We start from the raw sequence: 57196 nt of genomic DNA on the forward strand, positions 1-57196 counted from the left end.
CGACCTCTCCGCCGAACGGCAGATTTTGCGGCTGGTGCGCGGCGAGGCGCAGGGCGAGGTGATCGACGTCGGCGAGAAGGTGAGCCAGGGCGCCATCTTCGCCGCGCGCCGCGACGCCCTCGGCACCTACATGTCGGAGGCGGTGGAGGAATATCTACTGCAATTCGTATTCGCCACCCGCGCGCCGCAGCGTTACGGTAAGGATCTTGCCGGGGTCATCGCGTTCGGCGCCAGCCCGCGCGGCACCATCGCCCTCGACCGCTGCGCGCGCGCCTTCGCCTGGCTGCGGGGACGCGACTATGTGGTGCCGGAAGATGTGCAGGCGATCGCCAAGTCCGCGCTGCGGCACCGCATCCTCCTGACCTTCGAGGCTCAGGCCGATGGGATGAGCGCGGATGACTTCCTCGACACGCTCATCGCCCGCGTGCCGGTGAGCTGAGCCGCGCGAGGACACCATGCGCGATGCTCCCGCTAATGCCGCCTACGGGCTGATTGCAAGCCTCGACGAGCTGATCGCGGCGCGGCCGGAGGCCGGCAAGGCCGCATTCGCGCCGCGCGGCAAGGTGCGCAGCCAGCAGTCCGGCGGATATCGCTCGACGTTTCGCGGGCGCGGCATGGAATTCGACGAGGTCCGTCTTTACCAGGCAGGCGACGACATCCGCACCATCGATTGGCGGGTGACCGCGCGCACCGGTCGGACCCACACCAAATTGTTTCAGGAGGAGCGCGAACGTCCGGTCCTGATCCTGCTGGATTGCCGCAGTTTCATGCGGTTCGGCACCCGCGCCGCGTTCAAGTCGGTGCAGGCGGCGCGAGCGGCGGCGGTGCTGGCCTGGATCTCCACCGATGCCGGCGACCGCGTGGGCGGGCTGGTGATGACGCCCCGCGCGATCCATTCCCACAGTCCGCAGCGCAGCCGCGCGCGCGTGCTTGGCTTCATCAAGGCCATGGCCGACGGCACGCGGGAGGGGTTTGACGCCGCCCCCACCGGACCGGCGGCGGGGCAGGAACCCGCCCTCGCCGAAGCCCTCGCCCGCCTTCGCCGCACCGCGCGCACCGGCACGCTGGTGTTCATCATCAGCGACTTCCAGGATTTCGACGCCCGCGCGGCACGCGAGCTGAGCCGCCTTGGCCTGCAGGCGCAGGTGACCAACGTGTTCGTCTATGACCGACTGGAAGAGGCGCTTCCAGCTGCCGGTGCCTATCCCGTCAGCGACGGAGCCGCGGTGCGCCTGATCGATGCCGGCGATGCCACCGCGCGCACGGCCCATGCGCAAAGGTTCGCGGCCCGCCGCGCGGCGGTGGAAGAGGTGGCGCGCCAGCGCGGCATGGGGTTCGTGACGCTCCAGACCGGCGAGGACCCGGCGGAACGGCTGCATCCCGAGCGGCTGCGCGGCGCTCGCACGAAGCGGGCGGTCGCATGAAGCTGGCGCAGGCCTTCTCCCTTCCCGAACCACCGCCGAGCTTGCCCGGCGCGCCGGCCGAGGATCCGCTGGCAGGATTGCGCGACATTCACCTGCCGATGCCGGTCTCGTTCTGGCCGCTGGCTCCCGGCTGGTGGATGCTCGCCGGCCTCCTGCTGCTGCTCGCCTTGCTCGCCGCTTTGCTGGAATGGCGCCGCCGCCAGACGCTGGCCTATCGCGTCGACCAGGAACTGAAAGCGATCGCCCGCGACACCGCGCGCCATCCCGACGCCCGCGCGGTCGCCGCCGCGGCGGCCATGCTGTTTCGCCGGATCCTGGTGACCCGCGCGAACGATCCCGCCGCCGCCGCGCTCACGGGCCCGAACTGGGAGCTCGCGCTGGGCCAGGGCAAGGCGGGCCTAGCCCCCGATATCGCGGCCTTCGTGGCGTCGGCGCCGTATTTGCCTGCCCATGCCCCCGGCGGCGACGGCGTGCCGCGCGCGACCCTAGTGGCGGCGCTCCGACGCTGGGTCCGGAGCAACGCATGATCCAGTTCGAATGGCTCTGGGCGGCCGCGCTCCTCCCCCTCCCCCTGCTGGTGCGCTATGCCCTGCCGCCCGCCCGGCGCAGCCGCGCCGGCGCGCTGCGGGTCCCGTTTTTCGCCGAAATCGCGCCCGGTGCTGGCTCTGGCGCACGCTTGGGACGCGGCCTCAAGCTCGCCCTGCTGACCCTGATCTGGCTGGCCCTGGTGCTCGCAGCTATGCGGCCGACTTATGTCGGCACGCCGGTACCGATCCCGGTGGAAGGCCGGGACCTGATGATGGCGGTGGACCTCTCCGGTTCCATGGCGCGGCAGGACCTCACAAAAGACGGCCTGCCCACGGACCGCCTGTCGGTGGTGAAGGCGGTCGCGGACGACTTCATCGCCCGCCGCACCGGCGATCGCGTGGGGCTGATCCTGTTCTCCAGCCGCGCCTATATCCAGACCCCGTTGACCTTCGATCGCAACGTCACGCGCGACCTGCTCGCGCAGGCCACCATCGGCATGACCGGGCAGGAAACCGCCATCGGCGATGCCATCGGCCTTGCCGTGAAGACCTTGCAGGACCGGCCGGAAGACAAGCGCGTGCTGGTGCTGCTGACCGACGGCGCCAACAATTCCGGGGTGCTGGACCCGATCCACGCCGCCGAGCTGGCACGCCAGGAGCACGTGAAAATCTATGCCATAGGCGTCGGCGCCGACAGCCTCGCCATTGGCCAGCAGATCGTAAACCCCTCCGCCGATCTCGATGAAGCAGCGCTGGCGCAGATCGCGACGCTCACCGGCGGGCGCTATTATCGCGCCCGCGACAGCGCCGGGCTGGCGGCGATCTATCGCGACATCAACCAGATCGAGCCAGTGGCGGGCGAGCCGCTCTATCTTGCCCCCACGGTGTCCCTGTTTCATTGGCCGCTGGGCTTCGCCTTGGCCTTGAGCCTGATCTTGGCCTTCAGCCTCGTGGCCGGGGCGCTTTTGCCGGCGCGGCGGCGCGCGGCGGCGGATACGTCGCGCGCGGAAGTGAGCCCATGACCGCGCCCGCCTTTCTCACCGTCCTGCTGCCAGCCGGCTTCCACTTCCTGAGGCCGGACTGGCTTTGGGCGCTGGTACCGGCCGTATTGATCGCCGTTCTGGTCTGGCGTCGCGCGGGCGTCGGTGCGGACGCGTGGCGCAACCTCGTCGATGCCCATCTGCTGCGCCATCTGGCGCTGCGGGAGACCGGGCGCGGACGCCGCTGGCCGGTGGCGATGCTGCTCATCGGCTGGGTCTTGGCGGCGTTCGCCATGGCCGGCCCGACTTGGGAAAAGCTGCCCACCCCGGCGCTCGACCGGCTCGATCCGACCGTGATCGTGCTCAGCCTCGCCCAATCCATGAACGCCACAGATGCGAGCCCCTCGCGGATCGGCGCCGCCCGCCATAAGGTGGACGACATTCTCGCGCGCCAGCGCGGCGGACAAGTGGGGCTGGTGATCTATGCCGATGCCCCGTTCGTCGCGGCGCCGCTGACGGAAGATGCCCGGATCATCGCCCAGATGCTGCCGGAACTCGCCACCGACCTCATGCCGGTGCTCGACGACCGCCCCGACCTCGCCTTGCGCCGCGCCGCCGAGCTGCTGCGCGATGCCGGCGCGACGACCGGGCGCATCGTGCTGATCGCGGACGGGCCGGGCAACGATCCCGCCGCGACGATCAGCGCCGCAAAGGCGGCGGCGCAAACGGGCTATCGGGTTTCGACCATCGGTGTCGGCACGGCGGCTGGCAGCCCGTTGTTGTCCTTTGACGGGGGCGTGCTGCGGGCGCGCAACGGCGATGTGCTCACCACCCGCCTGGACGAAGCGGGGCTGCGCGAGGTGGCCGCAGCCGGACGCGGCAGTTTCTCCACCATGACGGTGGGAGACGGCGACCTCAATGCGGTGCTGGCCAAGAGCTCCTCCTCCGCCGGGCGGGTCGACACGCCGCTGCAGGACAGCGGCCTGACGGCCGACCAATGGCTTGACCTCGGCCCCTGGCTGCTGATTGGCATATTGGCCCTCGCGCCGCTGGCGTTTCGGCGTGGCTGGATCGTGGTGGTGCTGCTGGCGGCGCTCAGCGGTGGCGTGGCCCCGCGTGACGCGACCGCCCAAAGCTTTGCAGATCCGGTTCCGCCGGCCCAAGGCGTAAACACGCCCAGTGGGCCAGCCGCCAACATGCCAACCTCCAATCTGTCAGCCTCCGATGCACCCGCGTCGGGCTCGCGCACCTGGACCGACCTGTGGCAGACCCCCGATCAGCAGGGAGCGAAGGCGTTCGAGCGCGCGGATTACGGCACCGCCGCCCGCAGCTTCGACGATCCGAAATGGCAGGCGGGCGCGCTCTACAAATCCGGCGCGTTCGAGCAGGCGGCCGCCGCCTACGCCCAATTGCCCGACAGCGATTTCAATCGCGGCAATGCGCTCGCCCGCGCCGGGAAGCTGGAAGAGGCGATCAAGGCCTATGACGCCGCGCTGGCCGTCCATCCCGGCCAGGACGACCCGGTTCGCTCCGATGCGCTGTACAACCGCGACATCGTGCAGAAGCTGCTGGATCAGCAGAAAAAAGACCAGCAGAAGCAGGATCAGAAATCCGGCAACGACCAGAAGCCGAACGACCCGTCCCAGAAGCCCGGCGACCAGGGGAAGGACGACAAGGACAAGGATAAGGATAAGGACCAGCCGCAGAAGCCCGGCGACGACAAGAAGAACGACCAGCCGCCGCCCGGCCAGGACCCCAAGAAGCCGCCGCAGCCGCAGAAGCCGGAACCGCCGAAGCCCGAGCCCCCTAAGTCCGAGCCACCCAAGCAGGAGCCGCCCAAACCGGAACCCCAGAAGCAGGAACCGCCGAAGCCGAATCCGCCGCCGGACCAAAAACCACCCGAACCGCCGGCTCCCGCGCCGCCCCAGCCGCAGCCGGGTGCGCCCAAGCCCCTGACCGAGGAAGATCAGAATCGCGAGCAGACCCTGCGCCTCGTGCCCGATGATCCGACCGGCCTTCTGCGCGCCCGCATCCGCAGCCATTATGGCGGCGCGGGCGTCGTCGATCCGCAGCAGAACTGAAACATGCGATCCGTGCGCCTTTCCCTCCGCCCCTTGCGTGCGCTGGCCCTCGTGCTGGCGGTGCTGGCGTGCGCACTCGCCCCCGCGTTTGCCGCCGGCCCGACGTCCAGCGTCGACCGGACTCAGCTGTCGGTAGGGGAGAGTTTCGAACTGGTGATCACCCTCGTGGGGGGTGACGGTGCCCAGCCGCCGGACCTCTCCCCGCTTGCCCGCGACTTCGACATTCTCGACCGCAACCGGCGCAGCCGGCTGGAACTGGTCAACGGGCGCCGGACCCAGATCAACGAATGGGTGCTGGTGCTCGCGCCAAAGCGGTCGGGGACCATCAGCGTGCCCGCCCTTGGTCTCGCCGGCCAGAGCACGGCACCGATCCGCCTTCAGGTCGATCCCGCCACCACCGTCAACACGGAGGCGCGACCCTTGTTTGTCCAGGTGGAGCCCCTCGGGCCAGCCCCCTATGTCCAGGGCGAGATGCTGGTGGCGGTGCGAATCTACACCAATGGCCCGTTGCTCGGCGGCGCCCTCACGCCGCCCGAGGCGGTCGGCGCCACCTTCACCAAGGTCGGCGACCAGCGCATGTTCAGCAAGGTCATCGGTCGCCAGCGCTACCGGGTGATCGAGCAGGGCTACATCATGCGCCCTCAGCGCAGCGGCAGCATCGAAATCGGCCCGGTGACGCTGGAGGCCCAGTTTCCGAGCTTCATGGGGGGCGCCCTCCCCTCGGAGACGGCGCGTCTGCTCGGCCGCCCGGGTGCGACGATACCATCCGGCGTGGATCCCAATATCGGGCGCACGGTAACGGTCCGCTCCGACCCGGTACAGATCGAGGTGAAGGCCCGGCCCGCCGACGTGACGGGCTGGTTCCTGCCGGCACAAAGCGTAACCCTGTCGAGCACCTGGAATCCCCCTCTGGCTCAGGCCAAGGTCGGGGAAACCTTGACCCGCACTTTGACCCTGGAAGCGGTCGGGGCGACCCCCAACCAATTGCCGCCCCTGCCCGTCCCGGACGCCGACGGGGTGCGCCAATACGAGGAATCGAGCCGCTCAGATCAGGCGACGCTCAACGGCAAGGCTGGCGCGGTGCTCACGAAGACCGTTTCGGTGGTGCCCACGCGCGCCGGCACGGTGACCTTGCCGGGAATCGAAATCGGCTGGTGGAATCCCGACACCCGCAAATCCGAGACGGCGCATCTTCCGCCAGAAACCTTCACTGTCGCCCCAGCGTCCGGGCAGGCGCTCGTGCCGGCCCCGCAGCCGGTGGCAGTTCAACCCGCCCCCGTGGTGGCATCGACACCGGCGCCCGAGCCCCCCGCCACGACACTCTCCTTGCCGCAATGGATCGGCGACCTGCTCTCCCTGCGCGCCGCCGGCGCCTTTGCCGCCGCCCTGCTGGTGATCGCCGTAACGGCGCGCCTCGTGCGCGGCAGCCGAGGCCGCAAAGCCGGCGCCGCCGCGCCGAGGCGCCGCAATCGGGGTGGTGCGGGCGCCGAGGAGGCCTTGCAGGCGTTGCGTGCCGCCTGCAAGGCGGAAGACGCGGCAGCGGCCCATGCCGCGCTGCTCGCCTGGATGCGCACGCGGGATGGCACCACAGGATCAAGCGAAACCTTCCACACCGCCGCGATGGCCAAGGCCTCCGAAGACCTGCAGCGCCATCTCTACAGCGGCGCGCGCGGGCGATGGAACGGCGCGGCCTTGCTGTCTGCCCTGGCGGGTGAATGCGCGTCCGGCAAGCGCACCGGGGGGACACGCGCCCGCAGCCGGCTCGCCCCGCTCTATCCCTAGAGGCTTATACGCTCGCATTGGCTCGCGCGTAGCCGTTCCTGCTCCTGCGCCAGCTCCACTCCCGGAACCAAGCACGGCGGCACGCGCTTGATCCCGAGGCGCCGCATCGGCGTCTCACTGGGAGATCGAGACATGCAGGACACGCGCAATCTGAGTGAGTTCGAGCGCTGGGCCTCGGGACTTGCGAGCACCTTCATCGCCTCGTGGGGCATCAAGCGCGGCGGCGTCATCGGTGTGCTGGCGGTGGCGGGTGCGGGCGCGCTCATGTGGCGCGCGACCACGGGGCATTGCGCATTGAAGCAGGCGATCGAGGAGAGCCCACGCCCACAGCGCACCCGGGTGGACGCTGAGGCGGACGCCCCGGCGCGCTGATCGGCAGCCGATGGCGCTTGCGCATAAGGGCGCGAGCTAGCGGCCGTAACGCCGCCGGGCTTCCACTGCGAGGCCGGTTCCCACCGAGCCGAAGGTGTCGCCGGCCACCATCCGCGCCTGCGGCGCCATCGCGACGATGGCGGTGCGCACATGGGCGAGCCGCGTCGAACCTCCGGTGAGGAACAAGGCGTCGATGTCGTCCGCCTTCACCCCTGCCTGCGTGAGGCAATTTGTGATGCGGCGGGCAATCCGGGTCGAGAGGCTGTCGGTGTGGGTGACGAGGTCGTCGTGGACGATCCCCACTTCCAGCGCCGGTTCCAGCCACGCGAGATCGATGGCGGTTTGGCCGTCTTCCGAAACCGCGATCTTCGCCGCCTCGGCCGCCATGGCCAGCGTATGGCCGCGCTCCTCGCTCACCACATGGGCGAGGCGGCGGATCAGCTCGGGCCGCGCGGATTCGCGTTCCATCTCGCGGATCGAGCGATGCACGCGCGGATCATACAGGCGATTGATGGAGGACCAGGTGGCCAGATCCTGAAACAGGCTCGCCGGGGCTGAGAGGCCCTTGCGCTTCATGGGGCTGCCGTGGCCCAGCAGCGGCATCACCATGCCGAGGCTGAGCGCGCGGTCGAAATCCGTGCCGCCGATGCGCACGCCGTCATTGGCGAGGATGTCGTCGGCGCGGTCCGGCTTCGCGCGCCGGTCGGGGCCGATGCGCACGATGGAGAAATCCGAGGTACCGCCGCCGATGTCGGCGATCAGGGCGAGTTCCTCGCCGTTCACCTGCCGCTCGTAATCGAGCGCGGCGGCGATCGGCTCGAATTGGAAGGAGATGTCGGAAAAGCCGATCTCCCGCGCCACCGCGCCGAGCACATCCTGCGCCCGCGCGTCGCCCGCCGCGTCGCCATCGACGAAATGCACCGGCCGGCCGAGCACCACCTGGTCCAGGTATGTGCCGGCCTTGGCTTCCCCGCGCCGCTTCACCTCCGCGATATAGGCGCCGATCACCTGCCGGAAGGTGACGCGGGCGCGGCCCACCGCGGTGGTCTCCTCGACCAGGGCGCTGCCGAGCACCGACTTCAGCGCCCGCATGAGCCGGCCCTGCTCGCCGCTGACATAAGCCGCCATGGCGGCACGGCCGATCACCGGCGGGCCGCTGCGAGGATAGAAGATGGCGCTCGGCACCGTCACCGCGTCGCCCTCGACCGGAGCCAGTTCCGGCCCAGAGGGACCGTTGAGGCCGAGCGTGGTGTTGGATGTGCCGAAATCGAGGCCGCAGGCCGCCATGGTGGGTTCCCGAAACGGAGCGCAGAGCGTGCGCTGCAACATCGTGCAGAAGGGCGCGCTCGGTACCGCTTCGGCGCGGCAATATCAAGCCCCCGCCGCGCAAAACGGGACACAGTGGCGAAGGCTCAGCCTATCGTGTCCGCATTCCGGCGCTTGGCTTGCGCGCGCCCCGCGAGCCTTTCGGCCAGCGCAGCGGCCAGGACACCAGATGGTCCACCAGCTCGAACAGGCCGAACATCTGTTCGCCCCCGGCCACTTTGCCCCGCACCGAAATCCCGGCGTCGTGCACGGTCTCGGCGGAGCCCGAGACGAGCGGGTGCCACCAGGGCAAGGTCTTGCCCTCGTCCAGCAGGCGATAGGCGCAGGTGGGCGGCAGCCAGGAGAGTTCCGCCACCGCCTCCGGCGTCAGGCGCACGCAGTCGCTCACATGCTCCTGCCGGTTGGGATAGTCGGAGCAACGGCAGGAGTGGGTTTCGAACAAGCGGCAGATCACGTCGGTATAGGCGATCTCGCCGCTGTCCTCGTCCTCCAGCTTCACCAGGCAGCAGCGCCCGCAGCCGTCGCACAGGCTTTCCCACTCCACGGCGGTCATCCGGGCGAGCGGGGTGGTCTGCCAGAATGGGGCATCGCTCTGTTCCGCCGGCGCGGCGGGCGGGACAAGCGCGAGATCGGGCGGAAGCGGTGGAGGCATCGCCTTCCTTATCACGAAGCGCCGGCAGCCTTGAACCGCGCGGATGAAAATTTACCCCGTCCTCACGTCTGCTTGCGCTCTCTCACGCAGCGCTCGCCCCTGCCCGCGGGTCGGGGTATAGACAATGTTGCCCACAGTTCGTCGTGTTTTTGACACGCGGGTGCGGGAGCAGAATGGCAGGGCCGTCTTCGGCCAAGACGATGTTTGGTGAGGAGCGCGCGGGGCGCGGCGCGCCTCCCGCCACCGACGATGAGAAGCAACGAGCGGTGAACGAAGGTTCCAAACCCTCCTTCAGGACCCGGCTGCGCAACGCGCTGCTGGATATCGACGCGCGCATCGACAGCACCCTGTTTCGGCTGGGCGCGTTCGTGCGGCGGGCGGCGACGTCCTATTCCGCCTTCATGGAGCATTTCTCCCTGGCGGGGGTGCCACGCTTCCTCGTGGGCATGGCCTCGGAAGGCTTCACGCTTGGCGTTGCCGGCGCGGTCGTGATCCTGGCCCTGGCGCTGCCGGCGTTTCACGAGACCTCCGACGACTGGCTGAAGCGCACCGAGCTGGCCGTCACCTTCCTCGACCGCTACGGCAACGTGCTGGGCGAGCGCGGGGTGCGCCAGAACGATACCGTGCCGCTGGCGGATTTTCCCGACTATCTCCTCAAGGCCGTCCTCGCCACCGAGGACCGGCGCTTCTACGAGCATTTCGGCATCGACATCGCCGGCACGTTTCGCGCGATTGTGACCAATGCCAAGGCCGGCGGCGTGCGCCAGGGCGGCTCCTCGCTGACCCAGCAGCTCGCCAAGAACCTGTTCCTCTCCAACGAGCGGACCATCGAGCGCAAGATCAAGGAGGCGTTCCTCGCCCTGTGGCTGGAGAGCCGGCTCACCAAGAGCCAGATCTTCAAGCTCTACCTCGACCGCGCCTATCTCGGCGGCGGCGCCTATGGGGTGGACGCGGCAGCGCAATATTATTTCGGCAAGTCGGTGCGAGAGGTCAATCTCGCCGAGGCCGCCATGCTCGCCGGCCTGTTCAAGGCGCCAAGCAAATATGCCCCGCACGTGAACCTGCCGGCGGCGCGCGCACGTGCCTCGACCGTGCTCGACAATCTGGTCGATGCCGGCTTCATGACCGAGGGACAGGTGTTCGGCGCCCGCCGTAATCCGGCGACCCCGGTGGACCGCAGCGACATGGCGGTGCCGGACTATTATCTCGATTATGCCTTCGCCGAGGTGCGCAAACTGGTGGACGCTCTGCCCAAGAGCGTCACCGAGCGCAATTTCGTCGTGCGCACCGGGCTCGACCCTAACATCCAGAAGGTGGCGGAAGCCGCGCTGGACCAGGCGTTGCGGCAATATGGCAAGGATTACAAGGTTGGCCAGGGCGCCATGGTGATCATGGAGCCCAACGGCACCTTGCGCACCATGGTGGGCGGGCGTGACTACGGCGAGAGCCAGTTCAACCGCGCGACCGACGCCCTGCGCCAGCCAGGTTCTTCCTTCAAGCCGTTCGTCTATACCGTCGCGCTGATGAACGGCTACAAGCCCTCAACCATCGTGCTGGATGCGCCGATCTGCCTCGGCAATTGGTGCCCCCAGAATTACGGCCGCTCCTACATGGGCTCGATCACGCTACAGACCGCGCTCCAGCATTCGCTGAACACGGTCGCGGTGCGTCTCGCCGAACGGTTCGGTCGCCAAAAGATCATCGACCTCGCCCACAAAATGGGCATTACTTCCAACCTCATCCTCTCCGCGCCGCTGCCGCTCGGCGCCGTGGAGGTGACGGTGGTGGACATGGTGAGCGCCTACAGCGTGTTCGCGAACGGCGGCAAGAGCGTCTATCCCCATGCGGCGGTGGAGATGCGGGTTGCCAACGGCGAAGTGGTGTGGCGCTTCGACCGCGACGCGCCAAAGCCGGTGGAGATCATTCCGCCGAACATCATCGACATGATCAACCCCATGCTCAACAACGTGGTGGAAAACGGCACCGGCCGGCGGGCGCGCCTGGAGAACATCAAGGTGGCGGGAAAGACTGGCACCACCAATGCCTATCGCGACGCGTGGTTCATGGGTTTCACCGGCAATTATGTCGGCGGCGTCTGGTTCGGCAACGACGACTATACTTCGATGAACAAGATGACCGGCGGCACCTTGCCCGCGATGACGTGGCAGAAGGTGATGGCCTATGCCCACCAGGGCGTGGAGCGCAAGTTCATCCCTGGTGTCGGCGACCAGCCGGCTCCAAAGCTGGAGGACAAGCCCTCACCCATCGAGGTGCCGGAGCTGGATTCGATCCAGCGTCCGGTCACCCTCTCGCCGCGCGCGGCAGACCGGCTGATCCGCCTGGAGCAATTGTTGCGCACCGCTCCGCCCTTGCCGCCGCTGCCCGGCCCGACGGCCATGGGTGGGCCTGTGTCCGGCACGACCCAGGGTGCGAACCCGCCCCCGACGCGTACCAATTGATCGGAGCACAGGACCTGCCGTGCGCCTCGTGACTCTCGCCACCACCCTTGTCGCTGCAGCGGCGATCGGCCTCGGTGCAACCTATTTCGCCGTGACCCATTCCCGCGGCATGGACATCATGCGCTCCGGCGCATGGCAGGGCTGGCCGCGCTCCGGTACCACCCAGGCCGATCCGTATGCTGCGGCGGCCTTTGCCCGCACCGGCGAACTGCCGCTGGAGCTCGCCGACGGCCTGCTGTTCCTGGCTGATCAGGACACCTCCGGCGCGCCGCTCGACGGGCGATGTGACATTCGCATTTCCGGCGCCCTGCCCCAGTCGCGACTCTGGACACTCACCGTGACCGACGACAAGGGCCAGTTGATACCCAACGAAGCGGGCCGCCACGGCTTCACCAGCGCCGAACTGGTCTATGAGCCGGACGGCGCCATCAATGTGCAGCTCTCGCCGCGCGCGCGGGCCGGCAATTGGTTGCCCACCGGCGCACGCGGGCGGTTGCAGGTGGCGCTGCGACTCTATGATGCCCCGTTCAGCTTCGCCTCGGGCGCACAGGACGATTCCACGCAATTGCCCCGGATCGTGACGGAGCGCTGCCCATGAGCCGGTCCTCCTTGTTCGGTCGGCAGCGACCCGCCTATCGCTCCACCAGCCGTTCGCCGGGGCCGGCGGAACGGCTCGCCGCCATCTTCCAGGCCGTGCCGGCCGCGCCGCGCCTCCTGCTGCTTCCGGTCGTCTTCACGCTGGTGCTGGCGGGGATCGTTCATCTCCTGTCCGTGCTGGCCATGCCGCGCCTCGCGCAGGCTTCCGCCTATCAGCGGCTGGCGCCCTTGGCGCCCGTCAACACATTGGTTCTGTTGCCGCAATCGGGGGAGACGGTGCTTCCCATGACGGATCCGGCCTTCATCAGCGCGGTCTGCCGTTATGATTTGCGCCAGCATCCGCTGAAAGTGAAGGTGCCGCAGACGGGCGACTACACCTCGGTGTCGTTCTACACCAACAAGGGCTTGCCGTTTTATGCGCTGAACGATCAGGCGGCGGGCCGGGTGATCGAATTGGATCTGCTTTCCCCGGCGCAACGTGCGGCGCTGCCGGAGGATGAAGAGATCACGGCCGCCGACCGCCTGATCGTGGAATCGCCGAGCACAACCGGAATCGTGCTCATTCGCGCGTTTGCACGCTATGGTGACGTGCGCGACACCGTGCGCAAACAGCTGGCAGCGTCGAGCTGCACCTCCACGCTCTGACCCGTCGAACAAAGGCGGGTGGAAGGCGGAGCATTCAAAAAGGCGCCCGCGCGCGCTGCTGGCTGTGAACCGCGCTCAGGCCTGCCGCTGCGAGGGATGCGGCTTGCGCGGGAGCTTCGACGGCCCCGCGGCTGCATCCGATGCACCATCCAAATGGCGTTCGATGCGCACCACCGGCAGAATATAGATCTGCGCGCTGCCAATGTGATCGCCGTGCGTCGGCCCGGCGTCGCGCCGCGCGCTCCGCCCGTGCCCCCTTCGTTCCCGCCCCGCGGGAAACGATAAAACCGTTCCCATGTCTGTGCTCCTCGTGAGCCGCCATGACCTCCATAACGCAAACACGGTGCGAAAGTTTCCGAAAGCTGTGCATTTCGCGCGGCTTCTTTTCAAATATCACGATGACGGTTTTGGCGGGTACCGGGATGCGTGTCGTAAGCCGGCTTTTCAGCCGTGCGCACGAGACGCGGCGGGCAGCGACGAACGGCTGCGCGGCTATTCCTTAGCCAGCTCTATGAACGAGCGGCCGGCGCGGTCCTCGATCTCCAGGAACCATAAATCTGAATCGAAGCGGATTTCCTTCGCCATCCGCTCTTCGCTCGCGCTCTCGGGTGAGCCGGGCGGCACCAGCACGGAAAACAAGCGTGCGCCTGAGGTCTCCGCGTCGAAGGCGCTCTGCGGGGCCGGACCATAGAGGGCAGCGGTGCCGTCAAGCGTCGCCACCTTCACGAACACCGCTCCGGCCTCCTCCGAGCCGCGCCGCCGCACCGCCGCGAACGCGCCCGCACCATTGGCGGTGCGCACGATGGCCGAGGCGAAGATGCCGCTCTTCAGGCGCATGTCAGTCGATCACCGTGCCGGAGACCGCGATCAGTTCCTTCACCATGCGGTCCGAGATCTCGCCGTCGGCTGGCAGATTGCGGTCGCGCTCGAAGCGCTGAATGGCAAGCCGGGTTTCCACGCCGGGCCGTCCGTCGGGCTTGAGCGGACCGTAGCCGAGCTTGGCCAGCGTCTTCTGCACCGCGAGAATGCGCGAGGCGGGCGCAAGGCCCGCCGGCGGGCGTACCGAGCCGGTGACCGTATCGGCAGACGATAGAGTAACGCCGGGAAGGCGCGCCGGCGGACGGGCGCCGACCTTGGCGGTTCCCGCGCCGCCAGGCACGAGAGCCGGAGGCATGAGGATGGCGGCGGCCGCCGCGGCGGCGGCGCTCTGCGGCGGCGCGGGCGGGGCCGCGGCATGCACCGGGGCGATGTTCAGGGGCCCGGCGGAACCGGGGGCGGCGGGCGCGTTCGTGGCGCCGGAGATATTGAGCGTTCCAAGGCTGCCGCCGGGCGGCGCGGTGACGATGGGGGCAGGCGTATTCGCCATCAGGGATGGCGACAGCGCTGCCGCCGGAACATGCGTGCCGCCGCCGGTTTCGGCGTGGGGCTTGGGCACCGGGACAGGGGCGATGGGCACGGCCGTGCCCCCCGCCACCGGGCCCGGTCGGGTGCCGCTTTGTAGAACAAACACGTTGGCGAGCACAGCACCGGTCAAGGTGACGGCCATCAGCACGGCGAGCCCGTCGGCGAACCGCAGGCCCAGCCTTCCGCGCGGCTCCGGCGCTTGGAACGCCTCGCCGGTCTCCTCGTGCGACGCATGCAACGCGCCCATATCTATTCTCATGCGCGCAGACGCTCCCCTTCCGGTTGCGCTCCGGCGCCGGGGCGCGAGAACGGCGCAACCACGACGGCGGGGCGGGTGAGCGGCAAGGTCAGGGTCACCAGGGTGCCGCGCCCCGGCGCGCTGGTGACGCTGAATTCGCCGTCGTGCAGGCGGACCAGAGCGCGCACCACGGCAAGGCCGAGCCCGCTGCCGGTGCGGCGACGCTCCATGTCGCCGGTCTGGAAGAACGGTTCGCCGAGCCGCGCCACATCGGCCGCGGACATGCCCGGCCCCTGATCCGACACGCAGATCAGCAGATTGCCGCTCTCGGCCCGGGCCGAGACGTCCACCCGCGTTCCGGGCGCGCTTACCTTCAGCGCGTTGGACAGGAGATTGAGCAGCACCTGCTTGAGGGCACGCTGATCGGCGAGGATCTGCGGCACCCGGTTCGACAGGCTGAGAGTGATGCGCACATCGCGCCGTACCGCCTCGATGGCCATCATGTCGTGGCAGGCCTGGGCGAGGCGCCGCACATCCACCGGCTCCACCAGCAGTTCATAGGCGCCCGCCTCGACCCGCGAGAGGTCGAGAATGTCGTTCACGACGCCCAGCAGGTGCTGTCCGCTATCGTGGATGATGCGGGCGTATTCGGCGCGTTTTTCCCCATCCATGCGGCCGGCGGCATCGCCCAGGAGCATTTCGGAAAAGCCGAGAATGGTGTTGAGCGGCGTACGCAGTTCGTGGCTCATGGCGGCCAGGAACTGGCTTTTCGCCGCATTGGCCCGCTCGGCCTCCTGGCGCGCGGTGACCTCGGCCTCCGCCCGCGCCCGCTGTGCGCCGATATCGCGCCAGCAGGCCCGCACGCGCCCGCCTTCCAGGGGAAACGCGCGCATCTCCATCCACACGAATTCCGGCGCGAGGCCCTCGGCCTCACAGCGCAGGCGCACCTCGCAGCTGAGATCATGGGACTCGGGCGTGAGCCCAGCCGCACCGGAAATCGCAGCGAGAAAAGCCGGGCGGTCCGCCACCAGGATGCGGTCGAACAGGCCGTGGCCGACCAGCGTGCCTTCCGGTAGTGCCGCGAAGGGGGCTTGGACGTGGGCGATGGCGATGACATCGCCGGAGCGCTGGTGGTGGGTGACCAGCGCGGTGTCGGAAGACGGCCCCACCCGACGCAGGCGCTGCGCGGTGCGCGAAAGCCCGCCGGAAACCCCCGCGAGAGCCGCCGAAACCAGGCCGCACGCCAGCAGCCAAGTGCCATCGGACGCCGCGCCGGAGACGAGGCCGGCGGCCTCGAACAGCAGCACGGCGCCGCCGGAGCCGGCGCACAGCAAGGAGAGCGCCCCCAGCGCCCGTGTGCTGCGCCGCGCCAGCGTGCCGATATCGGCGAGGCTGATCCAGGGATCGGGTAGATCCCCAAGGGCCACGTCCGGCCCGCGCTTGTGTCTCATCACAGTCGTGACACGCAATGCCAGCCCCTGCGCCTTTCAGCGCCCCCTCGTTTATCCCGCGCAAGCTTGCACGCCGCGCTTAAACGAACTGCTAAGGGCCGCAGGGTCACCCGCCCAGCGTTAACGATGTCTTGAAAAGTTGGGCGGCCAAACCCGGTGCAGGCCCTGCGCCCCCCCCCGCCTTCTGATACTCTATGGTTATCGAATGGTTGAATTGGCCGGCTCGGGGGCCGCCCTGGGGAGCTTGAGCGAGGCGCTCCATGTTCTTTTTGATCCGCATGACATTCTGGCTCGGCCTGATCCTGCTGCTGCTGCCCCTCGGCACCTCTGGGGAAGGGCGCGAGGTTGGGGCGTGGCAGGCTTTCGTCGCCGTGCAATCCGCCGTGTCGGATGCGCGCGGCTTCTGCCAGCGCCAGCCTGATGCCTGTGCGGTCGGCGGCGACATGCTGATGCAGATCACCGAGAAGGCTCAGGTCGGCATCAAATGGGTCGCCGACTCGCTCGGCCACGCCCGCAGCGAGGGCACGGCCCCGAGCGGCGCGGCGTCCAGCCACACGCTGACGCCGCAGGATCTCGTTCCCGGCTGGGGCGGCGAGCCCGCCGCCGCGCCCGGCGTTCCCACGCCCTTGAAGCGTCCGGCCTGAGCAGCAAACGGTTCGCGCCGGCGCAGGCAGGGACGACGCCGCGCGCCCGAGCCGCGCGGCGCAATTTTTGCTTGTCTCGACTTTTGCCGGGGCTGCGCGCAGCCTATATGGCGGATAGCCGACCAGGACCTGAAGCCTTCATGGCGAACGCTCTTGGTCATGATCGACAGGTAAGGTGCGATGGCAGCGGATCAGGATGTCGAGGCCCTGGTGGCCGATTTCGAGCTTCTCGACGATTGGGAAGACCGCTACCGCTTTGTCATCGAGCTGGGCCGCGCCTTGCCGCCCTTCCCCGAGCAGGATCGCACGGACATCAACAAGGTACAGGGCTGCACCAGCCAGGTCTGGCTGGTGAGCGGGCGGCGCGACGGGCCGAATGGACCGCTGCTGGAATTCAAGGGGGATTCCGACGCCCACATCGTCCGCGGGCTGGTGGCGGTGCTGCTGACCATCCTGTCGGGCAAGGGCGCGCGCGAGATCCTGGAAGCCGACCCGCTGGCGGTGTTCCGCCGCATCGGCCTCGAAGGCCACCTCACCCCTCAGCGGTCCAACGGCCTGCGTTCGATGGTGGAGCGCATCCGCGCCGACGCCCGCGCCGCTCTCGCCGAAGCTTGAGCGGCACGGGGCTACTGTTCGGCGTTCAGCGCCCGGGAGAGATCGAGCCGGGCGTCGGGAACGAGGGCGTGGGATAGCCCAGCGGATCGGGGCCGAACCGGTTCGGCCCCCGCGTTCCAGACAGCACATTGAAGATCAGGATCACCAGCATGCCGATGCCGGTGAACACGAGCAGCAGCCACCAGCCGGTGCGATCGATGTCGTGAAGCCGACGCACCCCGACGGCGATGCTCGGCACGATGTGGATAAGATGCACGATGCCCGTCAGGATGCCGTAGCTTTCCACGGCCACCATGCCGTCGGCGGTGAAGACCTGACCGCCGAAGAGGAGCATGTCCAGCACCTCCGCCACCACGCTCAGCAGGAACACCACCAGGGTGTAAAGCCAGAATTCCTTGCGGCTGGCGCGCCCGGTGAAGGTCGCATACTGCCGCATCACGCTCAGATAGGAATTGAACATCCCGCAGCCCCGTTCGCCCCCGGCGCGCTGGGCGCCGTCCCGGCCATTTGAGAGCTTGCGAGCGCCGGGTCAAGGGCGAGGCGTCCCGTTCCGGCATCTCCGGCGCGCGGCCTCACCCTGCCGCATCGGGCGGCGCGTGCCAGGCCCGACTGGGCGCATGGGATCGGCCGTGTGCGGCACCGGCGATGCCGTAATGCGCGGCCAGGCGGTGGAGCGCGAGGGATAGCACCACCTTGCCGGTGCGCAACGGCCAGCCGCGCTCGCTTTCCACGCTCTCCAGGCCCTTGAGGAAGCAGCACACATCCAGCAAGACGCCGGAGAGCTCCGGCCCCACAGCCGCCACCGCGCGCGCGACGCGGCCCTTGGCGGCGAGAACGGCGTCGCTGAAGTCGCAGGGCCCCGCCCCACCGGATCCGCCGCCGAGCCCGGTCCAATCGGTGGTCACGCGCGGGGTGAGCTGGGCACGGGTGAAATCCGCCCGCAACCGCTCCCCCGCGAGCACCTGCGCCGGATCGATCAGGGGGCGCCCGTCCTTGCCCTTGCGGCTTGCGAGCCATCCGAGCGGGCTTTCGGCAAGATCCAGCAGCACCACTTGCTCCTGCCCGTCGATGAGCACGCAATGGGGCGCCGCACGGACAGCGGGGGCGCCCCGGGTTGTCCGGCGCGGCGCGATCGGGCCGGCGGGACCGTCCCGTCCTGACCTCCCACGCGCTGACCCTGCGGCAGCAGGCGCGGGGCATGCATCGGCGGGGGCGGACTTGGCAGTTTCGGGCTCAATGGGCATCGCAATCTCCGAACTAAGTTTTTATTCCTAGTATCGAAGCCGCAAAAGATCAAGGTCCGTAGGGATTCAATCCTACCTGTGATTTTCCTATGTTTCTCGGGATTTTTAGGTTTTTCGGACTATCGAAGGGACGAAGATTCGGCGCCTCTAGGAACTTATCCCGCAAAACTGATAGGCTTGGACGCTGGGCCCGGCCCCCTCCGGCGCGGCTGGAAATGGTCCTCCGCCGCCGTGTCGCTCGCCCATCTCCCATGCCCTTGCGGGAGCAGTCGTTCGAGCTCGCGATGCAGCGTCTGCGGCCATTATGGACCTCCGGGAAGGATTGACCCGATTGACCGCAAATAATCGCAGCAATGCGCAAAGTGCAGTGAGCGCCGGGCGGCGCTCAGCCTTCGCCTGCCAGCGTCACGATCCCTTTCGGCAGGCCACCGCGACGCCTCGGCTCCCCCGCTTCACGAGGGCGAGAAACCCGCTTCGGAGCAAGGTTTCGCCCGCTTGCGCCGAGGGAATCCGGCGGCTGGCGCAGGCGGCCAGCAGAACCACCGAGCAGAGTAAAAATAAAACGCCGCCCAAGGGGGCGGCGTTGCTTGAAACCGTTTTCGCTGCCCCGAGGGTGCAGGAGAAGGAAAATACTGGCCTAGCCTGAATTGGCCCGCCGTCGCCCCCTTTTCGGCGCCGTGCGTCGAACTCGACAAATCAGCGACGACGACGCCACTGCTGACCAAGGCCCATCTGCTTGGCAAGCTCGGAGCGCGCCGCTGCGTAGTTGGGAGCCACCATGGGATAGTCGGCCGGCAGCGACCACTTCTCGCGATATTGCTCAGGGCTCATATTGTACTGCGTGCGCAGGTGGCGCTTCAGGGATTTGAACTTCTTGCCATCTTCCAGGCAGATAATGAAATCGGGCGTCACCGACTTCTTTACCGGAACAGCCGGCTTCAGCGGCTCGGGCGCAACCTCGACCTCACCTTTGGACACGCGCTGCAATGCGGCATGCACTTCATTGATCAGGGCGGGCAGCTCGGCGGTGGACACGGAATTATTGCTGACGTACGCAGAGACGATGTCCGCGGCCAGCTCGATGTAAGTGGTCGATTCCGATGCTTCGCTCATGGGACTTTCTTCTGTTTGAAAACGGAAATCGCATTTTCATGCGGCACCGGCGAAGGCGTTGCCTCACCAACGCTGTCCTCGGTCCGCGCAGCGACGCTTGCATCGATTCGACGATGGCACCGCCATAGCTAGTTAGGTTGAAGAGCAACGAATTGCAAGTTCATTCTCGCGAAAATTACAGCTCTTCTTCCCGCTATTACTCAATCGTGCTCCAACCGCAGCGCTCCACTAGCCCGAGGTAAGACCATTTGCGCATTGTGTCATCATTCCAAGCGGTTCGCTCACCGTGCGAACGAACCGCACCGGGGCCGGCGCGACTTGCGATGGGCCTGGGGAATGCCTACTTCGGGGGAGCGAAATACTGGGAGAGCGCCCGTGAGCACCGAAGCCAAGGCCCCGACATCCAGCGACACCCCGGCAGGCGACAAGGTGGTGAAGACCGAAGCCGAGTGGCGCGCGGAATTGTCCCCCACCCAATACCGCGTCCTGCGCCAGCAGGGCACCGAGCACGCGTTTACCGGGCCTTATTGGGACGAGAAGCGCGCAGGCACCTATGCCTGCGCCGCCTGCGGGGCCCCTTTGTTCAGCTCTGAAACGAAATTCGATTCCGGCACCGGCTGGCCGAGCTTCTATGCCCCGCTCGATCCCAAGTCCGTTACCAATTACGAGGACCGCGCCCACGGCATGGTGCGGGTGGAAAGCCGATGCGCCCGCTGCGACAGCCATCTCGGCCACGTCTTCCCGGACGGCCCCAAGCCCACCGGCCTGCGCTTCTGCATGAACGGCACCGCGCTCGACCTGAAGCTTGCGGGCGAGGCCGGCTCGGATTCCAAGCCGGACGCTTCCGATGAAGGCTGAGCCGCCCCGGGCTGCGCGCCACCCCTCGAGCCGGGTCGTCCACGGCCTCACCCTCACCGATGACTACGCCTGGCTGCGCGCCGACAATTGGCGCGACGTCATGCGCGATCCCACGGTGCTTGGTGCCGACATCCGCGCCTATCTGGAGGCGGAGAACGCCTATGGCGACGCCTTCTTCGCCCCCCACGGCGAAATGAAGACCAAGCTCGTCGCGGAAATGCGCGCGCGCATCAAGGAGGATGATTCCTCGGTCCCCGCGCCGGACGGCGCCTTCGCATATTATGCGCGTCATCGCGAAGGGGGGCAGCACCGACTTCTGTGCCGCGTTCCGCTGCCGGAGGGCGCGGAACAGGTGATGCTGGACGGCGACAAGGAGGCGGAGGGAAAGCCGAATTTCCGCCTTTACCTCAGCACCCACACCCGCGATCACCGCCGCCTCGCCTGGGCGGCGGACGAGCAGGGCTCGGAGCTGTTCACGATCCGCGTGCGGGATCTGGAGACCGGCCTCGACCTGTCGGACCGCCTGGAAGGCGCCACCGGCGACATTCTCTGGTCGGCCGACGGCGAACATCTTTATTATATCAAGCGCGATGCGGAGCATCGCCCGGCCTTCGTCCATCGCCACCGCATCGGCACCGACCCCGCCGACGATGTGCTGATCTATGAGGAAAAGGACAAGGGCTTCTTCGTCTCGCTGGGCAGGACCCAGTCCCAGGCGTTCGGCCTGATCGCCTGCGGGGATCACGAAACCTCCGAAGTCCATCTGCTGGACCTCGCCTTGCCGGAACCCGCGCCCCATTGCGTGGCGCCGCGCGAAACCGGCGTGCGCTATGATGTGGAGCACCACCCCGATCTCGACGGCAACGACAGCCTGGTCATCCTCACCAATGCGGACGGGGCAGAGGATTTCAAGCTGGTGACCGCCCCCAGCCATTGCACCAATCGCAGTTCCTGGGTGGATCTGGTGCCGCACCGCCCGGGCCGGATGATCCTCAGCCACGTGGCCTATCGCGGCTTCATTGTGCGTCTGGAGCGGGAAAACGGCCTGCCCCGGATCGTCATCCGCGCGGTCTTCTCCAGCGAGGAACACGCCGTCGCCTTTGATGAAGAGGCTTATGCGCTCGGGCTGGACGGCGGCTTTCTGTTCGACACCACCGATCTGCGCTTCACCTATGCGTCCATGACCACGCAATCCGAGGTGTGGTCCTACGACATGCACGCGCGCGGCCGCACGCTGCTGAAACGCCAGGAAGTGCCGAGCGGGCACGATCCCTCGGCCTATGTGACGCGCCGCATCTTCGCCCCGGCCAAGGATGGGGAGAGCGTGCCGATCTCCCTGCTCTACCGGGCCGATACCCCGCTCGACGGCAGCGCGCCGTGCCTGCTCTACGGCTACGGCGCCTATGGCATCACCATTCCCGCGGGCTTTGCCACCAACCGCCTGTCGCTGGTGGATCGCGGCTTTGTCTATGCCATTGCCCATGTGCGCGGCGGAACCGACAAGGGTTGGCATTGGTATGCCGACGGCAAGCTCGACAAGAAGACCAACACCTTCACCGATTTCATCGCCGCCGCCGAACATCTGGTGGCGGCCGGCTTCACCCGGCCGGAGCGCATCGTCGCCCAGGGCGGCTCGGCGGGCGGCATGCTGATGGGCGCCATCGCCAACATGCGGCCGGACCTGTTCAAGGGCATCATCGCGGAAGTGCCGTTCGTGGACGTGCTCGCCACCATGCTGGACGACACCTTGCCGCTCACCCCGCCCGAATGGCCCGAATGGGGCAATCCCATCGCCTCCATGACGGCGTTCGAACGCATCCGTGCCTATTCCCCCGTGGATAATGTGACGGCGCAGGATTATCCCGCCATCTTCGCCTTGGCGGGCCTCACCGATCCGCGCGTCACTTATTGGGAGCCGGCAAAATGGATGGCGAGGTTGCGTGACAGCAACACTGCGCGCGCGCCGCTGCTGCTGCTGCGCACCAACATGGATGCCGGCCATGGCGGCGCCGCCGGCCGGTTCGACCGGCTGGAAGAAGTGGCGCTCACCTACATCTTCGCGCTCACCGTGACAGATGTTCTCGCGTCGGCGCCCGAAGCGGTGGCGTGAAGCGGGAGCGCAGGGAGAGAGGGCGGGCCGCCTTTATCCGCGCGCACTCCGGGGATTTACGGCAGGTTTAAGAGGCATCGGCCGGTGTGGCGCAAAGCGGCGCCACGCCGGAATGAGGGGTGCACGGGTCTGTGCCCTCCTCCGACGCGCCCAGCAGGGCGAGAAAAGCCTCGGCCGCCGGGTTGGCATGCGCCTGCCCGCGGGCGCCGGCATGCGCCACCACCAATTCCCAGCAGATTTCCGGGCCTGCGAGATGCGCGACGCCCAGGGCCGGGCGATGGCCGCGCGCGATCGCCTCCGGCACCAAAGCCACCCCGAGACCCTGCACCACGAGATCCAGCAAGGTGGCGAGTTCGTTGACCTCGAAGGCGATGCGCCGCTGGATCCCCGCCTGGGCGAAGATCTGGTCCACCTGCCGCCGGGTGCCCCAGCCGCGCTCGAAATCCACGAACGGTACGCGGGCGAGTTCCGCCGCCTGCACGTCCGTGCGCCCGGCCAGCGGATGGGCATGCCCGCACACCAGCACCATCTCCTCGCAGGCGATCATGTGGGTGACTGCGTCCCCCGCCTCTTCGCCGAGCGGGAAGAAGGCGAGGTCCAGACGCCCGTCGCGCAGGCAATCCAGCATCTGGTCAGCGCTGCCCTGCGTCAGGCGGATCTCGATCTGGGGATGCTGGGCATGGAAGCGCGCCAGCAGAGCCGGCAGGTCGAGGAAGGGCGGCAGGCTCTGCATGGTGCCGACCGACAGCTTGCCGCGCTGGAGATGTTGGAGTTCGGCGACCGCCGCCCGCGCGGCGCCCACCGCTTCCAGGATCACCCGCGCCTTGTCCAGCAGCACGCTGCCGGCGGCGGTGAGGCGCACCTGCCGCGTGCTTCTCACGAAGAGTTGCGCGCCCAATTCCCCCTCCAGCGCGCGGATGGAGGCCGAAAGGGCCGACTGCACGATGTTCACGCGCCCCGCCGCGCGCGTAAAATGCTCTTCTTCCGCCACGGCGATGAAGTGCTGAAGCTGACGCAGTTCCAAGCGAGCCTCCATTAAGCGATCCGTCAGATATATCGCATCTCAAAAATCCATTGGAATGATCGAACGGCGCGACCCATCTACGCATCACAGGACCCAACGAGAACCGCCCACCCATGGAGCGCATCATGCCAAAAACAAGCCTGCCCACCCGTCCCTTCGGCCGCACCGGCATGGACATCACCCGCGTCGGCTTCGGCGCCTGGGCCATCGGCGGCCCGGACTGGGCGGTCGGCTGGGGCAGCCAGGACGACAGCGAATCCGTCGCCGCCATCCGCCATGCGGTGGAGCGCGGCATCAACTGGATCGACACCGCCGCGGTCTACGGCCTCGGCCATTCCGAGGAGATCGTGCGCGCCGCGTTGAAGGACATTCCGGCCGCGCAGCGTCCCTATGTGTTCACCAAGTGCGGCCTCGTATGGGACGCGGCCAACCGCGCCGCCGAACCCAAGCGGATCGGCACACCCGAAAGCATCAAGCGCGAGGTCGAGGCCTCGCTGAAGCGCCTCGGCGTAGACCGCATCGACCTTTATCAGATGCATTGGCCGGCCAATGACGGCACCGAGATCGAAGTTTATTGGCAGGCGCTGCTGGACCTCAAGGCGGCGGGCAAGGTCGGCGCCGTCGGCTTGTCGAACCACAATACCGCGCAATTGGCGCGGGCCGAGGCGCTCGGCCATGTGGATACGCTCCAGCCGCCCTTCTCCGCCATCCGCCGCGATGTGGCGAGCGCCGAATTGCCCTGGTGCGCGGCGCATGACACGGGCGTCATCGTTTACAGCCCCATGCAGTCGGGACTTCTGAGCGGTCGTTTCACGGCCGAGCGCGCCGCCGCTTTGCCGAAGGACGACTGGCGCTCGCGCAATGCCCAGTACACCGGCGAAAATCTCATCCGCAACCTCAAGCTTGCCGATGCGCTGAAGCCCATCGCGGAGGCCCACAACACCAGCGTCGCCGCCGTTGCTGTGGCCTGGACGCTGGCGTGGCCCGGCGTGACCGGCGCGATCGTCGGCGCCCGCAGCCCCTCCCAGGTGGACGGCTGGCTCGATGCGGCGCGCCTCGAACTGACGCCGGCCGATCTCGAAGCCATCGCCACCGCCATCGCGGCGACCGGCGCCGGAACCGGCCCGGTGCGCCCGGCCTGAGGGCGGAAATTAAGCCCGGCTGCCCCTGCGGCCGGGGCTCACAGGAAGGATGGGTCATGAAAGTCGGATTCATAGGGCTCGGCCAGATGGGTGAGGCGATGGCCGCCAATCTGCTCAAGGCCGGCCACGCGGTCAGCGTTTACAACCGTTCCCCGGCCAAGGCCGATGGGCTGGTCGCGGCCGGCGCGGCGCGCGCGGGCACCATTGCGCAAGCGTGCGCGGGCGAGGCCGTGCTCACCATGCTGGCGGACGACGCGGCGGTGGAAGCGGTCGTGCTCGGCGAAGGCGGCATCGTGCAAAGCCTGCCCAAGGGCGCGCTGCATGTGTCCCACTCCACCATCAGCGTCGCGCTTGCCGAGCGGCTGGCGCAGGCCCATGCGGCCGCGGGACAATCCTATGTCTCCGCGCCCGTGTTCGGACGGCCGGATGTGGCGGCGGCGGCCAAGCTGTTCGTGGTGGCGGCCGGCGCCCCGGATGCGGTGGCGCGCTGCGCGCCCCTGTTCGAGGCCATGGGCCAGCGCACTTTCGTGATGGGGGAAAATCCCGAGGCGGCCAATCTGGTGAAGATCAGCGGCAACTTCCTGCTGGCCTCGGTGATCGAGGCGCTGGGCGAGGCCATGGCCCTGGTGGGCAAGGCCGGCATCGACAAGACCCAGTATCTGGAGCTGCTGACCTCCACGCTGTTCGGGGCGCCGGTCTATCGCACCTACGGCACGCTCATCGCCAACGAAACCTTCTCGCCCGCCGGCTTCGCCGCGCCGCTGGGGCTGAAGGATGTCGGCCTCGCGCTGAAGGCCGGCGAGGCGCTGCGCGTGCCCCTCCCCCTCGCCAGCCTCTTGCGCGACCGCTTTCTGACGCTGCTCGCGCAGGGCGGCGCGGAGCTTGATTGGTCGGCGGTGGGCGGCCTTGCGCTGCGCGATTCCGGCCAGGGCAAGGCCGGGTAGAGCAAGGCCCGCTAGCTTCGTTCATCTCCCCGCAAGCGCCACCTTCCCCCTCCCCCCTTGAGGGGGAGGGTTGCGGTGGGGGGTATGGCGCCGCACCCCCCCCTCGCCCGGACGAATGGAGAGACACCCCCCTCCCATCCCTCCCCCGCAAGGGGGGAGGGCCGCCGCTCATTGAAAGACCTCAGATCAGCCGGTCGATGTGCGCGGCGTCACGCGGCATCGTTCCAACTCGGTCGTGAACCCATAAACCGGGAATGACCGAGAGGGGGTGGTGAGCGGTCATTCCGGTATCAAGGCCCTAACGACCGCTTACCGCCAAAAGCGGTCAAACAACCTTACTGATGGCGGTGGAATCGCGCCCCGACGTCTTAATGGACCCCAGCGATTGGGTACTGTTTAGGTGATGCCGTGGCGGTAGACTAAATGAGAAATGTTTCCGCCGAGAGTGACCTCAATGCACATCCTTGCCGACTATGCCCCGCCTCGTTCCTGGGATCAGTTCGAAGAGCTCTGTGCCGATGTATTTCAGTCGGCCTGGCGGGACCCAGCAATGGTTAGGCACGGCCGCGCCGGGCAACGGCAGGATGGCGTTGACATCGTGGGTCGAAACGGCGCGATGTATCCCGTGGGCCTTCAATGCAAACGACGATCAACGTGGCCAGTTTCTCGCCTTACGGCCAAGCAGATTGATGCCGAGGTATTGGCGGCCACCAAGTTTCGACCAAAGCTAAAGGCCTTCTATATTCTCACCACTGCGCCTGACGACAAAGAGCTCCAAACGCATGTGCGCAATATAAACGCGAAACAAACAAAAGAGGGCTCCTTCGAGGTGATACTCCTCGGTTGGGGAGAAATATTGCGACGTGCGATAAAAGACGCACAAGTCGCGGACAAGCACTTTGGGCCAAACGGGGGCGCCCCACGATCACCGTTGTTGGGAATTTGGTACACTAAGGATGGGCGGCTTGAGAAGACTAGCTCAGCGCTATCTCTGGATTTCCGTGAGCTCTGGGAAGATTTCCAAGATTGGCCAGACGGCCATGTAGTCGTTCGCGACCGCCAGAGCGACAGCCTAATTGAGAAAATCGCCGCGCTCGGAGAAAATCCTAAGTCCACTACCTTGCGCGAGCAGCGCCTTGAACTTCGCGAACAACTTCGCGGGGTGCAACGCCGGGAAGTTGCTGCGCAAAACGGCGTTGTTCGCATGTGCACTATGCCAGAGCTGCGAACATATCTCTACCAAGTTAAGCAGCCGAAGTTGGCCGCCGAGTGTATTGGCGCGTTCATTAACGAGCAGATGGCCGCGCCAGGATCGAGAAATTACCAAAGCAGCCAGTTTCTACGAATGCAGCCGCCAAACAATAAGCGGAACGAACGCCTTTCCGCGTCGCTGGATAAGAAGGCCCTTACGTCTATCGAAGCACTAAAGGCCGAACGCGTTAAAAAATTCGGTAATCCACTAACCACGTCGGTTGACGAACTTCCTGACGATGTATTTGCACACGTGGCAATACCCCGAATAATGCGAGGAATATTGGAGGCCCTCGGTGACGAGCAGCGAACCCCTATTGCCGATCTCATCGATGAAGGGTGGTTCAGCATAGGTCGGTGGAAGATAGACATCGCCTGACGTGCCAAACTATCGACGATTTGGCATCGTGTTTCCGCTTTGGGGCCAGAGGCCGTCGTTGCTGAAGCGATGGGGGAATGGCAGGATTGGGCTCGACAGCTCCCTCACCGCCTCCGTCGTTCGCCAAATGCTGTTTCAGCATCGGCATGAGCCAATAGGACCTGACCGACTTCGAGTGGCGCGCGATCGAGCCGCTGCGGCCCAACACGCCACGAGGCGTACCGCGCGTCGATGACCGGCACGTGCTGAACGGCATCTTCCATGTGCTGCGATCCGGTGCGCCACGGCGCGACCTGTCCAAGAGTGACGGCCGCGCACCTTCCCCACACGCGCCCCCTACCCCCTCCCCCCGTGCGGGGGGAGGGTTGGGGTGGGGGGTAGGGTGCCGCGAACACTCCACCCGCCCGGTCGAATGGAGAGACACCCCCCTCCCATCCCTCCCCCGCAAGGGGGGAGGGCCGCCGCTTGTTGAAAGGCCTCAGATCAGCAGGTCGATGTGGGATGCATCGAGCTGGCCCTTGCCGATGAAGCCGAAGCTCACCGTGCCGTCATGGCCGATGTCGCCGTTCCAGGCGGCATTGCGGATCACATAGCCCTCCGCATCGTGGGACACGATTTCCGCGTTCCAGATGTTTTCGATCTCATAGGGCATGGCGATCTCGATCTGCCAGCCATGGGCCGCGCTCGCGCCGTCGTTGTGGATCTCGATCGAGGCATTGAAGCCGCTGCCCCAGGAATCCACGGCCGCGAACAGCGCTTCGAGGTCGCCATCCGGGGTCGGCGCCTCGGGCGTCGTCGGCTCGGTCGGCGTCGGATCAGGGGGTGTTGCGGCATCATCAGTGATGATGGTGCCGATGCCGGTGGCGTCCGCCAGCGTCGCGCCGGTGGGATTGCTCAACACCAGCGAGAAGTGTTCGTTGCCCTCCACCAGGGTATCGGCCGTGATGGGCACGGCGACGATCTTGGTCTGCTCGCCCACGGCGAAGGTCAGGGTGCCGCTGAGCGCGGTGAAGTCGGCGGCGTCCGCGTCGTCCGCAACCGTGTGGAAATCGAGCGTCACCGGCGCGGTCGCCGCCTCGCTCAGCGAGACCGTGAACAAGGCATGCGCCTGCATCCCGCCGCTGCCCGAGCCCTCCTCGGCGAAGTCATACTGGATGCCTTCGAGGTAAGAGAGCTTGTCGGTGTTCACGCTCGTCCAGTCATCCTTCAGGATGCCGCCGGTATCGCCGGAATTGGGGTTCCAGGACCAATAGGTCCAGCTCACACCCTTGTCGCCGGAGGCGATATCCACCGTGCCGTTATTGTCCAGGTCGCCGCCGAGATAGGAGGTGATGGCCTCCAGCCAGGGCGCATCCTTGGGGTCGGTCAGCTTGGTGCCGAATTCGCCGATGTAAACCGGGGCGATGTTTTCCTTGTAGATGTAGCCCCACATCTGGTCGAACTTCTCCGGCAGGTTGGCGGGATAGCTCGGATCGCTGAACCAGGACTGGGGATAGATCGAGTTCGGATAATCGTGCGCGGAATAGACCAGCTTGTTGTCGACATCGAGTTCGATGGGGCGGTCGCGCACGCCCATCAGATTGCCGCCCCACCAGTAATTATTGCCCTCGTAGCTGCCGATGCCCTCGACGAAGATCAGCCAGTTGGAATTGACGTCGCCTATGGCGTTGCCGGCCCGCTCGGCGGCCGCCGCCCAATCGTTCGCGCCGCCGCCGCCCCAGGTGCCGTTATAGGGTTCGTTGTGCAGGTCGGCGCCGATGACGGCGCTGTCGTCGGCATAGCGCTGCGCCAGCATCTGCCAGTCGGAAACCCACTGCGCCTCGCTGTGGCTCGCGTCATACCAGAGCCCGTTGGCGGAGGTGCCCGCGCCGGCATCGCTGCGGTGATGATCGAGGATGATCTTCATGCCGATCTCGTCGGCATACTCCACGATCTTGTCCATCACCTGCAGGGGCGTGAGACCGGCGAGGTCCGGGTTCTTGGAATAATCGATGCTGCCCGCCTGGCTGGTGGAATGCAGCATGTCGGAGGAGAACGGCAGGCGAATGGTGTTGAAGCCCAGATCCTGCATCTGGTCCATCATGTCCTGGTAGCCGCGCGTCCACAGGCCGTGGGGCGACATGGTTTCGGATTCAAAGCCGAACCAGTTCACACCGGCGATCTGCACCGAATTGCCCTCGGCATCGACGATCTGGTTGCCGGAGGTGGAGAGCCAGCCGTCCAGCCCTCCCCCGCCGCCGGGATTTCCCTCCACCACCGAGGCGTCGCTGACCGAGACCTGCGGCAGCGGAGCGGGCGGGGCGGCATCGTCATTCACCAGCGTGCCGGTGGCCGTGGCCTGGCCGAGCGTCGCGCCCGAGGGGGCGGTGAGTTTCAGCGTAAACGTCTCGTTCGCCTCCACGGTGGTGTCACCCACCACAGGGATATGCACCATCTTGGAAGTCTCGCCGTCGGCGAAGGTGAGCGTGCCGGTCTGCGCGGTGTAATCGGAGCCCGCCGTGGCGGTGCCGTTGGCGGTGGCGTATTGCACGCTCACCGGCCCGGTCGCCGCCTTGTCCAGCGTTACCATGAACATGAATTGCGCCGTGCCGGAATTGCCCTCGACCATGGAGCCGTCTGCGACGGAGACGGTCGGCAGAACCGGCGCGACATCGTCATTGGCGATTGTGCCGGTGGCGCTGGCATCCGCCAGCGTGGCGCCGGTGGGCGCGGTGAGATTGAGCGTGACGGTCTCGTTGGCCTCTAAAGTGGTATCGCCCTTGACCTGCACATGAACGATTTTGCTGGTCTCGCCGGGCGCGAAGGTGAGCGTGCCGCTCAAGGCATTGTAGTCCGCCCCCGCCGTCGCCGTGCCGTTGGCGGTCGCATAGGCGACCGTGACCGGCGTCGCGGACGCCGCCGAGAGCGAGACCGTGAAGGCAAGATCGCTGGTGCCCGCATTACCCTCCGTTACAGTGGCATCGCTCACCGCCAGGCTGGGCATGGGCGCCGGGTCGCCGCCGACAGGCGCACCGTTGACGAGGAAGCCCGACGCGCTCGTGCCGCCCGCCCCCGAGGTGGCCTGGAAACCAAACGCGGTCTCCTGGCCGGCGCCCACCGCGCCGTTCCACGCCGCGTTGCGCACCACGTAATGGGTGCCGACATGGCTGACGATTTCGGCGTTCCAGATGTTGGTGATGGTGAATCCCGCGTCGAACTCCACCGTCCAGCCGTTGAGGGCGGAGGAGCCCGCCTCCACCGTCATGTCGGCGACGAAGCCCGCGCCCCAATTGTCGCGGACGTCATAGTCCAGGCCCGCCGTGCCCACAGGCGGCAATGCCACATCATCATTGGTGATGGTGCCGGTAGCCGAGCCGTCGGCAATGGTCACGCCGGAGGGATTTGAGAGCGTCACCGAGAAGGTCTCGTTCGCCTCCACCAAGGTGTCGCCGATGATATCCACATGCACGGTCTTGGAGGTCTCGCCCGCCGCGAAGGTGAGCGTGCCGGCGCCGGCGACATAATCCTGGCCCCCCACCGCCGTGCCGTTGCCGGTGGCGTACTGCACGCTCACCGGGCTGGTTGCGGCGGTGTCCAGGGTGACGGTGAACATGAAGTGCGCATGCGCGCCATCGCCTTCGGCAACCGACAGGTCGCCGATGGATACGGCCGGCACGACGACGGGAGCGCTGTCGTCGTCGAGGATGGTTGCGGTTGCGGTGCCGTCGGCGATGGTGGCGCCGGACGGGTTGGAAAGGGTGACGGAGAAGGTCTCGTTGCCCTCCACCATCGTGTCGCCGACGATGTCCACATGCACGGTCTTGGAGGTTTCGCCCGCCGCGAAGCTGAGCGTGCCGGCGCCGGCCACATAATCCGAACCGGCAAGCGCGGTGCCGTTGCCGGTGGCATATTGCACGCTCACCGGGCCGGTCGCGGCCTTGTCCAAGGTCACGGTGAACATGAAGTGCGCGTGTGCGCCATCGCCTTCAGCAATCGCGAGATCGCCGATGGTGAGTGCCGGCGGCGTGCCGGGGGCGCTGTCGTCGTTCAGGATGGTGCCGGTGGCGACCGCATCGCCGATGGTGGCGCCGGTCGCGTCCGACAAGGTGACGGTGAAGGTTTCGTCCCCTTCCACCAAAGTATCGCCGCCCACATGCACGTGCACCATCTGCGATGTCTCGCCGGGCGCGAAGGTCAGCGTGCCGCTGTCGCCGTCATAATCGGAACCATCGGTCGCGCTGCCGTTGGCGGTGGCGTAGCGCACGGTGACCGGCGTGGTGGACGCCTTGTCGAGCGTCACCATGAACATGAAGTGCGCTTCCCCCGTATCGCCCTCGGCGACCTCGGCGTCGGCGATGGAGATCACCGGCGGGGCGGAGGGGTTGGTGTCCACATCGTCATTGACGATAGTGCCCACGGCCGAGCCATCGAGGATCTTCGCGCCGACCGGCGCCGAAAGATGAATGCTGAATGTCTCGTCCAGCTCGCGCAGGGTGTCGCCGGTCACCGGCACATGGATCATCTTGGAGGTTTCGCCGGGCGCGAAAACGACGGTGCCGACGCTGGACGCATAGTCCGCGCCCGCCGTCGCGGAACCGTTCAAGGTGGAATAGCTCACGCTCACCGCGGTCGCTTGAGCCGCGGACAAAGTCACCGTGAACATGAGGCTCGCGGTGCCGGCATCGCCCTCGCTGAGGGAGGCATCGGCGATGTTGAGCACCGGCAGCACGGGGGCCGGCGGGGCGGCGTCGATCGCCGCCTGCCATTCCGCCCGCGCGCTGGTATCGAGCGCGATGATGTTGTTGATCTCAAGCTGGGAGAGCGTCACGCCGGGCAGCGTATAGGTCTGGTTATTCCCCTCGATGGTGACGACCAGCCCCGCCGCCGTTTCGGTGATGGAGAATTCGCTGGCCTTGAACCAGCCGAAATCGAGCTTGTCGCTCGCCGGGTCGAAATCCAGCACGCGGGCTGCGCCGTAGTCCCAGGAGATGGTGAAGGTCTCGCCCTGCTGGCCGCTCGGCGGGGTGCCGGCGCCGGTCTGGGAGGGCCATTCATCGGTGCCGGCCACGGGCACGCCCTGCGGCAGGACCTGGGAGTCCGGCACGCTCGTGAAGCCGAGCTGCAGATGCACCCGGTCCTCGCGCACCTGGGCGAAATGGAATTCGAAATTCTCGACCGTGAGATCGGCAACTTTCACATTAAGCAGGATCAGCGCCTGGCCGGTGCCGGAATTGGAGATCACCACCCCTTCCGAGCTGTCAACCATGTAGATCTGCTCGCGGGTGCCGAAATAGCGGAAGTCCACCACGTCGGTCGCCGGGTCGAACGCCACCTTGTCGATCTGGCCAATCTCGTGCGAGCGGGCATAGACGGTGTTCGGCTCGGGCGTAACCCCCTGCTCCCACGCCAGCGCCCCGGAAAGATCTTGCCGCAAATGGTCGTTCTCGATCGGCATGAAGCTGTCGATCGTGAGCTGGCCGAGCGACACGCCCTGCACGATCGCCATCTCCCCCGACCAGGGGTTCATGAAGCCGACGCCGGCCGGCGTATCCACGACGATGAAATTGTGAACGCTCACCCCGCCGAGATCGAGCTTGTCCTTGGCCGGGTCGAACCCGACGATATCGGCGCCCGAGGTGGTCACTGCGAACACGCGTCCCGCGCCGGTGTCCCCGCCGCCGGTGCCGCCGCCGGACGCGGCGTCGTCATTCTGGATCGTTCCGACGGCGGCTGCGTCAGCAAGCGTCGCGCCGGAGGGCGCCGAGAGCGTCAGCGAAACGGTCTCGTTCGCCTCCACAGCCGTGTCGCCGGCCACCGCCACATGCACCACCTTGGAGGTCTCGCCGGGTGCGAAGGTGAGGGAGCCGGTTGCGGCGGTGAAATCGCTGCCGGCGGTGGCGGTGCCGTCGGCGGTGGAATAGCTCACCGTGACGGGGGTTGCCGATGGCGCCGACAGGCTCACCGTAAAGGCAAGGTCGCTGGTGCCGCTGTCGCTTTCCATCACGACCGCATCCGCCACCGACAGGGCCGGCAGAACGGGGGTTGGATCCCCGCCCACCCCGTTCAGCGTGAAGCCGCTGGCACTGGTCGCGGCGCTGCCGGGCTCGGCCTGGAAGCCGAAGGACGCGCTCGCGTTCGCGGCCACATTGGCATTCCACGCCACGTTGCGGATGACATAATGGTCGCCGACATGGCTGACGATCTCGGCGCCCCAGATGTTGGAGATGTCGAAGGCGGCATCGAATTCCACCGTCCATCCGTTGAGACCTGCCGACCCGGCGGGCACCGTCATGGCGCCGACGAAGCCCGAACCCCAATTGTCGGCAACGGCGTAATTCACATTAGCCATCTGTCATTGCTCCAGAATTGCTTGTCCATCTGGGACACCGCATCTGCATCTCACGAAACGGAAGCGAGCGCTGTTTCAAGTCGACGAAGCGGGCGGAAAAATCGATCATGCGGCTGCAGGCGCCGCAGCGGCCGCCGAAACCACGCGAATGCCTTGCCGAAGGTGCGCGAATATCCTTTGGTGCCAGCGGGGCAGGCGCCGGGCGTTCGCGGCGCCTCGGTTTGGGGGAACCGAGACTTTGACAACCCAGAATCTGGGCTTCGCGGGCCATCCGCTCGCCGCATGGTGGAGCCGCCAATCCGGCTTCTGGCGCACCCAGATCCTGGGCTGGGGGCTGTTCTCGATTGTCGACCTCGCGAACCGGGCGGTGTCCTATGAGAATCTGGGCATCTCGCTCAGCCTCACCGCAATCGCGCTCCCCCTTCTGATCCTCGCCTCGGCAGGATTGCATGCGCTCTACACGCGGCTCGGCTTGCCTACCACGCTGAACATTCGGTCCCTGGCCTGGATTTGCGGTCTGTCGTTTTCCGCCGCCCTCGCTTTGGTGTTCTGCATCACCCTGGTGCGTCAGAACACGGGATGGACCATCCCCAATTGGCATCCCGAACAGCAGATCCTCGCCCCCCTGATCTATTATTCCTTCGTCATGCTGGGCTGGAGCCTTGCCTATTTCCTTCTGCGGGCGGAGGGCGCGGCGCGCACCGCCCGCCAGCGCGCGGCGCTCGCCGAGGCCGAGACGCTGCGGGCCGAACTGCGCGAACTGCGCCTGCAGCTTGATCCGCATTTCCTGTTCAATGCCCTGAACGGGGTCGCGGAGGAGGTACAGGAAGATCCCAAGGCCGCCCTGGTGATGGTGCGCGAGCTGTCCGACTATCTGCGCCTTTCGCTCTCAACCTATGACCAGCCGGTGGCGAGCGTCGCCGCCGAGGCGGCAAGCCTTGCGGCCTATCTGCGCATCCAGGAGGCCCGCTTCGGCACCCAGCTCGCGGCGACGCTGGAGGTGGCGCAGGAGGCAAGGGATCGGCCCATAGCCGCCTTCCTGCTGCAGCCGCTGGTGGAAAACGCCATCAAGCACGGCACGCGGCGCAACGGCCTGCACCTGCGTATTGCCATCGACGCCGAGGCGGACCGCCTGCGCATCCGCATCGAGAATACCGGAACGCTGGCCGCCGCCGCCAAGCGTCCGCGGCGCAGCGGCGTCGGCCTCGCCAACCTGCGCCGGCGCCTCGCCCTCTATTACCCCGGGCGGCATTATTTCACCTTGCAGGAGCGCGCCCCCGCGGGCAGTAGCGGCAGCGACGGCCGCACGGTGGTCGCCGAACTGATCCTGGAGGGCGCGCCATGCTGAGCGCTGCGATTGTCGACGACGAGCCGCGCGCCCGCCGCGCCATCGCGCGCCTGCTGGAGGCCCACCCCGAGGTGCGCATCGTGGGCGAGGCGAACACCATCGAGGACGCGCTCGACCTTCTGGCGCGCGAGGGTCCGGACCTGCTCTTTCTCGACATCGAGCTGGGCGAGGCAAGCGGGTTCGACCTGCTGCAGGCCCTGGAAGACCCGCCGCGCGTCATTTTCGTCACCGCCCATGCCCAGCATGCGGTGGACGCCTTCGCGGTGGATGCGGTGGATTATCTGCTGAAGCCGGTGTCTCCGGAGCGTCTCGCCGACGCCGTGCGCCGCGCGCTGCGCCAGATCAGCCCCAAGGTGCCGACACCCGCGCCGCCCCCCTCCACCGAGCCGCCGCCCGCTTCCGGCGCGGTGCTGGAACTGCGCACGCCAAACCGCACTTTGTTCGCGCCGCCCGGCGAGATCGTCGCCCTGCGGGCGGATGGCGATTTCACCCGCGTGTTCCTGGCCGATCAGGCCCCCTTGATGATGCTGCGCACGCTCGGCGCCTTCGAAACCTTGCTGCCGTGCCCGCCCTTCCTGCGCATCGGCCGCTCGCTGATGGTGAATTGCGCGCGCATCCGCAGCATCGAGACCCCTTCGCGCGACCGCGCCCATGTCGCGCTGGAGGGCCTGCCGACCCCCCTTATCCTCGGCCGCGCGGCCACCGGCCGGCTGCGCGAAGCGCTGGAGAAGGGGCGGCCGTAAGCGGCCCGTCGTGTGCCGCCGGATTGCAAGCGGCCGGCTATTTCTCGGTCTCGGTAAGCCCCCGCACGAACAGATTTTGCATCAGCGCGATCACCAGGACGGGGGGCAGCATGGCGAGGATCGCGGTGGCCATCACCAGATGCCACACCGGGTCCGCGTCGGCCGCCGCCCCGGCGAGCCGCTGGATGCCCATGACGATGGTGTAATAGCGCGTGTCGGTGGTCACCAGCAGCGGCCAGAGATATTGGTTCCAGCCATAGATGAAGAGGATGACGAACAGCGCCGCGATATTGGTGCGCGAGAGCGGCAGCAGCACGAACCAGAAGAAGCGCAGCGGCCCTGCCCCGTCGATCAGCGCGGCTTCCGTCAGTTCGTCGGGGATCGTCATGAACACTTGCCGGAACAGGAAGGTAGCCGTGGCGCTGGCGATCAGCGGCAAAGTGAGCCCGGCATAGCTGTTGAGCAAAGAGAGGTCGGCCACCACCTGGAAGGTGGGCAGAATGCGCACCTCCACCGGCAGCATGAGGGTGATGAAAATCAGCCAGAACGCAGTTTGCCGCAGCGGGAAACGGAAATAGCAGACCGCGAAGGCCGACAGCAGGGAGATGGCGATTTTCCCCAGCGCGATCGCCATGGCCATGATGAAACTGTTGAGCAGCATCGGGCCGACGGGGGGAAAGCCCTGCGTGCTGGAGCCGGTGAACAGCGCGGTGCGATAATTCTCCAAAAACAGGTTTCCCGGCACCAGCCCGACCCGGCCGGACAGGAAATCGCCGCCCGAATGGGTGGAGGCGACGAAGGCGAGATAGACCGGCAGCACCATCACCACCACGCCGAGGATCAGCGCGAGATGGGCCAGCAGGCCAGTGAGACGTCCCGAGCCGGCCATCAATATTGCACCCGCCGCTCGATGTAGCGGAACTGCACGGCGGTGAGGATGACCACAATGGCCAGCAGCACCACCGATTGCGCCGCCGAGCCGCCGAGATCGAGCCCGCCGAAGCCGTCACGGAACACCTTGTAGACCAGGATTGTGGTCGCCTGACCTGGCCCGCCGCCGGTGGTGGCGTGGATGATGCCGAAGGTGTCGAAGAAGGCGTAGGTGAGGTTCACCACCAGCAGGAAGAAGGTGGTGGGCGCCAGCAGCGGCCAGACCACGAAGCGGAACCGCCGCACCGGCCCGGCGCCGTCCAGCGCGGCGGCCTCCATCAGGCTCGCGGGAATGGCCTGCAGGCCGGCGAGGAAGAACAGGAAATTATAGCTCACCTGCTTCCAAGCGGCGGCAAGGATCACCATCGCCAGCGCCTGCTCGCCATTGAGACGATGGTTCCAATCGATGCCGACGGCGTCGAGCGCGCGGGCGAGGAAGCCGATGGAGGGATCGAACATGAACCACCACAGAATGCCCGCCACCGCCGGCGCCACCGCATAGGGCCACACCAGCAGCACCCGGTAGGGGCTCGCCCGCTTGCCGATCAGGTCCGCCGCGAGAGCGAGCACCAAGGCGATCCCCATCGCCAGCACGGTCACGCTGGCCGAAAACACGGCGGTCACATGGAAGGCGTTGAGATAGGCGGGATCGCGGAACAAGGTGGCGAAATTGGCAAGCCCCACGAACCTGCGCGAGAGGCCGAACGCATCCTCCGTGAACAGCGAAGACAATAAAGCCTGCCCGGCCGGCCAGACGAAGAACACAAAAGTGACGGCCAGCTGCGGCGCCAGCAGCAGATAGGGCATCGGAGATTTTGGGAAGGTGACGCGCTTGGCCTGCATGGTTCAGTCCGTATGTCCCTTGCCATCCCCAATGCGACGGTGATCGGCGATGCCGCCCCGCCCGCGTGTCAGAGCTTCAACCGCATCAGACTGGCGGCGTTGAGGTACGCCACTTTCGCACGCGTTGCGCCGTCGAGCGGGGCGTCGTCGAGGAATTTTCCAGCAATTGCTGAATCCTCATAGGGATAATCCACCGAGAACAGCACATGATCGGCGCCGACCCCGCCGATCGCCGCCAGCAGCGGGACCGTGTCGCATTGGCCCGAGGTGGTGACAAAGAGGTTGCGACGGCAATAGGCCGAAGGCGCGAGCTGCAACGGCCGCTTGCCGACGATCAGTTCGGACCGGCTGTCGAGCCGCCACAGCACATAAGGCAAGGTCTCGCCCATGTGGCCGAGCACGATCTTGAGGCCGGGAAAGCGGTCGAATACGCCGGCGAACACCAGCCGCAGGAAATGGGAGGAGGTCTCGATATTCCATTCCCAGGTCGGCTTCAGCAGTTCCGGCGCGCCCTCCAGCACGTAGGGCAGCACATAGGAATCGCCGGGGTGCAGATAGAGCGGCAGGTCGAGCGCCTGCAGCCGCTCCCAGAACACGTCGTAGCGCGGGTCATCAAGATAGATGCCGTTGGTCTGCCCATTCACCATCGCGCCGACGAAGCCAAGCTCGCGCACGCAGCGTTCCAGCTCATCGGCGGCGGCGCTCGCGTCTTGCATGGCCAGATGTGCGAAGCCGCTATAGCGATCGGCGCGCTTGGCCACCTCCGCCGCGAGCAGATCATTGGCGCGCCGCGCCATCTTCACGGCAACGGCGGTGTCGGGCTCCACCTGGACGCCGGGGCCGGAGAGCGAGAGCACTGCCCGTTCAACCCCGGCACTCGCCATCGCCGCTAGGCGCTGCTCGCCGAAATCCGACATCGCCGCGATCAGGCTTGCCCGGCCCTGCGGCGATACCTTGGGCATGGCCTGGTCCAGATAGGGGATGAAATCCGGCAGCATGAAATGTTCTTCGAGGGCGATTTTCATGGCGCGGCCTTTGCCGGGATGGCGGGATGGGCGTCAAAGCGGGATGGGCGTCAAAGCTTATCCCCCTCTCCCCGCCGGGGAGAGGGCCGGAGTGAGGGGGCACCGGGCAAAGGGGGCCAAGCCCCCTATTGGTTCGCCTTCTCGAATGCCCGCAGCAGCTCGTTGCCGCGCGCCTGCGCGGTGGCGAGGGCCTCCTTCGGGGTCTTCTTGCCGGCCAGGGTTTCTTCCAGCTCCTCCTCGATCACGTCGCGGATCTGCACGAACGAGCCGAAGCGCAGCCCCTTGGAATTTTCCGTGGGCGGATTGAGCGTCATCTGGAGGATCGACACGTCGGTGCCGGGGTTCTTCTCATAGAAACCCTGTGCCTTCGAGAGATCGTAAGCGGCCTGCGTGATCGGCAGATAGCCGGTCTGCTGGTGCCACCAGGCCTGGACGTCGGCGCGCGAGAGATAGGTGAAGAATTTCGCCACCCCGCGATATTCCTCCTTCGGCCGCCCGCTCAGCACCCAGAGCGAGGCGCCGCCGATGATGGAATTCTGCGGCGCGCCTTTCACCTCGGGCCAATAAGGCTGCATGCCATAGCCGAGGTCGAATTTGGCATTGGCGAGGATCGCCGCGCGGGCCGCGGAGGAGCCGATGGACATGGCGCATTCGCCGGAGAAAAACTTCGGATCCGCCTTGGACTGGCGTCCGCCGTAATCAAAGATCTTGGACTTCTGCCATTCCACCAGCGCTGTCCAATGCTTCTCCACCAGCGGGTTGGCGATCTCCAGCACGGTGTCGAGCCCGCCCATGCCGTTCTGCTTCGTGCCGATGGGAACATTGTGCCAGGCGGAGAGATTTTCGACATTCACCCAGGACGGCCATTGCGTGGTGAAACCGCAGGGCACCCCCGACGCCTGGAGCTTCTTCGCATCCGCCTCAACTTCCGGCCAGGTCTTGGGTGGCGTGTTCGGGTCGAGGCCCGCTTTGGCGAACAGATCCTTGTTGTAATACAGGATCGTGGTGGATGAATTGAACGGCATGGAGAGCATGTTGCCCGCCGTGTCGGAATAATAGCCGGTGACCGAGGGCAGATAAGTCTTAGTGTCGAACGGCTCGTTCGTGTCGGCCATCAGCTTGTAGACCGGATAGATCGCGCCTTTGGCGGCCATCATCGTGGCGGTGCCCACCTCGAACACCTGCACGATGGCGGGATGCTGCTTGGCGCGGAAGGCGGCGATGGCGCCGGTCATGGTCTCGGGATAGGCGCCCTTGTACACCGGGACGATCTTGTATTCGCTCTGCGAGGCGTTGAAATCGTTCGCGATCTTTTCCAGCTTCTCGCCCAGCGGGCCGGACATGGCGTGCCACCACTGGATCTGCGTCTGTGCGCCAGCCGGACTGGCGAAGGTAAGCGCGGCGGCAACCACCGCCGGGACCAATGTGCGCAATCCCATCTCTGTCTCCTCAGGCGCATATGCACCATCTCGGGCCACACGGATGCGGGCTTTAGGTTACGTTTCGATGACAGCCGGCGCCAAATCCGGGAATGCAGCGGCCGGCCGGTGGCCGCGCCCTCAGGCCTGGAGCCCGCGCAGGATCGATTCAAGGTCGGCCGCCCCCCCGTCCGCCGGCCAGCGGGCGGGGACGGGGACGGGCGCGCGCGGGAGGCCGGCCTGCGCCGCGCTGCGGGCATCGCTCGGGCTGAAGCCGAATTCGCCCCGGAACGCCCTGCTGAAGCTGGAGGCATCGGCGAAGCGGAACGCCTCGGCGATCTGGCCGATGGCCCGCGCGTCCGCCGGGTCCGAGAGCGCCGCCATCGCCGCCAGCAGCCGCTGGCGCTGGATGTAGCGCGTCACGCCGCCGAGATCCTCGAACAGGCGATACAGGCGCGAGCGGGAAATGCCGAGCGTCCGGCATAGCCCCGCCGGGGTCAGGTTCGGCGCGCCGAGATTGCCCTGGATCATCCGCCTTGCCCGCTCCAGGGTGGTGCGCAGAATCGGCGCCCGCGCCTGTGCGAGGGACTCGGCGGTGGGGACGATGCAGGCGGCGAGCAGGGTGCGCGTCGCCTCCGCCACCGCCGGCAGGTCCGCCTGCGTCAGGCGGGGAAGCTGCTTTTCCAGGCTCAGCAGATAGTCTGCCAGCAGCCCGCCCAGCCCGCTGTCGGGAATGTCGTGCGGCGCGGCGTCGAAGGCGGCGGCGCTGCCGGCGAACAGGTCGCGCGGGATGAACAGCGTCAGCACCCGCCGATCATGTCCACCGCCGGCGAACGGTGCGGCTAGCGAGCGGAAGCCGAGCGGCGCGCGCCTGCCGGGACAGTCGCCTTCGTAGAGGACGAGGCACCAATGGTCGATCGGGTCCTTGCCGAGGTGCGTCCAGATCCGCTCGTATCCGGCGCCCGGCATTCGTGCCGAACTGAGCGCGAACCGGCCGAGGTTCCACACCTCCTGGTTCGCCACGAAGCCCGTCTCGGGCGCGGTCACCAGGGAAATGTCCACAGTGGGCGCCATGAAATCGTGCCAGCCGTCGAACTGCTCCGCCTTGGGCAGACCGGCGGTGCTGAACCGAACGGGCGCGAGCGGCAGCGCAGGCGCAGCATCGGCTAGCCTGGGATTTTGCGGCACCGCCGCCTCGTTGTGCCCCGCCTCCGGAAAGCGCATGTCGTCTCTGCTCGCAGCGGCCCGAAGGCCGGCTTTAGACTATCTTGGCACAGGCCAAGGTTAAACCGCCGTTTTGCCGGTGCCGCAGGGTCGAAATTGGGGCGCATGCGGGGCGGGCGACGGATTTGGACAATGCGCACACCCGCGGGACGGACGGCTCATCGCAAAACCCCCATGCCGCGCTAGTTTTGCCGATGCTGCCCGCTCCCCCCATCCGCACCGCGGGCAGCCTCAGAGCCCCCGCTCCGAAGGGCTTCCCGGAAAAGCGGCCCCGTTCTTTCCGGGAAGCCCGGCCCTTCCGAATTTGCCGGCCCTGCCGCGCCCGAGGACCGATTGATGCTGTCGCGCCGTAGCTTCCTGAAGACCCTTCTGACCGGAGCCGCCCTCGCGCCGCTCGCGATTATCGCCGCGCCTCCGCAGGCCCAGGCGCAACAGTGGCAGATCCCCAACCGGCGCTCGCCGAACTTCAACGCGCCCCCGCCCCCGCGCCGGGAGGCCCGTCCGCCGGCGCGGCGCGGCTATGTCTGGGTGCCGGGTTATTGGATGTGGAGTTCGCGCAACCGACGCTATGTCTGGGTCGCCGGCCGCTGGGAACGCAATCGCCCCGGCTTCCGCCATGTTGGCCCGCAATGGGTGCACCGCGGCGGCGAATGGGTGTTCATTCCCAGTCGCTGGGTCCGCTGACCGGGCTTCGGGAGCGCGCCCGGATTCCCCTGCGCCCCCTCTGAGAACGAGACGGCCCGGCTTCACCTCTCCCCGAGGGGGAGAGGTCGGCCGCGCAGCGGACGGGTGAGGGGGAAGAGCCTGTCCGAAATGGAACATGCCGCGCCGATAGGGCGCCGTCCCCCCCTCACCCCAGCCCTCTCCCCGGCGGGGAGAGGGGGAGATCCCGAATTCACCGCGCCCCCTCTGAGAGAGCGAGGACCCGGCTTCCCTTCTCCCGTCTGAGAGAGCGAGGACCCGAACTCACCTCTCCCCTCTGAGAACGGGCAGACCCGGCTTCACCTCTCCCCGAGGGGGAGAGGTCGGCCGCGCAGCGGACGGGTGAGGGGGCCGGGCCTTTCCAAAAACGATACAAGCCCGAGGGGGCTCCGTCCCCCCTCACCCCAACCCTCTCCCCGGCGGGGAGAGGGAGGTCCCGGATTCACCCGCTCCCTATGGGAACCCCGAGCGAGGGAGAGCGGTCCCCGGATCAGCGCTTCGGGCCACCTGCGGCGCGGGGCTTGTCGTCCACGCCCTCGGCCGGAATGGTGCCGGGGATATAGTTCGGCAGCCGTCCCGCCGGGATGATGGTGACGAGGGCAAGGCCCGCCATCAACAGCAGTCCCATTTTCAGTGCCGCAAGCCGGGCATCGGTATTGATGCGCACGGCCTCCGCCACTTGCGCCGGGGTTGCGGTGGTGCGCTCCAGCACGCCCTGGAGACGCTCGTTGCTGACGAACGTGATGGCGTCGAGATCCACCTGGCTCTGGATTTCCGGCGGCAAGGTGGGATTGTCGGCCAGCCCGCGCATGATGCTCGCGGAGAGCAGGCCCACCAGCAGCGCGCCCGCAACCGCCGTGCCGATGGCGGCGGCGAGATTGTTGGCGGTGCCGCGCAGCGAGCCGACGTCGCCCGCCAGTTCCTTGGGCGATGCCGTCACCAGCACGTTGAACACCAAAGTCACCAGCGAGCCCTGGCCGATGCCGAACAGGACGAGGCCGATCAACACCGGGCCCGAGCTCCAGTCGTTGTGCACCACGAAGGCAAGCCACAGCAGGGCCACCGTGCATAGAAGAAAGCCGGCGCGGCCGATCTGCCGGGGAGTGAGCTTCTTGTAGAAGCGCACGATCAGCATCGCTGAGAAGAACACCGAGAGATTGAACGGCATCATGGCGATGGCGGTGGCGAGCGGCGAGCGCCCCTGGACGATCTGGATATAGAGCGGCACCGAGAAGTTCAGCGCCGCTTCCAGCGCGACCACCGAGAACATGGCGAACACCGCCGCCCGCTCCTGCGGCGAGGCGATCACCTCCAGCGCCAGCAGCGGCGTCTTGCCGGCCGCCTGCCGGCGGCGCGTCCATACCAGGAAGCACTGGCCGAGCACGATGCCGACGATGATCATCACCGGTGCCGGCGACAGGCCGAACACATCGAACGGCGCGCCCGGCCGCGCGAGACCGAGGCCCCAGCGGTTCAGATTGTTGAAGCCGAACGAGAGGATGATGATCGCCGCCGCCGCCAGCACCACGCCGACGAAATCGATCTTCACTTCCGGGCGGCCATGGTCCGGCCTCAGGCGGAAGCTGAGCACGAACACCACCGCCGAAAGCACGATCAGGATGCCGAACGCCGGGCGCCAGCCGATGAAGGTGCCGAGGATGCCGCCCACGAGAAAGGCGGTCACGCCCGCCGCCGCGCGCGCCGAGCCGAGCGCGCCGAGCGCGGTCGCCTGCTGGGTGCCGGTGTAATTTTCCGCGATCAGCGCCACCAGCGCCGGCACCAGGGCGGCACCGGCCGCCCCGCACAGGCCCTGGGAGAGGATCATGATGGTGGCATTGGGGCTGAAGGTCATCAGCACCTGGGCGAAGCCGAACAGCACCACCACGGTCCGGAACACCCGCACCGCGCCGAAGCGCTGGTTGAGCTTGGCGCCCAGCATCACGAAGCCGGCCACCGACAGCGAATACATGACGATGGCGGTACCCACCGTGGTCGGCGGCACGTTGAAGCTCTCCACCATGCCGCTCAGGGCGACCGGCAGCGAGGCGACGTTGAACGACATGATCACTTGCCCGAGGGCGATGGCGATCATCGGCACCCAGGAGTTCCGGGCCACCTGATCTGCGCGCGAAGCGGCATATGCCGACATGGCGTTTCTCCCAATTTTGGATGTTGCATGGACGGCGGGGAGACCCGCCGTGGAACGGTCAGGCCTCGGGCTGGGAGAGGAAGAGGTCCATGCCCAGCTTCTGGGACAGGAACTGCGCCACCAATTGCCCCTTCACGCTGTTGCCGGCCGCGTCCAGCGGCGGCGCGAAGGTGCCGAGCCCGCCCTTGCCGGGCGATACCGTCACGATGCCGCCGCCGATGCCGCTTTTGCCGGGCAGGCCGATCTCGTAGAGCCAGTCACCCGAGGTCTCGTAGAGGCCGGCCGTCGCCATCACCGCCAGCGCGTAATGGCAGACCATGGGATCGACCACCCGCTCCTTGGTGATCGGGTTCACCCCGCCATCGGCCAGCGTCGCGCCCATCACGGCGAGGTCGTGTGCCGTCACATCGAGCGCGCACTGGCGGGTGTAGAGGTCGGTCGCCTCCTTGGGGTCGGCGTAGATCCGCGACAGGCTCTGGAGCAGGCGGGCGATGGAGCGGTTGCGGAAATTGGTGTCGCTGGCGCAGCCATAGACCTCTTCGTTCAGCGGCAGGGTGCGGCCGGCGAAGCGGGACAGCCCCTCGTGGATGAAGCGCCATTTGGCCTCCGCCGTATCGCCCGGCACCAGCGAGGTGGTGGCGATGGCGCCGGAATTGACCATGGGATTGGTCAGCCCGTCGGCGCTGCGCTCCACGGCGGAGAGCGAATTGAACGCCAGGCCGGTGGCATTGGCGCCGATCTTCTCGCGCGCCAGCCGCGGGCCGATGGCCTGGCAGACCAGGGCGAACACGAACGGCTTCGACACGCTCATGATGGTGAAGGGAACGTCGGTGTCGCCGACCTCGTGCACGATGCCGTCGGTGCCCACCACGCAGATGCCGAACAGATCGCGCGGCACGCGGGCAAGGGCGGGATAAACCGTGGAATTGGCGCCGTCCCCATTGTCCTTGAAGCGCCTATGCGCCTCGATCACCAATTGGTCGATGCGCTCGCCCGCCGGCAGATGGCCGGTGGAGACATAGTCCGCTCCGGCATCGTCGAACGGCCCGGTGTTCTCCGTCATGAAATCCTCCCTGGCTGCGCATTGCGGCAGCTTGTTGTGGCGGCGCCCGCGCCGGGCGGGCGCCGCAGGGTCGCGCGCAGCCGTTCAGGCGGCCGCGATGAGGGCCTTGCGCAGGCGCTCCTCGGCTTCGTTGGACAGCGAGGTCTTCAGGATGCGCGGCTTGTAGGGCTCGACTTCCGGCAGCACCTTGTCCTCGGTGACCGAGCGCACCAGCACGAACAGGGCCGAGGAATTGGCCGGGATGGTGCCGCCCAGGTCCTTGATGAAGCCGTCGTTGATGCCGAAATCCACCAGCGAGCCCGAGAGCGCGCCGGTCCCCGCCCCGGCCACCGCGCCGATCGCCATGCCGGCGAGCGGATTGAGGAACAAGATACCCACCAGCGTGCCCCACAAGGCGCCCGACATGCCGCCGCGCGCCGCGCCCATGGCGGTGAGGTTCACGGCCTGCTTGATATGGACCTTGCCTTCCGCGTCGCGCTCGACGACGCAGGCATCCTCCAGGTCGATCAGATGCTCGACATGAAGCGAGCGCAGTTTGTTGAGGACTTCGTCCGCGGCATGGATGCCGTCAAACCCAAAGACGACGAGATTGCTCATGAGTTTCGTCCGCTCGGCGGCGGCTTGCGAACCGCCGCATGAAAACCAGGCTGGCGAGCAAAACCGGACGTGGCGAATATGACGAAGCGGCACCCGGAGGAAGTATCCTCAGTCCCGACGTCTTGCGCCGACCGTCCTTGTTCTATGCGCCGGCAATCGACTTATGCCGTATTCGCACGTCGCAGCAATTGGCACAGAATCCCACGCATGTTCCATCCATCCCAATATTGCCCGGATGGCCGCCCTCAAATTTCCCATATCCACCCCGCGCGATTTCACGCCGTGCGGATTTATCCTGATAATAGTCTGATTTATTTGTATTTTTTAAACCCTGCGCACAACGGCGCCGCATCAAACCCCGGTTGCCGCGCGTGCAACGCAGAAGCCGAAGCGTTGCAACGCGCAAAAGCGGCAGATACAAGTTCTTCAAGTTGTTCGCGTGAACTTCGTCGGGTCTTGCTTGATCTGCCGCACCAGAACACCGTTTAAACCGCAGCGGGGACAGGCCACGAGCCGCTCCGCCACCGAGCGAATGGACAGGCGGGATGGCGGGGAAGGCGATGGGGAGCGAGAGGGCCGAAAACGCGACGCCGCCGCAAGCGAAGCCGCCGCGCTCGGGCGCCGCCTTCTGCTACCGCTGGCTGATCTTCTTCCTCGCCTGGGTCATGCTCGGCCGTATCTCGGCCGTGGATCTCGTTGCCGGCGCGGCTGCAGCGGCCTTGGCGGCGGGCGCGAGCCTCGCCGTGCTGCCTGCGGGACGCCCGCACGTTCGCCCGGCCGCCCTCCCCGCGTTCGCCCTGCGCTTTGTCCACCGCTCGCTCGTGGCGGGATGGGATGTGGCGGGCCGCGCGGTCCGCTCGCCCTTGCCGCTGCATCCGGGGCTCATCACGTTCGCCACTTTATGCCCGCGCGGGCTGGAGCGGCAGATGTTCTGCGCGATCACCAGCCTCCAGCCCGGGACGCTCCCCCTGGGCGAAACCGGCGGCGTGCTGGAGCTGCATTGCCTGGACACCGCAAGCGGCGTGCGCGAGGATCTCCAGCACGATGAGGCGGCGTACCGCGCCGCCTTCGGGGGCGGTACCCGTGATGGCTGAAACCTTCCTCGGCTTTGCCGCCTGCCTGCTGGCCTTCGCCGCCGCCGCCTTGATCCGCCTGTGGCGCGGTGCGGGAGCGAGCGACCAGATGATGGCGGTGCAATTGCTCGGCACCAGCGTGATCGCGGTCTTGCTGCTCATAAGCGCCGCCACCGGCGCACCGGCGGTGCTCGACGTGGCATTGCTGCTGGCGCTGCTCGCGGCCTTCGCCGCCGCCGCCTTCCATAGCGTGCGCGCGGCGCCTGCGCATCAGCGGCCTAGGGCCGCGCGGAAGGCGGGCCCATGAGCGCGGCGCGGGATGTCTTCACCCTCGCCTTGCTGCTCGCGGGCACCGGCTTTTTCCTCGCGGGAACGCTCGGCCTGCTGCGCTTTCCCGATTCCCTCACCCGCCTGCATGCCCTCACCAAGGCCGACAATGTAGGGCTGGCGCTGATCGTGCTGGCGCTTCTGCCCCAGGCCGCAAGCCTGTTGGATGCGGCGAAGATGCTGGCGGTCTGGGCCCTGGTGCAGATCGCCTCCGGCACGGTGGCGCAGATGCTGGCACGTGCCGCCCGCAGCGATGACGAAACGCCGAACCGGACGCCGCAGGCGGACACGGCAGCGGAGGGGGCGTCTCCGTGAGCCTCGTCCTCGACAGCCTCCTCGCCTTGCTGGCGGTGGCGCTCGCCCTGCGGGTGCTGCTGGCGCGCGATGCTCTCGCGGCGGCCATCGGCTTCATCGGCTTGGGCCTCCTGCTCGCTTTGCTCTGGGTGCGGCTTGATGCGGTGGACGTCGCGCTCACCGAAGCGGCGATCGGCAGCGGCGTCACCGGGCTGGTGCTGCTGCGCGCAACAGGCCCCATGCGGCCCCCGGCGCCCCAGGGAGCGGCGGTGCACCTGCTCGCAGCCCTGCTCGCAGTCGCGGTCTTCTGCGGCCTGTCGGCCCTTGTCCTGACCTTGCCGGAACCGGCGCCTTCGCTGGCGGACGCAGCCGCCGCGCACCTCGAGGCGACCGGGCTCGGCAACCCGGTCACCGCCGTGCTGCTGGTTTACCGCGCGCTCGATACGCTGCTGGAAACCGTCGTGCTTTTGGTGGCGCTGATCGGCGTGTGGTCGCTCAGCGGCGAGACCGAATGGACCGGCGCGCCCCCGCCCTTGTGGCAGGTGGCGGCAACGCCGCCGCTGGAATTCCTTGCCCGCGTGCTGCCCCCGGTCGCCATCCTCATGGGGCTTTATCTGTTCTGGACCGGGGCCGACAAGCCGGGCGGCGCGTTCCAGGGCGGCGCGGTATTGGCGGCCGCCTGGCTGCTGGTCCTGCTCGCCGGCCTGCGCGCGCCGCCGCGCGCGGAGGGAGGCCGGCTCAGGGCGCTGCTGCTGCTCGGCCCGGCCCTGTTCCTTGGGGTCGGCGGGCTCGGCGTGGTGTTCGCGGGAGCCTTCCTCGCCTATCCCGAGGGCTTCGCCAAGCCGATCATCCTGCTGGTCGAAGCCGCCATCACCCTCTCCATCGCGGTCACGCTGGGCCTTCTGGTGCTCGACCCACCGCAAAAGCCCGGCGCGGGTGAACCGCCGCCCGAGGCAGGGATGGCCGCATGAGCCCCCTGCTCGCGACCCCCACCCTGTTCGGCCTTGCCGGCGCGGCGCTGGTGGCCATCGGCCTTTACGGGCTGATTGTGCAGGCCGACGCGCTGCGCCGCATCCTCGCCTTCAACCTGCTGGGCGCCGGCATCTTCCTGTTGTTCGGCGTGATCGCCTGGCGCGGCGCGGGCGCCGGCTTCGGCGGCGATCCGGTGCCCCAGGCCATGGTCATCACCGGCATCGTGGTGGCGTTTTCCGCCACCGCATTGGCGGTCGCCCTGGTGCGGCGGCTGCAAGCGCTGGAAGCGGCGGGCGAGGCCGCGGCGGAAGACGCCCCGGCGGATCGCGAGGAAGCGGCATGAGCCCCCTTCCCTCGGCCCTCGCCCTGCCCGGATCCTCGCCGCTCGGCCTGCTGCTGGTGCTGGCGATCGTCGGCCCGCTCTGCGGCCTTGCGCCCCTGCTGCTGCTGAAGGCCCGCGCCGCCGAGCGCTCGGCGCTGTTCTTCCTCGCCGCCGGGCTTGCGGTCGTGATCGCCATCTGCGCCGAAGTGGCGTGGGGCGGAAGGCCGCTCGCTTATTTCCTCGGCGGGTTCCGGCCGCCGCTCGGGGTTGGCTTGCGTGCCGACGGGCTGTCCATCTTCATGCTCGGCGTCTCGGCATTGGTGATCGTCGCTGCCGGACTGTTCGCCATGACCGCGCCGGGCGCGCAAAAGCCCCGCATGCCGCTCGCCTTCTGGATGCTGCTGCTCAGCGTATGGAGCGCGCTCAATCTCGTCTATCTCGCCGACGATTTGTTCGCCCTCTATGTGGCGCTGGAACTGCTCACCTTCGCCGCCGTGCCCCTGGTGTGCCTGGACGGGCGGGCGAAGACCCTTGCGGCGGCGCTGCAATATCTGCTGTTCGCCCTGTTCGGCTCGGTGCTCTATCTGCTCGGCACGGCGCTGATCTATGGCACCTATGGCACGCTCGACATCATCCTGCTGGCGCAGCGCGCGCAGGGGGAGCCGGCGCTGCTGGTGGCGCTGGCGTTGATGACCGCGGGCATGGCCGCCAAGGCGGCGCTGTTTCCGCTCTATCTGTGGCTGCCCGCCGCCCATGCGGGCGCACCGGCCGCCGCCAGCGCCATTCTTTCGGCGGTGGTGATCAAGGCGCCGATCTTCCTCATCGTGCGGTTCTGGTATGACATCGCGACCCCGGCGCAGAACGCCGCCGCCGCCCCGGTGCTGTCCGCGCTCGGTGCAGGCGCCGTGGTGCTGTGCGGGGTGTTCGCCCTGCGCCAGACCCGGTTGAAACTGCTGATCGCCTATTCCACGGCGGCGCAGATCGGCTATCTCTTCCTGATGTTCCCGCTTGCCGCCGCAACCGCGGGCGCAAGCGTGTGGAGCGCCATCGCCTGGACCGGCGGGGCGCTGCATCTGGTGTCCCACGCCCTTTCGAAGGCGGCCATGTTCATGGCGGCGGGCGTGATCGCCGAGACCCTGGGGCATGACCGCATATCCGGCCTTTCCGGCATCGGCCGCATCGTTCCCATCAGCGTATTCGCCTTCGGCCTCGGTGGGCTCTCCCTCATGGGCCTGCCGCCGAGCGGCGGCTTCGTCGCCAAGGTCATGCTGCTCACCTCCGCCGTGCAGCAGGGGGCGTGGTGGATCGCGGGCGTGATCCTCGTCGGCGGCCTGCTGGCGGCGGGCTATGTGCTGCGCGTCGTGTTGCCCGCCCTCTCCCGACCGGAGGACGGCCTTGTCACCGTGCCGGTTTCCCGCTGGCGGGAAATGGTGGCGCTGGTGCTGGCGCTCGGGGCCGTCGCCCTGGGCCTGGTGCCGCTGCAGCCCGCCGCCTTCCTGGCCATCGGCCGGCCGGCGAGCTGGGCGGGGGCAGCGCCATGACCGCCGCCGCGCTGCTGCTGGTCGCAGCCCCCGTGCTCCCGCTGCTGCTGGCGCTCGCCTGCGCGCTCAAGCCGGTGCGCCGCTTCGCCCCGTTCCTGCTGGCGCCGGCGGCGGTGCCGGGCCTGCTGGCGGCGCTGCTGGTGCCGCGCGGCGTGTTCGTGCTGGTGGCGCCGCCCCCGTTCCGCATCAGCTTCTTCCTCGACGTGCCGGGCGCGATCCTGCTCGGCGCCTCCGCTGTGCTCTGGATCGCCGCAGGCGCCTATGCCGCCAGCTCTCTTGCGAAGGACCCGCGTCGGGGCGGGTTCTGCGTCTGGTGGCTGGCGACGCTCGCGGGCAGCTTCGGCGTGTTCATCGTCGCCGACGTGGCGAGCTTCTATCTCGCCTTCGCGCTCGTGAGCCTTGCCGCCTACGGCCTCTCGGCCCACGACGACACGCCGGAGGCGCGGCGCGCCGGCGTGGTCTATCTCGTCCTGACCTTGTTCGGCGAAGCGGTGCTGATCGCCGCCTTCGTGATGCTCGCCTCCGGCAGCCCGGACGCCAATCCGCTGATCCGCGATGCGGTCGCCCAATGGCCGGTCTCGCCCTGGCGCGACGCCATCCTGGCGTTGCTGGTGGTGGGCTTCGGGCTGAAGATGGGGCTGGTGCCGCTGCACGTGTGGATGCCGCTCGCCCATTCGGTGGCGCCCATTCCCGCCTCGGCGGTGCTGAGCGGCATCGTCGTGAAGGCCGGCGTCATCGGCCTGCTGCGCTTCCTTCCGCTCGGCGTCGCCCTCTCCGGCTGGGGCCTGGCGCTGAGCGCCATCGGCATTCTCACCGCCTATTACGGCATCGCGCTCGGCCTCACCCAGACGCACCCCAAGCGGGTGCTGGCCTATTCCACCATCAGCCAGATGGGCGTGGTGGCGGCGGTGATCGGCGGCGCCCTGGTGCAGGGCGACGCCAGCGCCGCCGCCAGCGCCGCCTTCTATGCCGCCAACCATATTCTGCTGAAGGGCGCGCTGTTCCTGGCGGTGGGCATCGCCGCCGCAAGCGCGCCTGGCGCGGTGCTGCCGGTGCTGGGGCTTAGCAGCCTGCTGGGCCTCAGCCTCGCCGGCCTGCCCTTCACCGGCGGCGCACTCGCCAAGCTCGCCATCAAGGGCCCCATGGGCGAAGGCACCGCCGGCTTCCTGCTCGCCCTTTCCGCCGCCGGCACCACCTTGCTCATGGCCCGGTTCGTGCTCCTGCTGCGCGCGAGCGCCAAGGGCCGCGCCGCCTTCCCCCTGCCCGCCCCCGCGCTGCTGGCGCCCTGGATCGGCCTTAGCATCCTCGCCCTCGCCCTGCCGTTCACCCTCTACCCCCTGGTGACCGGCGAACGGCTCGCCGCCGCCTTTGCCCTGGTCAATCTCGAAAAGACGGCGGTACCGGTGCTGATCGGCCTCGCGCTCGCCTTCGCCCTGCATCGGCGTGGCCCGACCCTGCCCGAGGTGCCGGCCGGCGACATTCTGGTGCTGGCGGAGCGGCTCGGCCCTCCGCTTGCGCGTGGGCTCGATCGCCTCGGCGCGCTCGACGGACTGCTGCGCCGCTGGGGGATCGCCGGGGTGCTGCTCGCCGGCCTCGTCATCGCCCTCGCGGCAGCGGTGAGGGCCGCGCCATGAGCCCGCGATCGCAAATTTGCCGCCCCGCCGAGGTGCGGCAAAAATCATTTCGCGAAAAGCCGTTTCTCCGTGAAGACTTCATGAAATTCTCCAATGTTCTCGACCCGGTAACACACGTTCTTCTTCGGCCCCGCGCCCAAATCCACGAACGCCAAACCGATGCCGCCCCGCGAGATGCCACCGCGCGTTTCGGCATCCACCAGCCCCAACAGGAGCCTTCCGTGCCCGCCATCAAATCCAGCACCAGCGCCAGTGCGCGCCTCCACGGGCGGCGGCTCGCACTGGCGATCCTGCTCCTCTCCCCCCTCGCCCTTGCCGCCTGCGGAGGCGAGAAAACCGTTGCAGCGCCTGAAGTTAGGCCTGTGCGCGCGATCAAGGTCTCGACCCGCACGACCCCCGACGGCCTCACCTTCACGGGCCATGTGGAGGCGATGAACGAGGTCAATTATGCCTTCCGGATCGGCGGGCGGATCATCGAGCGGCTGGTCAATGTGGGCGACCATCTCGACGCCGGGCAGGTCATCGCGCGGCTTGATCCTGTGAATGAAATCAATGCTTTACGCTCGGCCCAAGCAGCCCTGAGCGCGGCCGAGGGGCAGCTCGGCGTCTCGCGCAACACCTATGAGCGCCAGCGCGCGCTGTTGGCCCGCGGCTTCACCCCGCGTGCCCAGTTCGAGCAGGCCGAGCAAGCCTATCTCGCCTCCCGCTCGCGGGTGGAAGATGCTGAGGCACAAGTAAAAATCGCCTCCGACCGAGTCGATTTCACAGAGCTGAAAGCCGATGCGCCGGGCACCGTCACCGCCCGCCGCGCCGAGCAGGGCGAGGTGGTGCAGCCGGGCCAGCCGATCGTCCAGGTCGCCCGCAAGGACGGGCGAGATGCAGTATTCGACGTTCCCGCACAAGTCTTGCGTAGTCTTCCCTCCGATCCGGATGTCGTTATCTCGCTCACGGATTCCAGCGGCGTGACGGCCAAGGGGCGGGTGCGCGAGGTCGCGCCGCAGGCCGATCCCGTGACCCGCACCTTTGCGGTCCGCGTCGGCCTGATCGACCCGCCGGAGGCGATGCGCCTTGGCTCCACCGTGAACGGCTCCGTGGCGGTTGATACCGGCCCGGTGATCGAGATCCCCGCCAGCGCCCTGACCCGCATCGACGGCAAGCCGGCGGTGTGGATCTTCGATCCCGCCAGCAAGACCGTGGCCCTGCGGCCGGTGGAGGTGGCGCGTTTCTCGCCCGCCTCGGTCACCGTCGCCGATGGCCTGAAGGATGCGGAAATCGTTGTTACGGCTGGCGTCCAGGCGCTCCATCCGGGGCAGAAGGTCCGCCTTTTGGGAGCAAGCCTGTGAGCGGCCTCAACCTCTCCGAATGGGCGCTGAAGCACCGCTCCATCGTCATCTATTTCATGGCGGTGGCGGTGCTCGCGGGGCTGCTCGCCTATGAGCGACTGGGCCGGGGCGAGGACCCGACCTTCATCATCAAGACCATGGTGGTGCAGGCCCGCTGGCCCGGCGCCTCCGTGGACGACACCCTCAAGCAGGTCACGGAGCGGCTGGAGCGCACACTCCAGGAGACCCCGAAGCTCGATTTCCTGCGCAGCTATACCAGCGCCGGCGTGACCACCATCTTCGTCAATCTCAAGGGCAGCGCCACCGCACAGGAGGTGCCCGACATCTGGTATCACGTGCGCAAAAGCGTTGGCGACATGCGCCATACCTTGCCGGCGGGCGTGGTCGGACCGGGTTTCAACGATGAATTCGGCGACACCTTCGGTATCATCTACGGCTTTACATCCGACGGCTTCAGCCAGCGCGAGCTGCGCGACTATGTGGAGGACGTGCGCTCCAAGCTGCTCCAGGTGCCCGATGTCTCGAAGATCGAGATTCTGGGCGCGCAGGATGAGCGGATCTTCATCGAATTTTCGATGCAGGAACTGGCGAGCCTGGGCATCGACCGCGCAGCCGTGCTCGCGGCCCTGCAAAGCCAGAACATCGTCAGCCCGGCCGGCGTCATCCAGACCGGGGAAGAGGCCATTACGCTGCGCGTGTCCGGCGCGTTCGATTCCGAGCAAGATATTGCAAACGTTAATTTTGTGGTGAACGGGCGGGTGCTGCGCCTGTCGGATATCGCGACCGTGCGCCGGGCCTATGCCGACCCGCCGCGGCCGCTGTTTCGGGTGGACGGCAAGCCAGCCATCGGCCTCGCCATCGCCATGCGCGACGGCGGCGACATCCTCGCCCTCGGCTCGCGCCTGAAGGCCGCCATGTCCGACATCACCGCCGACCTGCCCATCGGCATCGAGCCGCATCTGGTGGCGGATCAAGCGGTTACGGTGGATACGGCGATCGGGGAGTTCATGTCCTCGCTCTGGCAGGCGGTGGGGATCATCCTGGTGGTGAGCTTCATCAGCCTCGGCGTGCGCGCCGGCATGGTGGTGGCGCTCTCCATCCCGCTGACGCTTGCCGTGGTGTTCTCCGTGATGGAACTCGCCGGCATCGACATGCAGCGCATCTCGCTCGGCGCGCTCATCATCGCGCTGGCGCTCATGGTGGACGACGCCATGACCACCACCGATGCAATGATGAATCGGCTCGCCGCCGGAGACGACAAGGCAAGTTCGGCCACATACGCGTTCCGCACCTATGCCTTCGCGATGCTGGCGGGAACCTTCGTCACGGTCGCCGGCTTCGTGCCCGTGGGCTTTGCGGCCAGTTCGGCGGGCGAATATACGTTCTCGTTGTTTGCTGTCGTCTCCATCGCCCTCATCGTCTCCTGGTTCGTGGCGGTGCTGTTCGCGCCGCTGCTTGGCGTATTGCTGCTCAAGGCGCCGGAGAAGAAGAAGGACAGCAAGGAAAAGCCCAGCAAAGTGCTTGGGATGTACCGGGGCTTGTTGACCCTCGCCCTCAAGGCCCGCTGGATCACGGTGGCCATCACGGTCGGGCTGTTCGTCCTATCCGTCCTGGCCCTGCCGCTGATCCCGCAGCAATTCTTCCCGTCCTCGGACAGGCCGGAACTGCTGGTGGACCTGCGCCTGCCGCAGAACGCCTCGATCTATGGCAGCGAGGAGATTACCGAGAGGTTTGACGCCATCGTGCGCGCCGATCCCGACGTGGATCGGTTCAGCTCCTATGTCGGGCGCGGCGCAATCCGTTTCTACCTCCCGCTCAATGTGCAGCTTCCCAACGACTTCTTCGCCCAGGCGGTGATCGTCGCCAAGGACGTCCCGGCGCGCGAGCGGCTGCGGGTGAAGCTGGAAAAAGTCCTGGAGGAACAGTTCCCGAACGTCGTGGGGCGTGTCTATCCGCTGGAACTCGGCCCGCCCGTGGGCTGGCCGGTACAATACCGCGTCAGCGGCCCCGACATCGAGAAGGTGCGCCAGATCGCATTCCAGCTCGCCGGCGTGGTCGCCTCCAATACCAAGGTGGAGAAGGTCAATTTCGACTGGATCGAACCGGGACGCCAGGTGCGCATTCAGGTGGACCAGGATCAGACCCGCCTGCTCGGCCTCAGCACCCAGGCCCTCGCCGGCGTGCTCAATACGGTGATGACCGGCACGCCGATTACCCAGGTGCGCGACGACATCTATCTGGTGAACGTCGTAGCCCGCGCCACCGACGAACAGCGCGTGTCCCTCGCCAACCTTGCCACCTTGCAGGTGCCCCTGCCCGGCGGCCGCACCGTGCCGCTGAGCCAGCTCGCCACGTTCGAATACGTTCAGGATTACCCCGTGGTGTGGCGGCGCGACCGGGTGCCGACCCTCACCGTCCAGGCGGATGTCATTCCCGGCATTCTGCCCGAGACGGTGGTCGGCGCGCTCTCGCCAAAGATCGACGATCTGGTGAAGACCCTGCCGCGCTCCTACCACATCGTGACCGGCGGCACGGTGGAGGAAAGCGCCCAGTCGCTCGCCTCGGTGCTCGCGGTGGTGCCGGTGATGCTGCTGATCATGCTCACGGTACTGATGTTCCAGCTCCAGAGCTTCTCGCGGCTGGTGCTGGTGCTCTCCGTGGCTCCCCTCGGGCTCATCGGGGTCGCGGCGGCTTTGCTGGTCTCGGGGCGGCCATTGGGCTTCGTGGCCATCCTCGGCATCCTCGCCTTGATCGGCATGATCACCAAGAACGCGGTGATCCTGATCGGCCAGATCGAGGCGGAACGGGCACGCGGCAGCAATGTCCAGGACGCGGTCATCGCTGCGTCCTGCACGCGTTTCCGCCCGATCATGCTGACGGCGGTTTCGACCGTGCTCGGCATGATTCCCATCGCCCCCACCGTGTTCTGGGGTCCCATGGCCTTCGCCATCATGGGGGGTCTGCTGGTGGGCACGATGCTGACGCTGATCTTCCTGCCGGCGCTGTATGTCGGCTGGTTCGGACCTGAAACACCGCCGGAGCGCACATCCGTCGCGGCAACGGCCTAGCTTATGCGGGCCGGGCCGCAGCCTGCGGTCCGGCCGCGCACGATACGCGCGGGACATTGGAGGCTCTATGCAGACCGGACCTACCGCCAGCGGGCGTGAACCCGTGTTGATCGATTTTGCCCTCCAGGGCGGGGGATCCCACGGCGCCTTTACCTGGGGCGTGCTCGACCGCCTTTTGGAAGAGGACTGGCTGCGCATCGACGGCATTTCCGGCACCTCGGCCGGCGCCATGAACGCGGCGGTGCTGGCGGACGGCTTTGCCGCGGGCGGCGCGCAAGGCGCGCGCGATGCGCTTGAAGCCTATTGGAAGCGCGTGGCGGAAGCGGCGCGCTTCAGCCCGTTCCAGCGCGGCCCCATCGACAAGATGCTGGGGCGCTGGACGCTCGACAACTCGCCACTGTTCGTCACCCTCGACCTCGTCTCGCGCCTCTATTCCCCCTACGACCTCAACCCGGGCAACTCGCACCCGCTGCGGAGCATCCTTGAGGACCTGATCAATTTCGAGCGGTTGAAGACCTCGCCGATCCGCCTGTTCATCACCGCCACCAATGTGCGCACCGGGCGCGGGCGGGTGTTCCGCAATTCCGAGATCACGCCCGACGTGCTGCTCGCCTCGGCCTGCCTGCCCACCATGTTCCAGGCCATCGAGATCGACGGCGAGAGCTATTGGGACGGCGGCTATTCCGGCAATCCCACCATGACGCCGCTGGTGCGCGAGCTCGATTCCGACGACACCATCCTCATCCCCATCAACCCGGTCGAGCGGCCGGGCACGCCCAATTCGGCGCGGGAAATCCTCAACCGCCTCAACGAGGTGTCTTTCAACGCGGTGCTGCTGAAGGAATTGCGCATGATCGCCTTGCTGCGCAAGGTCGCCGACCCCGGCAACACTGAGGGCGCGCAATGGGCGAAGATGCGCATCCACATGGTGCCCAACGCGCTGATGTCCACGCTCGGCTATTCCTCCAAGCTCAATGCGGAATGGGAGTT

Annotated in this window: 49 protein-coding genes and 1 pseudogene (2 of these 50 running past the window's edge); 31 read left to right on the plus strand and 19 right to left on the minus strand. The window is 67.3% G+C overall.

Translation table 11 applies throughout. The annotated features are described in order from the left end of the window. The 7 genes from V5F77_RS15350 to V5F77_RS15380 all read left to right on the plus strand — a co-directional run. Positions 1-439 carry the 3' end of an AAA family ATPase gene (locus tag V5F77_RS15350; RefSeq protein ID WP_429006283.1) on the plus strand. 545 nt of this gene lie to the left of the window's left edge, so only the last 439 of its 984 coding nucleotides appear in the window; the start codon falls outside the window, past its left edge; its stop codon occupies positions 437-439. 16 nt (positions 440-455) lie between these two features. Continuing rightward, positions 456-1424: a DUF58 domain-containing protein gene (locus V5F77_RS15355; RefSeq protein WP_429006230.1), complete on the plus strand. Its 969-nt coding sequence runs from the start codon at positions 456-458 to the stop codon at positions 1422-1424. After that, entirely contained in the window at positions 1421-1951 is a 531-nt protein-coding gene (locus V5F77_RS15360; RefSeq protein WP_429006231.1) for a DUF4381 domain-containing protein, read from the plus strand. The genes V5F77_RS15355 and V5F77_RS15360 overlap by 4 nt, the downstream gene beginning before the upstream one ends. Continuing rightward, positions 1948-2973, plus strand: a complete 1026-nt coding sequence (locus V5F77_RS15365; protein WP_429006232.1) for a vWA domain-containing protein — start codon at positions 1948-1950, stop codon at positions 2971-2973. Before V5F77_RS15360 ends, V5F77_RS15365 begins: the two co-directional genes overlap by 4 nt. Continuing rightward, positions 2970-5012 (plus strand): VWA domain-containing protein, encoded by a 2043-nt coding sequence (locus tag V5F77_RS15370; protein WP_429006233.1) that lies wholly within the window; start codon positions 2970-2972, stop codon positions 5010-5012. Before V5F77_RS15365 ends, V5F77_RS15370 begins: the two co-directional genes overlap by 4 nt. A gap of 12 nt (positions 5013-5024) precedes the next feature. Then, complete coding sequence (locus V5F77_RS15375) at positions 5025-6794, plus strand: BatD family protein (protein ID WP_429006234.1); 1770 nt, start codon at positions 5025-5027, stop codon at positions 6792-6794. Between the two features lie 132 nt (positions 6795-6926). After that, complete coding sequence (locus tag V5F77_RS15380) at positions 6927-7166, plus strand: hypothetical protein (RefSeq protein WP_429006235.1); 240 nt, start codon at positions 6927-6929, stop codon at positions 7164-7166. Positions 7167-7202: 36 nt separating this feature from the next. On the opposite strand, the gene V5F77_RS15385 is transcribed toward V5F77_RS15380, so the two are convergent. Both V5F77_RS15385 and V5F77_RS15390 read right to left on the minus strand, forming a co-directional pair. Beyond that, entirely contained in the window at positions 7203-8453 is a 1251-nt protein-coding gene (locus tag V5F77_RS15385; RefSeq protein ID WP_429006236.1) for an Hsp70 family protein, read from the minus strand. Positions 8454-8583: 130 nt separating this feature from the next. Next, on the minus strand, positions 8584-9144 hold the full coding sequence (locus V5F77_RS15390) for a YcgN family cysteine cluster protein (RefSeq protein ID WP_429006237.1): 561 nt from the start codon (positions 9142-9144) through the stop codon (positions 8584-8586). A 173-nt stretch (positions 9145-9317) separates the two neighbouring features. Between V5F77_RS15390 and V5F77_RS15395 the strand changes: the two genes are divergently transcribed. The 3 genes from V5F77_RS15395 to V5F77_RS15405 are packed head-to-tail and all read left to right on the plus strand — an operon-like array spanning position 9318 to position 12845. After that, positions 9318-11603 carry a transglycosylase domain-containing protein gene (locus tag V5F77_RS15395; RefSeq protein ID WP_429006238.1) on the plus strand — a complete coding sequence of 762 codons (2286 nt, stop codon included), beginning with the start codon at positions 9318-9320 and terminating at the stop codon, positions 11601-11603. Positions 11604-11622: 19 nt separating this feature from the next. After that, entirely contained in the window at positions 11623-12201 is a 579-nt protein-coding gene (locus V5F77_RS15400) for a DUF1214 domain-containing protein (RefSeq protein ID WP_429006239.1), read from the plus strand. Then, complete coding sequence (locus V5F77_RS15405) at positions 12198-12845, plus strand: DUF1254 domain-containing protein (protein ID WP_429006240.1); 648 nt, start codon at positions 12198-12200, stop codon at positions 12843-12845. The genes V5F77_RS15400 and V5F77_RS15405 overlap by 4 nt, the downstream gene beginning before the upstream one ends. Before the next feature lie 492 nt (positions 12846-13337). Here the strand turns inward: V5F77_RS15405 and V5F77_RS15410 are convergent, their stop codons facing one another. From V5F77_RS15410 to V5F77_RS15420, 3 genes are read right to left on the minus strand one after another with little or no spacing between them, the layout of a single operon-like run. Further along, complete coding sequence (locus V5F77_RS15410; protein ID WP_429006241.1) at positions 13338-13682, minus strand: DUF1491 family protein; 345 nt, start codon at positions 13680-13682, stop codon at positions 13338-13340. 1 nt (position 13683) lies between these two features. Continuing rightward, positions 13684-14496 carry a peptidoglycan-binding domain-containing protein gene (locus tag V5F77_RS15415; protein ID WP_429006242.1) on the minus strand — a complete coding sequence of 271 codons (813 nt, stop codon included), beginning with the start codon at positions 14494-14496 and terminating at the stop codon, positions 13684-13686. A gap of 8 nt (positions 14497-14504) precedes the next feature. Beyond that, the gene (locus tag V5F77_RS15420) at positions 14505-15956 is read right to left on the minus strand and encodes a sensor histidine kinase (protein ID WP_429006243.1); all 1452 of its coding nucleotides are present in this window, start codon (positions 15954-15956) and stop codon (positions 14505-14507) included. A 242-nt stretch (positions 15957-16198) separates the two neighbouring features. Between V5F77_RS15420 and V5F77_RS15425 the strand changes: the two genes are divergently transcribed. Further along, positions 16199-16582: a DUF5330 domain-containing protein gene (locus V5F77_RS15425; RefSeq protein ID WP_429006244.1), complete on the plus strand. Its 384-nt coding sequence runs from the start codon at positions 16199-16201 to the stop codon at positions 16580-16582. Between the two features lie 180 nt (positions 16583-16762). Further along, a complete protein-coding gene (locus tag V5F77_RS15430) occupies positions 16763-17197 on the plus strand; it encodes a SufE family protein (protein WP_429006245.1) in 435 nt (144 codons plus the stop codon). A gap of 25 nt (positions 17198-17222) precedes the next feature. On the opposite strand, the gene V5F77_RS15435 is transcribed toward V5F77_RS15430, so the two are convergent. From V5F77_RS15435 to V5F77_RS15445, 3 genes are all read right to left on the minus strand, one after another. Beyond that, the gene (locus V5F77_RS15435; protein ID WP_429006246.1) at positions 17223-17657 is read right to left on the minus strand and encodes a DUF805 domain-containing protein; all 435 of its coding nucleotides are present in this window, start codon (positions 17655-17657) and stop codon (positions 17223-17225) included. Between the two features lie 112 nt (positions 17658-17769). Further along, positions 17770-18273, minus strand: coding sequence for a DUF6456 domain-containing protein (locus tag V5F77_RS15440; protein ID WP_429006247.1), 504 nt, complete (start codon positions 18271-18273; stop codon positions 17770-17772). Positions 18274-19137: 864 nt separating this feature from the next. Continuing rightward, positions 19138-19554, minus strand: coding sequence for a MucR family transcriptional regulator (locus V5F77_RS15445; protein WP_429006248.1), 417 nt, complete (start codon positions 19552-19554; stop codon positions 19138-19140). Between the two features lie 375 nt (positions 19555-19929). Between V5F77_RS15445 and msrB the strand changes: the two genes are divergently transcribed. After that, entirely contained in the window at positions 19930-20412 is a 483-nt protein-coding gene (msrB, locus tag V5F77_RS15450) for a peptide-methionine (R)-S-oxide reductase MsrB (protein WP_429006249.1), read from the plus strand. After that, positions 20402-22522: a S9 family peptidase gene (locus V5F77_RS15455; RefSeq protein WP_429006250.1), complete on the plus strand. Its 2121-nt coding sequence runs from the start codon at positions 20402-20404 to the stop codon at positions 22520-22522. Before msrB ends, V5F77_RS15455 begins: the two co-directional genes overlap by 11 nt. 67 nt (positions 22523-22589) lie before the next feature. On the opposite strand, the gene V5F77_RS15460 is transcribed toward V5F77_RS15455, so the two are convergent. Beyond that, positions 22590-23546, minus strand: coding sequence for a LysR family transcriptional regulator (locus V5F77_RS15460; RefSeq protein WP_429006251.1), 957 nt, complete (start codon positions 23544-23546; stop codon positions 22590-22592). Between the two features lie 125 nt (positions 23547-23671). Here V5F77_RS15460 and V5F77_RS15465 point away from each other — a divergent pair, with 125 nt between their 5' ends. The 4 genes and pseudogenes from V5F77_RS15465 to V5F77_RS15480 form a co-directional block, all read left to right on the plus strand. Further along, positions 23672-24688 (plus strand): aldo/keto reductase, encoded by a 1017-nt coding sequence (locus tag V5F77_RS15465; protein WP_429006252.1) that lies wholly within the window; start codon positions 23672-23674, stop codon positions 24686-24688. Positions 24689-24744: 56 nt separating this feature from the next. Further along, on the plus strand, positions 24745-25632 hold the full coding sequence (locus tag V5F77_RS15470; RefSeq protein ID WP_429006253.1) for an NAD(P)-dependent oxidoreductase: 888 nt from the start codon (positions 24745-24747) through the stop codon (positions 25630-25632). Between the two features lie 454 nt (positions 25633-26086). Further along, a complete protein-coding gene (locus tag V5F77_RS15475; RefSeq protein WP_429006254.1) occupies positions 26087-27262 on the plus strand; it encodes a hypothetical protein in 1176 nt (391 codons plus the stop codon). A 161-nt stretch (positions 27263-27423) separates the two neighbouring features. Further along, positions 27424-27573: pseudogene (locus tag V5F77_RS15480) on the plus strand (transposase); the annotation flags it as partial. A gap of 167 nt (positions 27574-27740) precedes the next feature. Here V5F77_RS15480 and V5F77_RS15485 read toward each other — a convergent pair. Further along, the gene (locus V5F77_RS15485) at positions 27741-33590 is read right to left on the minus strand and encodes a Calx-beta domain-containing protein (RefSeq protein WP_429006255.1); all 5850 of its coding nucleotides are present in this window, start codon (positions 33588-33590) and stop codon (positions 27741-27743) included. 238 nt (positions 33591-33828) lie between these two features. Here V5F77_RS15485 and V5F77_RS15490 point away from each other — a divergent pair, with 238 nt between their 5' ends. Together V5F77_RS15490 and V5F77_RS15495 are read left to right on the plus strand one after the other, a co-directional pair. Continuing rightward, positions 33829-34938: a sensor histidine kinase gene (locus V5F77_RS15490; RefSeq protein ID WP_429006256.1), complete on the plus strand. Its 1110-nt coding sequence runs from the start codon at positions 33829-33831 to the stop codon at positions 34936-34938. Continuing rightward, complete coding sequence (locus V5F77_RS15495; protein ID WP_429006257.1) at positions 34932-35681, plus strand: LytR/AlgR family response regulator transcription factor; 750 nt, start codon at positions 34932-34934, stop codon at positions 35679-35681. The genes V5F77_RS15490 and V5F77_RS15495 overlap by 7 nt, the downstream gene beginning before the upstream one ends. Before the next feature lie 37 nt (positions 35682-35718). Here V5F77_RS15495 and ugpE read toward each other — a convergent pair whose 3' ends face one another. The 5 genes from ugpE to V5F77_RS15520 form a co-directional block, all read right to left on the minus strand. After that, a complete protein-coding gene (gene ugpE / locus V5F77_RS15500) occupies positions 35719-36570 on the minus strand; it encodes a sn-glycerol-3-phosphate ABC transporter permease UgpE (protein WP_429006258.1) in 852 nt (283 codons plus the stop codon). Beyond that, positions 36570-37454: a sn-glycerol-3-phosphate ABC transporter permease UgpA gene (gene ugpA / locus V5F77_RS15505; RefSeq protein WP_429006259.1), complete on the minus strand. Its 885-nt coding sequence runs from the start codon at positions 37452-37454 to the stop codon at positions 36570-36572. The genes ugpE and ugpA overlap by 1 nt, the downstream gene beginning before the upstream one ends. 68 nt (positions 37455-37522) lie before the next feature. Next, positions 37523-38479 (minus strand): amidohydrolase family protein, encoded by a 957-nt coding sequence (locus V5F77_RS15510; protein ID WP_429006260.1) that lies wholly within the window; start codon positions 38477-38479, stop codon positions 37523-37525. A gap of 125 nt (positions 38480-38604) precedes the next feature. After that, positions 38605-39918, minus strand: a complete 1314-nt coding sequence (gene ugpB, locus V5F77_RS15515; RefSeq protein ID WP_429006261.1) for a sn-glycerol-3-phosphate ABC transporter substrate-binding protein UgpB — start codon at positions 39916-39918, stop codon at positions 38605-38607. 120 nt (positions 39919-40038) lie between these two features. Further along, the gene (locus V5F77_RS15520) at positions 40039-41121 is read right to left on the minus strand and encodes a helix-turn-helix domain-containing protein (protein WP_429006262.1); all 1083 of its coding nucleotides are present in this window, start codon (positions 41119-41121) and stop codon (positions 40039-40041) included. A gap of 336 nt (positions 41122-41457) precedes the next feature. On the opposite strand from V5F77_RS15520, the gene V5F77_RS15525 reads away from it, so the two are divergent. After that, positions 41458-41805: a twin-arginine translocation signal domain-containing protein gene (locus V5F77_RS15525; RefSeq protein WP_429006263.1), complete on the plus strand. Its 348-nt coding sequence runs from the start codon at positions 41458-41460 to the stop codon at positions 41803-41805. A 508-nt stretch (positions 41806-42313) separates the two neighbouring features. Here V5F77_RS15525 and V5F77_RS15530 read toward each other — a convergent pair. From V5F77_RS15530 to V5F77_RS15540, 3 genes are all read right to left on the minus strand, one after another. Next, complete coding sequence (locus tag V5F77_RS15530) at positions 42314-43972, minus strand: MFS transporter (protein ID WP_429006264.1); 1659 nt, start codon at positions 43970-43972, stop codon at positions 42314-42316. Between the two features lie 58 nt (positions 43973-44030). Further along, the gene (gene glsA, locus V5F77_RS15535; protein WP_429006265.1) at positions 44031-45035 is read right to left on the minus strand and encodes a glutaminase A; all 1005 of its coding nucleotides are present in this window, start codon (positions 45033-45035) and stop codon (positions 44031-44033) included. 84 nt (positions 45036-45119) lie between these two features. Then, entirely contained in the window at positions 45120-45632 is a 513-nt protein-coding gene (locus tag V5F77_RS15540; protein ID WP_429006266.1) for a DUF1269 domain-containing protein, read from the minus strand. 560 nt (positions 45633-46192) lie between these two features. Here V5F77_RS15540 and V5F77_RS15545 point away from each other — a divergent pair. Genes V5F77_RS15545 through V5F77_RS15575 form a run of 7 tightly spaced genes read left to right on the plus strand, consistent with a single transcriptional unit; the run spans position 46193 to position 51795 of the window. Beyond that, positions 46193-46726 carry a Na+/H+ antiporter subunit E gene (locus tag V5F77_RS15545; protein WP_429006267.1) on the plus strand — a complete coding sequence of 178 codons (534 nt, stop codon included), beginning with the start codon at positions 46193-46195 and terminating at the stop codon, positions 46724-46726. Continuing rightward, positions 46719-47012, plus strand: a complete 294-nt coding sequence (locus V5F77_RS15550; RefSeq protein WP_429006268.1) for a monovalent cation/H+ antiporter complex subunit F — start codon at positions 46719-46721, stop codon at positions 47010-47012. The genes V5F77_RS15545 and V5F77_RS15550 overlap by 8 nt, the downstream gene beginning before the upstream one ends. Then, positions 47009-47347 carry a cation:proton antiporter gene (locus V5F77_RS15555; RefSeq protein ID WP_429006269.1) on the plus strand — a complete coding sequence of 113 codons (339 nt, stop codon included), beginning with the start codon at positions 47009-47011 and terminating at the stop codon, positions 47345-47347. The genes V5F77_RS15550 and V5F77_RS15555 overlap by 4 nt, the downstream gene beginning before the upstream one ends. Then, the gene (locus V5F77_RS15560) at positions 47344-48297 is read left to right on the plus strand and encodes an MnhB domain-containing protein (RefSeq protein WP_429006270.1); all 954 of its coding nucleotides are present in this window, start codon (positions 47344-47346) and stop codon (positions 48295-48297) included. The genes V5F77_RS15555 and V5F77_RS15560 overlap by 4 nt, the downstream gene beginning before the upstream one ends. Then, the gene (locus V5F77_RS15565; protein WP_429006271.1) at positions 48294-48641 is read left to right on the plus strand and encodes an NADH-quinone oxidoreductase subunit K; all 348 of its coding nucleotides are present in this window, start codon (positions 48294-48296) and stop codon (positions 48639-48641) included. The genes V5F77_RS15560 and V5F77_RS15565 overlap by 4 nt, the downstream gene beginning before the upstream one ends. Then, positions 48638-50161 carry a complex I subunit 5 family protein gene (locus V5F77_RS15570; RefSeq protein WP_429006272.1) on the plus strand — a complete coding sequence of 508 codons (1524 nt, stop codon included), beginning with the start codon at positions 48638-48640 and terminating at the stop codon, positions 50159-50161. The genes V5F77_RS15565 and V5F77_RS15570 overlap by 4 nt, the downstream gene beginning before the upstream one ends. After that, positions 50158-51795 carry a complex I subunit 5 family protein gene (locus V5F77_RS15575; protein WP_429006273.1) on the plus strand — a complete coding sequence of 546 codons (1638 nt, stop codon included), beginning with the start codon at positions 50158-50160 and terminating at the stop codon, positions 51793-51795. Before V5F77_RS15570 ends, V5F77_RS15575 begins: the two co-directional genes overlap by 4 nt. A gap of 44 nt (positions 51796-51839) precedes the next feature. Here V5F77_RS15575 and V5F77_RS15580 read toward each other — a convergent pair whose 3' ends face one another. Next, positions 51840-52004 (minus strand): hypothetical protein, encoded by a 165-nt coding sequence (locus tag V5F77_RS15580; RefSeq protein ID WP_429006274.1) that lies wholly within the window; start codon positions 52002-52004, stop codon positions 51840-51842. Positions 52005-52025: 21 nt separating this feature from the next. Here V5F77_RS15580 and V5F77_RS15585 point away from each other — a divergent pair, with 21 nt between their 5' ends. From V5F77_RS15585 to V5F77_RS15595, 3 genes are all read left to right on the plus strand, one after another. After that, a complete protein-coding gene (locus V5F77_RS15585) occupies positions 52026-53138 on the plus strand; it encodes an efflux RND transporter periplasmic adaptor subunit (RefSeq protein WP_449317021.1) in 1113 nt (370 codons plus the stop codon). Beyond that, positions 53135-56206, plus strand: coding sequence for an efflux RND transporter permease subunit (locus V5F77_RS15590; protein ID WP_429006276.1), 3072 nt, complete (start codon positions 53135-53137; stop codon positions 56204-56206). The genes V5F77_RS15585 and V5F77_RS15590 overlap by 4 nt, the downstream gene beginning before the upstream one ends. Before the next feature lie 67 nt (positions 56207-56273). After that, on the plus strand, positions 56274-57196 hold the 5' portion of the coding sequence (locus V5F77_RS15595) for a patatin-like phospholipase family protein (RefSeq protein WP_429006277.1). Its footprint extends 118 nt past the window's final position; 923 of the gene's 1041 nt are visible here — the first part of the coding sequence; the start codon lies at positions 56274-56276; its stop codon lies off the right edge, out of view.

This window comes from Roseixanthobacter psychrophilus (assembly GCF_043195195.1).
Lineage (GTDB): Bacteria > Pseudomonadota > Alphaproteobacteria > Rhizobiales > Xanthobacteraceae > NCEH01.

Bases quoted from the DNA above. Each gene is read 5' to 3' on its own strand.
- V5F77_RS15550 (WP_429006268.1), top strand. From the start codon at position 46,719: ATGGCTGAAACCTTCCTCGGCTTTGCCGCCTGCCTGCTGGCCTTCGCC.
- V5F77_RS15385 (WP_429006236.1), bottom strand. From the start codon at position 8,453: ATGGCGGCCTGCGGCCTCGATTTCGGCACATCCAACACCACGCTCGGC.
- ugpE (WP_429006258.1), bottom strand. From the start codon at position 36,570: ATGGCCGGCTCGGGACGTCTCACTGGCCTGCTGGCCCATCTCGCGCTG.
- V5F77_RS15520 (WP_429006262.1), bottom strand. From the start codon at position 41,121: ATGCGCTTTCCGGAGGCGGGGCACAACGAGGCGGCGGTGCCGCAAAAT.
- V5F77_RS15415 (WP_429006242.1), bottom strand. From the start codon at position 14,496: ATGGGCGCGTTGCATGCGTCGCACGAGGAGACCGGCGAGGCGTTCCAA.
- V5F77_RS15390 (WP_429006237.1), bottom strand. From the start codon at position 9,144: ATGCCTCCACCGCTTCCGCCCGATCTCGCGCTTGTCCCGCCCGCCGCG.
- ugpB (WP_429006261.1), bottom strand. From the start codon at position 39,918: ATGGGATTGCGCACATTGGTCCCGGCGGTGGTTGCCGCCGCGCTTACC.
- V5F77_RS15410 (WP_429006241.1), bottom strand. From the start codon at position 13,682: ATGCGCCTGAAGAGCGGCATCTTCGCCTCGGCCATCGTGCGCACCGCC.
- V5F77_RS15565 (WP_429006271.1), top strand. From the start codon at position 48,294: ATGAGCCCCCTGCTCGCGACCCCCACCCTGTTCGGCCTTGCCGGCGCG.
- V5F77_RS15470 (WP_429006253.1), top strand. From the start codon at position 24,745: ATGAAAGTCGGATTCATAGGGCTCGGCCAGATGGGTGAGGCGATGGCC.
- V5F77_RS15425 (WP_429006244.1), top strand. From the start codon at position 16,199: ATGTTCTTTTTGATCCGCATGACATTCTGGCTCGGCCTGATCCTGCTG.
- V5F77_RS15525 (WP_429006263.1), top strand. From the start codon at position 41,458: ATGCTGTCGCGCCGTAGCTTCCTGAAGACCCTTCTGACCGGAGCCGCC.
- V5F77_RS15465 (WP_429006252.1), top strand. From the start codon at position 23,672: ATGCCAAAAACAAGCCTGCCCACCCGTCCCTTCGGCCGCACCGGCATG.
- V5F77_RS15495 (WP_429006257.1), top strand. From the start codon at position 34,932: ATGCTGAGCGCTGCGATTGTCGACGACGAGCCGCGCGCCCGCCGCGCC.
- V5F77_RS15570 (WP_429006272.1), top strand. From the start codon at position 48,638: ATGAGCCCCCTTCCCTCGGCCCTCGCCCTGCCCGGATCCTCGCCGCTC.
- V5F77_RS15365 (WP_429006232.1), top strand. From the start codon at position 1,948: ATGATCCAGTTCGAATGGCTCTGGGCGGCCGCGCTCCTCCCCCTCCCC.
- V5F77_RS15370 (WP_429006233.1), top strand. From the start codon at position 2,970: ATGACCGCGCCCGCCTTTCTCACCGTCCTGCTGCCAGCCGGCTTCCAC.
- V5F77_RS15475 (WP_429006254.1), top strand. From the start codon at position 26,087: ATGCACATCCTTGCCGACTATGCCCCGCCTCGTTCCTGGGATCAGTTC.
- V5F77_RS15575 (WP_429006273.1), top strand. From the start codon at position 50,158: ATGACCGCCGCCGCGCTGCTGCTGGTCGCAGCCCCCGTGCTCCCGCTG.
- glsA (WP_429006265.1), bottom strand. From the start codon at position 45,035: ATGACGGAGAACACCGGGCCGTTCGACGATGCCGGAGCGGACTATGTC.
- V5F77_RS15360 (WP_429006231.1), top strand. From the start codon at position 1,421: ATGAAGCTGGCGCAGGCCTTCTCCCTTCCCGAACCACCGCCGAGCTTG.
- V5F77_RS15555 (WP_429006269.1), top strand. From the start codon at position 47,009: ATGAGCGCGGCGCGGGATGTCTTCACCCTCGCCTTGCTGCTCGCGGGC.
- V5F77_RS15395 (WP_429006238.1), top strand. From the start codon at position 9,318: ATGGCAGGGCCGTCTTCGGCCAAGACGATGTTTGGTGAGGAGCGCGCG.
- ugpA (WP_429006259.1), bottom strand. From the start codon at position 37,454: ATGCAGGCCAAGCGCGTCACCTTCCCAAAATCTCCGATGCCCTATCTG.
- V5F77_RS15530 (WP_429006264.1), bottom strand. From the start codon at position 43,972: ATGTCGGCATATGCCGCTTCGCGCGCAGATCAGGTGGCCCGGAACTCC.
- V5F77_RS15445 (WP_429006248.1), bottom strand. From the start codon at position 19,554: ATGAGCGAAGCATCGGAATCGACCACTTACATCGAGCTGGCCGCGGAC.
- V5F77_RS15430 (WP_429006245.1), top strand. From the start codon at position 16,763: ATGGCAGCGGATCAGGATGTCGAGGCCCTGGTGGCCGATTTCGAGCTT.
- V5F77_RS15545 (WP_429006267.1), top strand. From the start codon at position 46,193: ATGGGGAGCGAGAGGGCCGAAAACGCGACGCCGCCGCAAGCGAAGCCG.
- V5F77_RS15540 (WP_429006266.1), bottom strand. From the start codon at position 45,632: ATGAGCAATCTCGTCGTCTTTGGGTTTGACGGCATCCATGCCGCGGAC.
- V5F77_RS15485 (WP_429006255.1), bottom strand. From the start codon at position 33,590: ATGGCTAATGTGAATTACGCCGTTGCCGACAATTGGGGTTCGGGCTTC.
- V5F77_RS15380 (WP_429006235.1), top strand. From the start codon at position 6,927: ATGCAGGACACGCGCAATCTGAGTGAGTTCGAGCGCTGGGCCTCGGGA.
- V5F77_RS15510 (WP_429006260.1), bottom strand. From the start codon at position 38,479: ATGAAAATCGCCCTCGAAGAACATTTCATGCTGCCGGATTTCATCCCC.
- V5F77_RS15355 (WP_429006230.1), top strand. From the start codon at position 456: ATGCGCGATGCTCCCGCTAATGCCGCCTACGGGCTGATTGCAAGCCTC.
- V5F77_RS15435 (WP_429006246.1), bottom strand. From the start codon at position 17,657: ATGTTCAATTCCTATCTGAGCGTGATGCGGCAGTATGCGACCTTCACC.
- V5F77_RS15405 (WP_429006240.1), top strand. From the start codon at position 12,198: ATGAGCCGGTCCTCCTTGTTCGGTCGGCAGCGACCCGCCTATCGCTCC.
- V5F77_RS15455 (WP_429006250.1), top strand. From the start codon at position 20,402: ATGAAGGCTGAGCCGCCCCGGGCTGCGCGCCACCCCTCGAGCCGGGTC.